Consider the following 57,671-nt stretch of genomic DNA (forward strand, 5'->3'; position numbering starts at 1 on the left):
GAGGTCTTCCCATGATCAACGTGACCAATCGTACCAATATTAACATGCGGTTTTGTTCGTTCAAACTTGCTCTTCGCCATTTGAGCTCTCCATTTTCCGTCCAAGCCAAGGACTAAGTTAAAAATTAATTACCAACCTGAAATTACGCGTATTTCTTTTGAATCTCCAAAGCAACAGCTGAAGGCACAGGCTCGTAATGATCAAACTGCATTGTATACTGCGCACGCCCCTGACTCATAGAGCGAAGAGTATTCACATAACCAAACATATTTGCCAAAGGAACCATTGCATTCACAACCGTTGCAATGCCGCGCGCTTCAGTTCCTGAAATCTGCCCCCGACGAGAATTGAGATCACCAATAACATCACCAACATAATCATCTGGAGTAACAACTTCCACCTTCATGATCGGTTCAAGAAGCTGTGCACCAGCCTTCTTTGCCCCATCACGAAAAGCCGCACGAGCAGCAATCTCAAAAGCCAAAACCGAAGAATCAACATCGTGATAGCCACCATCAATGAGAGTCGCTTTTACACCAAGCATAGGAAAGCCCGCAAGAGGACCTGACCCCATAACACTCTCAATCCCTTTTTGGACACCGGGAATATATTCTTTAGGAACAGCACCACCAACAATCTTTGACTCAAAAATAAAGTCATCACCATCATGAGGCTCAAAAACAATTTTCACACGAGCAAATTGACCTGCACCACCCGATTGTTTCTTATGCGTATAATCAATTTCCGCCATTTTAGTAATTGACTCACGATAAGCAACTTGAGGCTGCCCAACATTTGCTTCAACCTTAAACTCACGCCGCATACGATCAACAATAATATCAAGATGAAGCTCACCCATTCCAGCTATAATAGTCTGACCAGATTCCTCATCCGATTTAACACGAAATGAAGGATCTTCGGCTGCTAGACGGTTAAGAGCAATACCCATTTTTTCTTGATCTGCTTTTGTCTTCGGTTCAATTGCAATCTCAATAACAGGCTCTGGAAATTCCATCCTCTCCAAAATAACAGGTTTCAAAGGATCACAAAGAGTATCCCCTGTTGTCGTCTCCTTAAGTCCTGCAAGAGCAACAATATCACCAGCAAATGCTTCTTCAATATCCTCACGAGAATTTGAATGCATTTGAAGCATACGCCCCAAACGCTCTTTTTTCTTTTTCACAGTATTCTCAAGAGAAATACCTTTCTGAACTTTACCTGAGTAAATACGACAGAACGTCAATGAACCAACAAAAGGATCATTCATAATTTTAAAAGCAAGCATAGATAACGGAGCATCATCAGAAGATTCGCGTGTCGTCTCAGCCTCAGTCTTTACATCAATACCCTTAATCGCCGGAATATCAATTGGAGAAGGAAGATAGGAAACAACAGCATCCAAAAGTGGCTGCACCCCCTTGTTTTTAAAAGCCGTACCACAAAGAACCGGATGAAACTGAACTTCTACTGTCCCCCTACGAATGAGAGAAACAAGCTGCTCGTTGGTTGGCATAACACCTTCCAAATAAGCCTCTGTCGCAGCTTCATCAACCTCCACAGCCATCTCAATCAATTTCTCGCGATATTCTTCAGCTTTCTCCTTTAAATCAGAGGGAATTTCACTTATCACTGCCGAGGCACCAATAGAACCATCCCACTTTAAAGCCTTCATTTCTACAAGATCAACAACACCTTCAAAGTCATTTTCAGCACCAATCGGCAACTGCAAAACAAGCGCTTTAGCACCTAACCGAGAACCAACCATCTCCACACTACGATAAAAGTCAGCTCCTATTTTGTCCATTTTATTAACAAAAACCATACGAGGCACGCGATACTTCTCAGCTTGCCGCCAAACAGTTTCCGTCTGAGGCTCCACACCAGCATTTGCATCCAACAAGGCTATTGCACCATCAAGAACACGCAAAGAGCGCTCAACTTCAATCGTAAAATCAACGTGCCCTGGCGTATCAATAATATTAAAGCGACGCTTCCGACCGTCCTGCCCTTCCCAAAACGTCGTTGTCGCAGCAGATGTAATCGTAATACCGCGCTCCTGCTCCTGCTCCATCCAATCCATTGTAGAAGCACCATCATGGGTCTCGCCAATTTTATGATTCTTACCGGTATAGAACAGAATACGTTCAGTCATCGTAGTCTTACCGGCATCAATATGCGCCATAATACCAAAATTACGATAATCTTCAATTTTATATTCGCGAGCCATTATATTTGCCTTAGTTTAAAACTTCTACCAGCGATAGTGAGAAAAAGCACGATTAGCTTCAGCCATACGATGAACATCTTCACGCTTTTTCACGGCAGAACCACGATTATTAGCCGCATCCATCAATTCACCAGATAAACGCTCAATCATCGTCGTTTCATTTCGACCACGTGCCGCCGCAATCAACCAACGAATAGCAAGAGCCTGACGACGATCAGGACGAACATCAATCGGAACTTGATAAGTAGCGCCACCAACACGGCGTGAACGAACCTCAATGTGAGGAGCAACATTCTCTAAAGCTCGATGAAATAGAGCCACAGGATCTGTTTTTACTCTTTTTTCTACAGAATCGAGCGCACCATAAACAATACGCTCTGCAACTGATTTTTTACCATCAAACATAATGGCATTCATAAATTTCATAATAACCAAATCACCAAATTTTGGATCTGGATTAATCTCACGCTTTTCTGCTCTATGACGACGGGACATTGGCTTTGTCTCTCAATATTATTTTGGACGCTTTGCGCCATACTTTGAACGACGCTGTTTACGATTCTTGACACCCTGCGTATCAAGCAAACCACGAATAATGTGATAACGAACTCCTGGCAAATCTTTCACACGACCACCACGAATCATTACAACAGAGTGCTCTTGAAGATTATGTCCCTCTCCAGGAATATAACCAATCACCTCGAATCCATTCGTCAAGCGAATTTTAGCAACTTTACGAAGAGCAGAATTAGGTTTCTTCGGTGTTGTCGTATAAACACGCGTACAAACACCACGCTTCTGCGGATTCGACTGCAGAGCAGGAACCTTATTACGTTTAACTGGCGCTACACGCGGCTTGCGAATCAACTGGTTTACGGTAGGCATGCAACCTTCCTCTTTTCGATCTACATTCGTCTCACCCAATCGGGCTTTTCTATTTTCATCTCTATCTACCCCAACAAAATCGGAGCAGATATCTAAGTCTACACACAAAATCGGGCACACCTGCAAAAAACAGTTTACCCGACCACAAGCAGAGAAGGCAATAGCCTTTTGCACTAGCATTTGCTTTTAATCTTCTTAACACCTGTGAATAATCCGGTTCATATCCAAAACACCTGATTACATTCACATCGGTTATGTCCATCTCTAATAGCGAGAACACGTACATTCGTCAAGAACTAAACAGCAGAAAGTTTTTAAAAATGAAAATAAATTAAATTTTAAAGCTTTAAATTTGCTTTTACCGCTACTCTTGATAAATCAATTTACCATAAGTAATATCCCTATAAATAAAAAAGTAGCGATATGACTGTAGTAAAACATAGCAGTAAATTGAATTGCATATTTGATATCTAATGATGAGCACCATGAAAATAGCAACGTGGAATATTGCTGGAATAAAAGCGCGACATGAAACATTATGTCAATGGCTGCAGCAAAGCCAACCGGACATAGTCTGTTTACAGGAAATTAAAAGTATTGATGAAAATTTTCCACGCGATACAATTGAAAATTTAGGTTACCATATAGAAACACACGGACAAAAAAGTTTTAATGGCGTTGCGATTCTCTCTAAAAAAACACCAGATGAAGTGATCCGTCGATTACCAGGCAATGATAATGATAAACAAACACGTTACATTGAAGCTGTTTATTCAACAAACAAAGGTGTTGTTCGTGTTGCATCTCTCTATTTGCCAAATGGGAATCCTATTGAGAGTGAAAAATATTCCTATAAGATAGAATGGATGGAAAGATTATATACACATGCAAAATCATTGCTTGCGTATGAAGAACCTCTTATTCTAGCAGGTGATTATAATGTCATCCCCACTCCATTAGATGCAAAAAAACCTCAAGAATGGTATCAAGATGCCTTATTTCTTGGAGAAACAAGAAAAGCATTCCAACGTATTCTTCATTTAGGTTTTTATGATGCTATCCGGAATGTCACCGATACTCCCTCCTTCAGTTTTTGGGATTTTCAGGCAGGTGCTTGGCCTAAGAATAATGGGATTCGCATTGATCATTTATTATTATCACCAGAAGCTGTTGATCAATTAATTTGCGCTCATAGCCAAACAGAAGTAAGGGGATATCAAAAACCATCCGACCACGTTCCTGTTTGGATTCACCTTAATATCAATTAAGAAAGTAAAATCCTCATTTCATGAGACAACAAAAAAATTCCACTCAAAAATAATAACTATGCTACAGCATATAAACAGTATATCTTAAGCAAATAAAATAAAAATAAATGAATGGAGGACATAAATGAAGAAATCATTATTAATGCTTATTGCAGCAACGGCCATTGGATTCTCAAGTTTCGCGCATGCTGAACATGATACTCTTGAAAAAATAAAACGAACAGGGGAAATTACTTTAGGTGTCCGTGAATCATCTGGTTTAGCCTACGCCCTTGGTAATAATAAATATGTAGGTTTTCATACAGAAATGGCAGAACGGATCATTGATGATATCTCAAAAAAAATTGGTAAACCAATTAAAGTTCATTATCTTCCCATCACTTCTCAAAATAGAATTCCTCTCTTAAAAAATAAAACCTATGATTTTGAGTGCGGCTCAACAACACATGATATTGCCCGCAGTAAAGAAGCAGCATTTGCTTATACGACATACATTGAAGAGGTTCGGATTGCTGTAAAGAAAAACTCTAACATTAAATCTCTTGAGGATTTAAATGGAAAAACAGTTGCAACGACCACCGGTACAACATCTGTTCAACTTATTCGTAAAAATAAACGTGCAAAAAACATTCAGTTTAAAGTTTTAAAGGGGAAAGATCACGGAGATAGTTTTTTATTATTAGAATCTGGTAAGGCAGATGCTTTTGTCATGGACGCTTCAATTCTTGCTGGACATATTGCTAAATCAAAGAATCCATCTGATTATGTCATTCTTGATACTGTACTTTCAGTCGAACCTATTGCCTGTATGCTCAGATTAAATGACAAAAAATTTGAACAAACAATCAACGATAGTATCGTACGTCAGATTAAAGATGAATCACTGGAAAAGCTTTATAATAAGTGGTTTATGAAACCGATCCCACCTGCTAACACTGTTATGAACCTTCCCTTATCAAAACAAACAAGATATGCTTGGGATCACCCAAATAATAAGCCTCGAGAAAGCTACGCAGAAAAAGATTTATAGAGTTTAATAAAGAAGAACCACACTCTTTTGAAATTGAGTGTGGTTTATATTTTAATTCACTTTTTAATAAATCTGGACTATGTAGATGCGCGTGGTTTATTGTCCTATTTGTGAATGACTAATTTGAGGGAATATCAATTAATGGACTTTTCTTTCCTTTGTAGAGATGACCTTACTCAAACATTGGTAACAGGATGCTTGGGAACTCCCGGCGTAAGTCATACCTATTTAGATACACTTCTCGATGGCTTAAAAAATACAATTATATTGTCTATCACTTCACTTATATTAGCTGTATTGTGTGGTGTTATTATAGGAACAATGCGCACTTTACCCAAAACATCCATAATCAATTATATATTTCGCACTATCGGTACTATTTGGGTAGAGATTATGCGTAATATTCCCCTCCTTGTACAAGTGTTTTTGTGGTATTTTGTTGTTCCGAAGATTTATCCACCAGCGATGAAATTTTCCCCCATTCTCTTAATAACATGCGCATTGGGATTCTTTACATCTGCACGCATTGCTGAACAGGTTCGTTCAGGCATTGAAGCGATTCCTTCTGGACAACGCTATGCTGCTATGGCAATGGGATTTACAACTTATCAAAGTTATCGCTATATTATACTACCACGTGCTATACGTGCAATTATGCCACCTCTTACTTCAGAAGCAATGGGGATTGTGAAAAATTCATCTATAGCATTCGCCGTTTCAATAAATGAGCTCATGCAATTTCAATACCAAACAATTGAAGAAGTAAGCCATGTTTACGAAAATTATTTGCTTGTTACGATCCTTTATATTCTAATAGCCTTATTCGTATTCATTGTGATGACAGTCATTGAACAAATACTCAAAATTCCTAATTTTCAAACAAAGGGAAATTGAATATGGTGAATTTCATAAGCTCTCAGTTTGGACTTTATTTTCCTTTCAATTTTTCCGACTTTGATTTTTCCTTTTTTACCTTTGATGTATTTCGTTCTTACATTTTATCAGGTTTACTCTTTAGCGTTTTTCTAACTCTTTTTGCAACGGTATTGGGGTTTGTTTTCGGCACACTTTTAGCAATGATGCGCCTTTCTTCCATAAAACTTCTTTCTTGGTTTGCAATCAGTTACATAACAGCTATGCGTTCAATACCACTTGTGATGGTTATCTTATGGTTTTTCGTGCTTCTGCCTTTTTTAACTGGTATATCCATTGGTGCAAATAAATCAGCACTCATTACCTTTACCGCATTTGAAACGGCTTATTTTGCTGAGATTATGCGTGCTGGAATCAATTCAGTTCCGCAAGGACAAAAATATGCAGGACAAGCTCTTGGAATGACATATTGGCAAAGTATGTACATTGTCATTCTTCCTCAAGCCTTTAGAGATATGCTTCCAGTCTTTTTAACACAAGTTATTATCCTTTTTCAGGATACAACCCTTGTTTATGCCATCAGTGGTCATAGCCTTTTGAATGGTTTTGATATTGCTGCTAATAATTTTGGTGTAAAGCAAGAAGCTTATATCTTAGCAGCTATTTTCTATTTTGTTATCTGTTTTACACTGTCACAAATAGTTTTGTATTTACAAAAAAAAGTATCCATTATTCGCTAACAGGAAAAAAAATGTCTACTCATATGATCGAAATAAAAAATGTTTCTAATTGGTATGGCGAAATTAAAGTCCTTAAAAACTGTACAACCAACATTAATAAAGGAGAAGTCGTTGTCGTTTGTGGTCCATCAGGCTCAGGAAAGTCAACACTCATTAAAACTATTAACGCTCTCGTCCCTTTTCAAAAAGGTGAAATTTGGATTAATGGAATACCAGTTCATTCAAAAAAAACGAATCTGCCTAAATTGCGAAGTCAGGTAGGAATGGTGTTTCAACACTTCGAGCTTTTCCCCCATTTATCTGTCACAGAAAATTTGACAATTGCACAAATCAAAGTCCTAAAACGAAGCAAAAAAGAAGCACTTGAACGTGGATTGTTATATCTTGAACGCGTTGGACTCATTGAACACAAAGATAAATATCCTGGTCAACTTTCTGGAGGGCAACAACAACGTGTTGCTATTGCACGTGCCTTAACTATGGATCCACTTGTCATGCTTTTTGATGAACCAACATCTGCTCTAGATCCTGAAATGGTAGGTGAAGTACTCGATGTCATGATTAGCTTAGCAGAAGAAGGTATGACGATGATTTGTGTAACCCATGAAATGGGATTTGCACAAAAAGTATCGGAGCGTGTTATTTTCATAGATCAAGGAACAATTCTTGAAGACTGCTCATCTAAAGAGTTCTTTTCTGATCCGCAAGCAAGAAAACCGAGAACGCAAGAATTTTTGTCTAAAATCCTAAGTCATTAGCCGTTAGATTATCAAAAAAAGCTATCTTTACTATGAACTTGTATACAAGAAAACAGAGTTTAATATAAGATGAGAGAATGTAAAAATATTACAATCAGATGTTTAAAAACTGTTATTCTTTAAAATCTCAACAACCAGTGAAATTGCTGTACGTCTCTCAGATTCATTACAAAGAGCAAAAGCCTCTTCTTGCAAAGGGTGAATCCAATTTTCGTCTTTTACGTTAGCTTTTTATAGGCAGCAGTTAACATTGCTGCCCCACGGACAATTTTTCCTTCTTTAAGCAGTATATTTCCAAGCATTGCTTGGGCAGAAGGATTTTCTTTTTTTGCTGAAAGTTGAAACCATCGTGCTGCTTGTATAAGATTTTTCTCCCTTCCCTCTCCCTTTAAAAATATTTTTCCTAAATGATACTGAGCTTTAGGATTTCCATAGTTTACCGCAGCCTGCATATAAAGATGAGAAGCATAAGAAGGATCAGGTTTCACAGGTGATTGAGGAATACCTTTTTTTATGTATCCGGCAAGTTTAATCAATGCATCAGAAACATAACTTTCATCCTCTGAACCAAGATCAGCACCTTTTTCAACAATATATGCAAAAAAATTATATGCCTTATAATCATTTTTAGGGACACCATCACCGTTTGCATAGATAGAGCCAAGTTTCCAATTCGCACCAATATAGCCTCTCTTAGCAGCACAACGTAATGCTGCAATAGCCTGAGTTATATGCCCATTTTTATAAACAGACATGCCACGTTTTAAAAAATAAAACGAACCATCATTCGCTTCTTGCAAGCTATTGACATCTATTACATAAACAGTCGAAAAGAATCCCTCTAAAATCACAACAATCGTGACTTTTTTCCATATCTGAAACCTATTAACCATTCCCCCTACCTCAATTTTAATGATTATATCTGTTACAAATTTCTTTGTAGATATTTAAACTCTTTTTCTTAGTAAGAAGCATACGCAATTTTAAAGTAAAAATTTTAAAAGAAAAAACAAATAGATAAAAACCATCCAATAGGATTTATCGATCTTAAAATTTTATACGTATGAGCAAAAATCGTTCAATAGAATAACGTGCATTAAACAGCAACTTGAGAACGAAGAGAATACATGATGAATGGTAAACGTTTGAGTATAAAAAACAATACGAAAGATGGATAAATATAATGATGATAGTTAACTTATAACTTCACGACTGCCTTACCACCTTAAAGATGAAGTTTTTTGCCTCCGTCAATCTATAAACAATACAGCTTTTTGTTTAACGGATTGCACCTAACATCATTTCACATGGGGTTACTTCATACTTTACACACAAGTTCTACCTCAGAATACTCACCACTACATACAAAAATACCACATGTGTAATTTTACATGCCTTATATTGCTACTCTAAATGATGATATTTTACAGAAATAAAACAAGATATTGATTTATAATGATACTTTACCATTTTGCATGTTGAATGAGGACCTCGAATATCGTAAGATTCTCTCATTCCAAACCTGTTCCATGTTAAATCAATCAAAACCATCCGCTTGCACATTACAAGTAGAGAGAGCTATGTGGATAAAAACTCTGTGTAAGAAAGAACTAAAAATGCCTCTTACGAACGGTTTGAGCTAAGGGTTGTCCGGATATTGGACAGAATGGTGCCCCCAGCGCTTGTTACTTCACAAGCATAAAGAAGGGAAGCTCAATAGATTTACCGTTATACCATTCATGATCTACGTCGTGGAATAGGCTTGGATGCCTTAAAAGATGTCTCTTTAATGATAAACATAAAACAATGGATTTCAGTAGAGATTTTATGATCGTTCATGAAAAACTAACAAAAGAAAAAGTTTCCTTTTAAAGAAGATCTATACTAGCCCTACTGGTATGCAATTATCTATCAAAAAAATAAAAAGTTGAAATCAATCTAACCGCTCTAAAGCAACAAATATTTTTTTCTGCGCTGCACGCAGTTCTACAACCCTGTTCCGCTCACGCTCAACAATTTCTGCTTTTGCATTTGCTATAAATTTGGGATTGTTTAACTTAAGCGATATTTTTTCAATATCTTGTTCAATTTTACTGACATCCTTCCTCAAACGAACACGTTCAGCCTCCAAATCAATCAACTGTCCTAATGGTAAACAAAAAACAGCCTCTCCCAAAATCATTTGTGCTGATATTTCCGGAACTTTATCAGAGAAATCAATAACTTCAATACGCGCTAATTTTTTTAGAAGTGCATCATAACGCTTCACACGCTCTCGCGTTACTTCCCCTCCTTCAACAACAACAAGAGGTGCTTGTGTCGCCACTGGAATATTCATTTCAAAACGTACAGACCGAATCCCTGTGACGACATCAATAAGCCAATTAATATCATCAGCAGCTTCTTCATCTATCAATGTTTCCTCTGGCCATTTTGTCAATGCGAGCATATCCTCACGCTTGATGGCTTGCGTTTCTGTAAGATACCACAACTCTTCCGTCATATAAGGCATAAAAGGATGAAGAAGTTTATAAACTTCATCTAAAACCCAAGCAGTACAAGCTTGAGCCTCATTTTTAGCATCTTCATTTTCCCCCTGAAAAATAGGTTTGAGAAGCTCCAAATACCAATCACATAATGTATTCCAAATGAAACGGTAAAGAGTGGCAGCTGACTCATTAAATTTATAGTGTTCAATACCAGTCGTAACTGCTGAAATTGTTTTAGATAACTCTGTTAAAATCCAACGATTAAGCGCCAGTTTTGCTTGTTCTGGTTTAAAAGCTGGATCATGCTTCACACCATTCATCTGTGCAAATCGGGTAGCATTCCACAATTTCGTAGCAAAATTACGATAACCAGCAATACGGGAAACATCAAGTTTTACATCACGACCTTGTGCTGCCATAATAGCTAAAGTAAATCGAAGTGCATCAGCACTATATTGATCAATAAGCTCTAAGGGATCAATAATATTTCCCTTTGATTTTGACATCTTTGCACCCTTTTGATCCCGTACAAGAGCATGCACATAAACCGTTGGGAAAGGAACGTCACCCATAAAGTGAAGTCCCATCATCATCATACGAGCAACCCAGAAAAAAATAATATCAAATCCTGTCACAGATAAAGATGTTGGGTAAAAAGTAGATAATTCAGTCGTTTTATTTGGCCATCCTAATGTTGAAAAAGGCCAAAGAGCTGATGAAAACCAAGTATCTAAAACATCCGGATCACGGATTAATTCAACAACCTCACCATAATGAGCAAAAGCTGAATCTAAAGCCTCTTTTTCACTTTTTTCAACAAAAACCGTTCCATCAGGACCATACCAAGCAGGAATCTGATGTCCCCACCATAATTGGCGAGAAATGCACCAAGGTTGAATATTTTCCATCCAATTGAAGTACGTCTTTTTCCAGTTATCTGGAACGAACTGCGTTTTGCCTTGTTGAACAGCCTCTATCGCTGGCTTTGCTAATTCAGCAGCATGAACATACCATTGATCTGTCAAAAAAGGCTCAATAGGGACACCACTGCGATCTCCATGAGGAACCATATGGGTATGATCATCAACAGAAGCTAAATATCCCTGTTCTTCCATCAAAGAAACAATCTTCTGGCGAGCAACAAAACGATCAGATTTATCGAGATTTTCTACTAACATTTTTAATTCATCTGATAAAATCAAACCATCGAAAAATGCTTCATTTTCACGAAGAAAAATCTCGGCTTGCTGGGTAAAAATATTGATCAAGCGTAAATGATTACGCTGTCCTACTTCAAAGTCATTAAAGTCATGAGCCGGTGTGATTTTTACAGCACCACTTCCAGCCTCAGGATCAGCATGGCTATCACCAACAATTAATAACCTACGACCAACAAGCGGCAAAAGAGCATTTTTACCGATAAGATTTTTATAACGCTCATCTTCAGGATTAACAGCAATTCCTGTATCACCAAGCATTGTTTCTGGTCGTGTTGTCGCCACTGTTATATAAGTTGTCGCATCATTTGGATCAAAAATTTTACCTTCAAGTGGATATCTAAAGTGCCACAAATGTCCTTGAACTTCTTTTTGCTCAACTTCAAGATCTGAAATAGCTGTCAACAATTTAGGATCCCAATTGACGAGGCGCTTATCCCTATATATCAACCCTTGCTTATAAAGCGTGACAAAGACTTCACGAACCGCCTGCGACAACCCCTCATCCATTGTAAACCGCTCACGCGACCAATCACATGAAACCCCAAGGCGACGCAACTGGTTTGCAATAACGCCTCCAGTTTCATAACGCCATTCCCAAATACGCTCAATAAACTTTTCTCTCCCCATTTCTTGACGCGTTGGCTCTTGGCGTTCTGCAAGTTGACGCTCCACTACCATTTGCGTAGCAATTCCAGCATGATCCATACCAGGCTGCCACAACACATTTCTGCCACGCATCCGCTGAAATCTAACTATTATATCTTGAATTGTCGTATTGAGCGCATGCCCCATATGAAGTGAGCCTGTAACATTAGGAGGTGGAAGCATAACGCAAAAAGGTTCTGCATCGCTTTTAGAACCAGCTCCCGCTTTAAAAGCCCCACGAGTCTCCCATCTCTTTGCAACCCGTTGCTCTATAGAGGAAGCATCATAGTTTTTTTCTAACATTCTATCCATCCATAACGCCGCTGAAAAACACAATATATGATCAAAACCTGATCAGAATCTCGTGAATCTCAGCCATTCACTAGAGAGCTCGCAAAATCGCAAACAAAATCCCCATAAAATGAAAAACATAAAAATAATTAAGACGATTTTTTAATCGCCTTCACAATCTCTTCACGCAAAATATCTTCCAGCAAAATAGGCAATTTAGACTGTAACCATTCTGCTATAGCCGGACGCAACACATCCTTTGCAATCTTTTCTGCAGAAGAAATACAATATGCAGACAATTCCACATGACCATCCCTTCCTGCGTCTGACTGTGATTTCCTTATCTCATCTTCATATTCTTTTGCTTTATAAACAGAATTCCGTTCTTCAGAAGAAAGCTTCATCTTTTGCATATCCATACCAACTGTATTATTTTCTGCCTCTATATCCTCTTTTTCTTGCGTTATCTTCCCCCCTTGATTTTCAGAAGAAAGACCAATACGATCAGCTAAAGCTTTCATAGCATCATCAACCGATAAGGTTGTATCATAAATACCCTCGGATGCAACTTCTGAAGCATTCACTGCAACATCTTCATTTAAAAAGTGATCAGATTGAACCGCATTTTCTTCGATTATTTCACGAATAGATGTTAAAATTTCATCCATACTTGGCTCACGTAACACGCTTGAACTCTGTACCATACTTTACAACCTCTCAAAGACGCAACAACAAATAGAATCATATTTTCAGTGTATGCAAAAGAATTATAAGATCAACATGCCTCCTACGATATTTTCAAATATGCTTGTCATAAAGAGGGCGCTACACACAGTTTTCTACACTTAGTAAAAATAATATCTCGCCGCAATATCTTTCAACATATTCAACTGTTGATTTACTAATCTTTTAAAAACTAAAATAATTTAATAAGATTCAAAGAGATACTTTTATGTATTATCGGATATATTTAATTGTTTTTAAACCTAAATAACTTGCAGTCAATTTACCAATAGAAGATTGAACACTATAGCTCGCCACAACAGCATTACGCTCTGCCATTGCAAGCGCAATCTGAGCATTAATCAATAGAGTACGAGAATTTAAAACATCCAGCGTCGTTGCTTGCCCTACGCGATTTTCTTGAACACGACCTTTCAGAGCAATTTCAGCAGCACGAACACTTTCACGGTAAGCAACAACAGATGAGCGTGCGCCCTCCAACTGAAACCAAGCAGAAGTAAGTGCTTGTCGCGTATTACTATGCGCCAAATCGAGTTGAAGCTGCGCCTGTCCAAGCTGTTCCCTTGATTGGCGAATTTGCGCAGACGTACGCCCTCCTTCAAAGATTGGGACACTTACTGACAACCCTATCGATTTAGAAACGCCATCTTCTCCAACCCCGCTGTAGATTCGATTATAAGATGCAGTTGCAGAAAAATCAACTTTAGGGAGCAATGCCCCTTCTTTCGCCTTTACATTATAAACACTCGCATCGACTAAATATTTAGCATAAAGGATTGCTGGATGCATCACAACGCTCATTTGGTAAGCCATATCAAGGTTGACGGGAAAATCTTTGGCTACAGGTGGGCGTTTTAACTTTTCAGGATCAGAACCAATAACTTGTCGATACACTGCCTCTGCTGCTTTTACATCAGAACGAGCAAGACTCAGCTCTGAAACCGCCACGGAACGTGCAGCTTGAGCTTGAGCAAGATCAACATGCCCTCCTTCACCCACATCAAATTTTGCTTTATTTGAACGAACTTGTTCCTCAAGAGCTGCCAAATTTTCTCTCCGAAGATCGGCAACACGACGTGCGTGATAGACATTAGCATAAGCGGTCACCGCCTCCAGAAACGTATTTTGTTCAACATTACGAAGATATTCACGCTGGGCCTGCAACTTAACTTGAGCTGAAGAAAAGATATTTTGCGTGATAAAACCATCAAATAATCTTTGATTTAATCTCACTCCTATAGATCCAGAAGTGACATAAGGACCTGTAAAAGACTTATTGCGCCCATAGTTCCCAACCCCCTCAACCTGTGGCAATAGCCCCGATCGCGCAATGACAACATCATCACTGGATATACGCACAGCTGCACGTTCACTATTCAACTTAGCATTATATTTATAAGCCTTAGAAAAGGCATCCATCAATGTTTCAGCACAAACAGCCTCTGATAGAAAAACACTCAACACCAGCAATAAACACGCCTGAAACTTCTTGTTTACTCTAAACATAATACACACAATAACAAACCCCAAATAAATTACAAAATTATCTTTTATTCACAAAACAAACAAGCACTAAAACACAAAACCAGGTGTTTTGAAAAAACAAGGAAGAGGCTTTACAGCGAGGTTAAAAGCACGACGAGCCGAGATGATCCCATCTTCTTTTATATAGATTTGTGCAACAGCAGCATTTCCATGCCCTTCAACCACAACAAGACGTCCACAGTCTTTCATTTGATCAAAGATACCTTGAGGAATAAAATCAACAGATCCCTCAATGAAAATCACGTCATAAGGTCCCTCAACGGCATATCCTTTCTCTAATGGACCATGAACGACAACCACATTATCACATTGATTCCGTTCTAAAGCTTCAAGAGCACGTTCAAAGAGAGATTTATCACTTTCCAGCGCAATCACAGACCCTGCAAGTTTTGCAAGCAACGCTGCACAATAACCACTATTTGCACCAATATCTAAAACAACATCTGATGATTTTACAGCGGCAAGCTGTAGTAATTTCGCTAGAGACGCAGGTTTCATCAAATAGCGTGCAGGAACCCCATCTTGCTCTGGACATAGAACAATATCAGTATCAAGATAACTTAACACTTTCATATCTTCCGATACAAAATCTTCACGAGATACCGTTAAAAAGGCTTCAAGAACTGATAAATCCGTTACATCGACTGTACGAATTTGATTGTCAACCATTTTGCGACGAAGCTCAGCAAAATCTGCAACCATAACGAATATTTTCTCCTAACCTACAAAAAACAAACAAAACAGCGACAATAAGGGATAAAGATCTCTTAAACTATGGGCGTTACAAAAAAGGATACTACAGTCAACAATTAGATTTTAACTGTATAATCTCTCATACAAAAGTGTCTTCACAAGAATAGAGGGAAATAATCTATTTTCCTATACCTCATCTCCCTTAAAAGCCGTTTCGTTTAAAATCGGCTGGAGGCCTCGCCCGGAATCGAACCGGGATACAAGGATTTGCAGTCCTCTGCGTAACCATTCCGCCACGAGGCCTCGTCAACAAACATAAAGGTTTCAATAAGGGAAGGCAACGCATCCGTCAAGGTGTAGAAATATTCTCTCGCCTTTTTTCCTCTTATTACACAATTTATCATATTTTTTTAAAAAAAGTAATTTTATCCTTTGCAAATCAGTATTGCTTTGCTATAGCCTTTTCAACGAGATGATTGGGCACCATTCCCCGGTAGCTCAGCGGTAGAGCAACCGGCTGTTAACCGGTTGGTCGCTGGTTCGAATCCGGCCCGGGGAGCCACTTTTCTTTTATTCCACGTAGTTTATTGTTTTTTCTAAAGTTTTTAGACATGAGGGATTCGTTAATAAAAGTAATGGAATAGGATTTTTGCAATAAAGTAGAAACGCAATATCCTACGGGATGTGTTTTTTGCAATGAACGCAAAAAGCGATTGATTCATTTTAAATACTTTTTTCAAACTACCGCGCCTTTATAAGAGGACACTGCAATTATTTGCACATTATAAATTACGATTTCTTTCATCAGAGATGAATTATTAAGCTCCATCAGCAATGAATCGGTCTCATATATTTTTTCCCAAAGAAAGAATGATTTGTACTCAATAAAGGAATTAAACTTAAAAACCTGCTCATGAAGCAATCATTTTGAAAAATGAAAGAAACAACAATCAAGGTCATATATTATCTCCATACACCCCACATAACCTCCTCCCCATCCTAAAAGCAAAAAAACATAAAACAAGTCTGTAAACACTCCGACGTCTTATCTAACAGGTTATTTCTCCTGCTAACCACTTCAACGCTTTACAAACAACCTTGCCTTGTTCACCACACTGTCATAAAACATTTAATACATAAAATCTTATAGGCTTTATATCCCCCAAATAATAGTTTTACAGTAAAAACCAAGATAACGAGCTAAATTGTTAAGAATCCTGGGAAAGCCTTCAGAAATCATGACATTCTCGCTATTGTATTATGCAGTCACATGCTTTTTTAAAGAGATATCTCTTAAATCCGCCAAGACTCTTTCACAATGACACCCGTAAATGGTATAAAATGAAATCGATTGATCAGCCCCATCTTTATTTATAATAAAAGCCATACCATCGTACTATTTTCCAACTCTCAATCTCAGCAATCCCCCATTGCCTTGGAAAGAGTTTATAAAAATTATTTTATTTATTTTTCAAATGATTATCTATATGACAACTTCACACATCACGTGCAAGCGAATACTTTTGATTGATCCGCATAAATAACTTCAAAATGAAAAAAATACGATATAATGAATTATTCAATATATAAAACAATGAGTTATTATTAGACATCAATTTTAAAATTAAAAGTTATCATTAAAGATAAAACACATCCTTTATAAAAATAGTTTTATATAAATAAAATCTACTTTTATTCCCATTTAAAAAAATAGGAATAAAGCAAATAAATAATTGCCTCTACAATAAAGATTTTTAATAAATCCAAAAAGTTAGAAGTTTTCATTTCTAAAAAATGAAAACCTCTAAAGGATCTTCTTACTTTGACAAGAGTATTTTATAGCTCTTTTCAATTGAGAATAAATCAACAAAAGTAAAAAATCTCCAGTACATGATCTTTTTTCAAGACTTTATCTAAGCAGCCCTCTTAACTGATTTTCGAAAACGAAGAGGCTTTGCACGCTTTACTACTGCTTTTGCTTTTTTATGCCTCTCATTTTGAGGTGAAGAATTCTTTCGTTGCAACTGTGCAGCATCATCTTTTCGACTTACAAACTGTTTTTGACGTTTAGATTTTTTAAAACGGCGTTCCTTATCATTTGCTTTTTCTCTACTTTCTCGCACAATTGGCTTTTCTGGAAACGCTGCAAATTGTTCTGGAACAGACTCAGCCACCAATTTCATACGAATCAAGCGCTCTATAGCACGCAAGCGGGACCTTTCTGTCTTCTCATCAAAAAGCGTAAGTGCTTCACCTGATGCACCATTGCGTCCTGTACGACCAATACGATGCACATAACTTTCAGCTTCATCTGGTAAGTCGTAATTAATAACGTGGCTTATCCCTGGTATATCAATACCGCGTGCAGCAATATCTGTTGCCACTAGGATCTGCACAGATCTTTCACGAAAAGCTTTTAAAGCAGACTGGCGAGCACCTTGTGATTTATTTCCATGAATTGTTGCGACTAAATATCCTACCTTTTCTAAACTACATGTGACAGCATCTGCCCCATGTTTAGTTCGAGTAAAAACAATAACCGAATCAAAAGCTGGATTTGTCAAAAGTTTACTTAAAACATTCTTTTTTTCATTCGTAGGAACACAATATAATTTTTGGCAAATCTCTACAGCCGTAGTACCTTGAGGAACAACTTCAATTTTAACCGGATCATTGAGCAAACATTTTGCAAGCACAGCAATTTCCCTCGGCATTGTTGCAGAAAAGAGTGCTGTCTGACGCTCTTGATGCAAAAGCTTTGCAATTTGCTTAACATCATGAATAAAACCCATATCCAACATACGATCTGCTTCATCCAAAATCAAAAAACGAGATTGGGAAAGATCAACACACTTTTCACGAACAAGATCTCTTAAACGCCCTGGAGTCGCTATCAAAACATCCACACCTGCTTCCATACGTTTAATTTGTTTTAAACGTGATACGCCCCCAAAAATAAGACATGTTGAAAGATGTGCTCCTTTCGCCGTAGTGCGAATCGTTTCATCAATCTGCACAGCAAGTTCACGCGTTGGAGCTAAAATCAAAGCGCGTGCAGTTTTAGGGCAGCGTTTATCACCTAAAGCCAAAATCTGACTTAAAATAGGCAAACTAAATGCCAAGGTTTTTCCAGAACCTGTCTGAGCAACACCTAAAATATCGTGTCCTTTCAACATCACTGGAATAGCTTGTTCTTGTATAGGTTTAGGTTTACTCATCCCAGCAATGAGTAAATTTTTAATCAAAAGAGTAGGCAAACCTAACTTTGTAAAAACATTTTCTTCTTTTATAGGCAAAATAAAATCTTTCCTTAGCTGAAGAACTCAAAAGAAGTAACCATCTGAACTCTCCACTCAAGAATCCGCGCAAGAGAAATCCCTGACATTTTAAATGAAGCAACCCCTAAAAAGCGGCTTGCGCAACTCATGAACACCTTGAAATCAAGATAAAGGCGTATAAACTTCACTTTACAAAAAGCCAACAAACCAGCCTAAATGCCTTCATCTCTATTATCTTTGGATTATGATAAAAAAGCAAGAACTTTACGAAATACATTTATCATGAATAAAAACAATATTTAGATCGTTTACTTTTTGATGATTGTGTCTATCGGTAAATGTACCTTGATAAAATCAGGATAAATCTCGAGAAAAACTGGATTTTGTAAAGTTTTTTGACCGCCATAAATTAAATACCATTGGTTTTTATCAAAAATCGCCAAAGTTTTATATTGAATGATGCGATCCTTCATATCAAGAACTGTTGGAATTAAAGCATACAAAGTACCATTATCAGTTTGTAAATACTCTATATTTTCTTTATCTAAATAATAAGCAGCAGAAGGCAAACCCTCAAATTTCCTATGCAACTGTTGAAGAAAATCACTACGTAAAGCACTCTCTGTTGTATTCAATCGATGTGCCATCTCTTTATAAAGCCGCTCAGGCATATAACGAGAAATAGGCATAAAATCCCCATTTTTTATAGCATTATTGACATCAACAACGACTCTTGAAAGTTCAGCTTTTTGTACTATCGTTGGCTGAGATGCTAAACTCTGTTGATTAACAATCAAAAAGAAAAATAGACTCAGCACCGAATAAAAAATAGGTTTCATCATTATACTTCTTGTTTTAGTAAAATTTCAGTTTCTCAAATAACAAAATCAAATAACGTTTGATCATCAGTAATATCACGATAACGCCAACCTAACGTTTGAAATTTTTCCTCTAAAAGACAAAAATTACCGTATTTTTTTGTTTCAATCGCAACCAATACAGAACCAAAGTTTCTCGCTGATTTTTTAAGATATTCAAAACGCACAATATCATCATCTGGTGATAATGTGGAAAGAAAATGACGCAATGCACCAGGATGTTGCGGAAAACTAAAAATAAAATATTTTCTCAACCCTTGGAAACGTAAAGAACGCTCTTTAATTTCTGGCAAACGCTCAAAATCAAAATTACCTCCTGAAATAACGAGAAGAATTTTTTTCCCCTTTAACTCTTGAGGAGGAATACTGTTAAGCGCATCAATCGATAAAGCACCAGCCGGTTCAAGAACCACACCTTCCACATTAAGCATTTCAACCATCGTAGAACAAACGCGGTTTTCAGGAACTGTAATGACAGAATCAGCGGGAAATTTCTTTAGAATTGTATAGTTTAGTGCACCAATTTCAGCCACAGCAGCACCATCTACAAAAGTGTCAATGCTTTCAAGCTTAACGCGTTTTCCACTCTCCAAACAAGCAAGCAAACTTGCAGCTCTTTGCGGCTCAACAAAACGAATCTTTGTTTTCCAACCATATTCATGTAAAAACTTGCTCACTCCACTTGCCAAACCACCGCCCCCTACCGGCACAATCATCAAATCTGGCTCACTTTCTCCATTGAGTTTTTTCCATTGTAAAGCAGCTTCACAAAGCACTGTTGCCTGCCCTGTAATAATGCGAATATCATCGAAAGGTGGAGCCATTACACCACCGCTCTCCACGACAAAGGATTGCGCAGCTTCATAACATTGATCAAATGTTTCACCAATCAAACGAATATCAATGAATTCTTTGCCAAAAATACGTGTTTTTTCAATTTTTTGTTGTGGCGTTGTCATGGGCATGAAAATCACGCCTTTACGTTTAAAATAACGACAAACAAAAGAAACCCCTTGCGCGTGATTCCCCGCTGAAGCGCAAACAAATGCAGAATCTGGTGATATACAGCTAAGCATTTCTGAAACAAAATTGAAAGCACCACGAATCTTATAAGACCGCACCGGTGTTAAATCTTCACGCTTTAAATAAATTTCTGCATCATACTTTTGACTAAGAAAATCATTTCTTTGAAGTGGTGTTTCAGCAAACACGTGATGCAATCCCACCATAGCTTTTGTGACGTCTTGAATAAATTGACTCATAACACTAATCATTTCATACTTTATTTACATTATAAAAGCTTTTTCTATCGATAAAGGAAACTATTGTCAGTCAAAATTTCACTAAAAAATGAAAAATGTTTCTTTTGTCATTAATTCTTGATTCAATAAAAGATATAGCTTATGAGAGAACTCACATCGCGGACGTGATGAAAACGGTAAACATAGCAGACTTAAAATCTGCCGGTCGAAGACCTTGCGGGTTCAAGTCCCGCCGTCCGCACCAGATTATCTTAATCTCTCTTATTTTCCAATGATTTATTAAAAATCAAAAAAAATTAAAGCACCTTCTAAACCACCTTTCGTAACTTTATTATAACGCTATAAGACGGCACCGCGGTGGTACTAAAATACGAATCATTGCTGCTTTTTGAGGTACCTTTTTAGCACTTTGACCTCCTCCTCGTCTTTATAGGATGGAGAGGCAATCAATATTGCTAATTTGGGATTGGCTTATACTCTTCATGACTCTTGTAAAACGACGCAAAAGCTCAGAAAAGAGATAGATGCAAAAGACAAAATAATAGATAAAGAAGCTGAAATAATACGTGCACAAAAAGATGTGATTCAAAAACAAGAAGAGTTAATTCGAAAATCAACTGCTTCTAAGATTATTTTTCCTCGAATGGCAGTAAAAAATTGGCCCAAAAGTAGTTTCAAGTACTTTCTCACGACCATTTTTTCAAAACAGGCAATCACAACACGCTCTGTCATAGCGCACATATAAATACGCAACAGCCTTCATGGGGGAAGATGATCATCAATACACAAACCGTTCTCTGCCTTGATCTAGATCTAAGACAGGCTGGGCGATTTCTCGTGTAGACAGCAGTATAACAAGTGGCACTTGTCAATTTTGAATTTTTTCGTTTTCAAGGCGATAGTAGGCGCTATTTGCGTTTTCAGCAATGGCTTACAAAAATGAAAATCACAACAGATAAAGTCAATGCCTCACAAGAAAAGATGATTAAGACGGTGTGTGCAAAAGAATACAATCCAAAAGATGACAACGAAGCAAATGCTTTAGCAATTTTATATTTAGTTAAAGAAGGGAATGCGCATGTCTAATGCAATGCCATGGATAAGATTCCTTTTGAATGACTGGAACAGTGAGATAGATGGAATGACATGAGAACAAAGGGGCATTTATATAACGCTTTTCATTCGCATATATGACAAAAAAGCACCAATTAAAACAGATTTTGAAATGCTTGCCCGCGCTTGCAATTGCTCGCAAAAAAGTTTGCAACTATTGTCGAATATCTCATGAAGAATGGTAAATTTCTTGAGAAAGATAATGGTTTGTCGAATACGCGCATTGAAGAAGAGCTAAAAGATTTTACTGATAAAAAAGCGCCCATATCGCAAATTCATAGTGAGGCTGGAAAAAAGGTGTACAATAAAAAACGCTATAAAAAACATTTTAATGATTTTGCTGAAGCAAACGCTAAGCAAAATCAAGCTATAAAGAACCAGAATAAGAATATATATAAACTAAAACTATCATTTTAGCAAAAAAAACTGCTTCTGAAAATTTAGAAACAAACGAACAGGTTGACGAACTAACATAGGTTGCTGCTGTTGAGACCACATCAGAGCAAATCGAAATGGGTGTAGAAAACCAACCTTCCATTCACGAGCAAGAGAACATTACGAAAAAAGCTAAACGGGTTAGAAATGACAGTGGCTGTCGTACCCCTGATGATTTCGAACCTGTTTATGATTTCGCAATCGAAGAGGGATTGCCTCCAGAGCGTATCAAAGCCGAAATGGCAAAATTTCGAGATTTTTGGAAAGCTAGAACAGGCAAAGATGCACGCAAAACGGATTGGAAAGCAATGTGGCGCAACTGGGTGCAAAAAGCTATCGAGGATTTAGAGAACGGAAAAAACTATGGAAATCACTCTCAAAGGCAAAAAAGTGTAGATGAACGCATCTCAGACAGTATCCTTGATATCGGGCCTCGAGGTCACTTTGAAACACATTCACGAGATGATAACTCTGGAGTTTCCTTTAGTTTTGAAAAGTGGCAAGCATTGACACAACAGCAGGAAGCGATTGCCTTAGAAGCGTGTGATCAACTTCACGAATTGTTTTCAATAAAAGTGAGTAAAGAGGACATAACCAAGGCAATTCGGATGCTTTCGGTGTGGTTTAAAAATTTCGCAACAGACAGATCATGAAGGTATGGCGCTTACCTATGGAATGGTTTTGGAAAGTGTTTCTGCGTGGTCACTCATAAAAACGGTTAAACGGATTTTATGCAATGAGTTAGAAGGTTTATCGGATACGTTTTTTCCAAGCACTCGTGAGTTAGTAAGATTATGTCGTGATTTGAAAAATAGTCTTTTGACGAAAGCCAATCTTGTACACTAGGCTGTTTTGAACACCCGTGAAAAAAGGCTGAAAGAAAAGGCAATGAGAGAGAATTCAAGACCACTCACGTTGGTTGAAAAGCAAGTGAAAAACACTGCAAATTAGCAAACTAATGAAAATTGCTGATCGTTTTGTGATTGGATGTGCATTTAAATCGACAAAATGGCACCGTACAGAGTGATTTAAAGATTTTATGATAAAAAACCTATCTTATAAAACGCTCTGTACGGTCAAATTTGAGGCAAATAGACAAATTTGTAAAATTAGGATTAAAGTATGTTCATTTTAAAACATCTATTCTTAAAAAACCGTAAACAACCCATGCGAAAGAGGTTTGTTGCAACGGCAGTGGGTATGCCCCATGGGGGATGGGACAGAGGAGTATTTTTACAACCTCTACGAATACGAAGACGGCACAAGAGAGTGTGAAAAGTTTGATGGTGGTCAGTATTACAAAACACCTAAGAATGCGGATTTTAGTACCAAAGCGCAAGTAAAAGCATGGGTTTACGGTGGTGATATTCCGAAAAGCATTCTCAATTACGAACCTCTTATAGACGAGATCAACAGAGAGATCAAAAAATTATCGAAAACCGCAAGAAATAAATATGTTTACAGATAAGCAGCTAAGAGCCTTGTTTGGTATTATAACTTTTATATTTTTATGTTTTTCAGAAATTAAAAAAATATTGACTTTATTCAGAGTATATTGCGTATTGCTCTAAATGCGCTTCTTAAACATTTGCACAAAAGCATTAAAAGCTATTGAATCATGGACTTTATGTTATATTTTTATATAATATTAGAGAGGGCGTTTTATGCACAACAAAATTACGTAAAGTTGGAGGATCCGTTATGCTCTCTATACCGCCTGCATTGTTTGATGTTCTTCATCTTACTGAAAATATGCAAGTGGGTTTGGCTATTGATAATGGACAATTGGTTGTAAAACCACAAATATCGCAAAATTACACTCTTGAAGAATTGTTAGCCGAATGTAATCCTTCGGACGATTTTGCGGATAAAGATGTAGAGTGGTTTGATGCTAAGCTTATTGGCAGAGAGCTCTTGTAATGAAGCGAGGTAAAATTTGGTTTGTATCGCTTGACCCAACCTCTGTCTATGAGAAAAAGGAACGCGTCCTGTACTGATTGTGTCACCGGAGGCGTTTAATCGTTTAACAAAAACACCCATTGTTTTGCCCATTACGAGTGGAGAAATTTTGCTAGAATAGCAGGCTTTGCTGTTTCATTGGTGGGAACAGGGCTGCATACAACAGGTGTGATACGCTGTGACCAACCGCGTGCTTTAGATATAGTAGCGCGTAATGGAAAAAGAATGGAAACTATTCCATATATAATTATGGATGAAGTCTTAGCAAGGTTATCAACATTTCTTACTTGAATTTTTTCTACACTTTTAAATGTTTAAAAACACCAACTTTAGGTAAAAAGTAAAAAAGCATAAGATCATGATTTTTTTCTGCTGACAATCAGCTAATCAATTTTTCACAGAATAAAAATCAATATTTGACTAATGATGTCATTAATTATGACTCAAAAGGAGCCATAATGAAAGCTGTCATCACTACGTCAAGGTGTGTTGTTGGAGACAATAAAAGCGCTGTTCGCTTTGAACCATTACCCCCAATAATCCATTTGTTGAAGTTTCTAATCAGGTCTACGCACGTCTCAAGCGCGCCAATGCTGCAAAACCTTTTGTTGACGTCAAAACAACAGCAAAACCTAAAAAGACAGTTGAACAAATTAAGCAGATAGAACAAGAAGTAGCACAAACATCATCTGAACCAATGACTGAAGAAACCTTACTCGAAAAACCAAAAGCATCTAAAGCTTCCAAGCCATCAACACCTACTCTTAAAAAGGCTTAGACGTTGAAGTTAATCATCCACCAAAAATGGTATCTTCAACAGGTGAAGGATACCTTCACCAGTCTTCAAGCACCACACCTTAATTGGGCTTTGCGTAATGCTCTAAACACCGCAGCAAAACAGTCGAACGCTTTACTGAAAAGCAAATTGCCGATGTTACATCTGCCCAATCAAAGCATGTTAAGCAAGGTATTTATATTAAAGAAAAGGCGACAGCAAGGTTTCTTGAGACAGATATCATTCGTTCTGGAACACCGATACTTCTTAAATTTTTTAAAGCAAAAGAACAAAACGCGGCGTGACTTACACAACTGTTTGGAAAAAAACAAATCTTGCCCATGTTTTTATCAAGGATGGGAGTTTTCCAAAGCGTGTTGATTTAAAAAAGATGAAGGGTAATGTTTTTCAAAGAGCGGATGGAGATCAATTCCCCATTGCAAAACAAGAGGAACCCTCAATTGCTAGGGTGATGTCAAAGCCAGAGATTACAAGTGCTATTGCACAATATGCCAATGAAAGATTAACCAAAAATATACAGAGACAACTTTCTCGTCAAGAATACGCTGCTAATAAGAAAGGCTAGATCATGTTCTCAAGCTTTATCTATATCTTACATATCCTTATGAGTTTATGCATTACACACTTTGATTGCAATTTTAAAAACAGATTATCACTTATGCTTTGTTTTTCCATAAAAAAGTCAATAAAATCAATATAAAAGGTACTTCTCAGCGGGTTGGCTTCGTTGCGGGACAGGCTAGTGCGAACTATCGCTAGCGACAGAATTTTCAATTTGACTGTACATTGTACACTTAACTCATTGATAGATAACAATTTCAATATGTACACTGTACAGTATGTGAAACGTTTTCTTAGCAAAAAGTAATTTTTGTTGCTGAACAATTCTATAGTAATAGGTATTTTCGAATCAGGTGCCTCAAAACAACTAGCGGATTAGTTGCCGAAATAACTAATCTTCCGCAATTTAAAAGCTTTAACTCATTGTATGCTACATGCATATAATAGCTTTGTCAGGTGTGGCTATACTATATAACACCCTTCGGGGAAAGGCGTAACGACGGACTAGATGCCGTTTTTCTTAGTGCCCAGCACTCTTTTAGAGTGTCATTAAGGAACGTCTAATCGATAGGAGTTCATTATGAACATTCTTAAAAATATCAGAACAAGTCATTGATCCGAAAACCGTTCAAACTGTTAATGCGCGTGAATTGCATACGTTTTTGGAAGTTAAATCGGAATTTAGAAATTGGATAAAAAATCACATTGAGGAGTACAGCTTCCTAGAAAATAAGGCCTTTATAGGTTTCGCTAAAATTTTAGCGAAACCTAAAGGTGGTCGTCCAAGTACAGAATATCACATCATATTAGACATGGCGAAAGAGCTCTCAATGGTTGAACGCAATGAGAAAGGACGCCAAGCACGCCATTATTTTATTGAATGTGAAAAGAAACTAAAAAGCCAATCTACTAATTATGATAGTGATAAACGCTTTGATGATTTTACTATCTTCGCCAACATGTTTTGACAAATTATTCTAAAATCATAGGTATCATCTTTGGTCGTCTTTTAAAAATAGATGAAATCAAAAAAGAGCTTGATCATTACAAATAAGTTACAAAAGAAGCTAAACGCGTTTTAGCAAGATCTGTCGTGAAACTGCTTAGATTTAAAGGAATATGACATACCTCCCCGTTCTCAAAAATGGGGAGGTGGTTTAAAGATCAAGTTTTGAATGGGAGCCCAAACGCATTAAAATCAATCGATCTTGACCAATCAAGCGATAAATCAACACTAAGTCAGGTCGAATATGGTAATCTCGATAATTGCTCCAATTCCCAGTCAATGCATGGTCATGATATCGAGGTTCTAAAGGCGGGTCATTTGCTAATGCTGCAATGATTTGGCGCAAATCAGTATCTAAAAGATGCCGATACCGTCCTTTCATTTCACGATTGAAATCACGTTTGAAGATGGTGGTACGTTCAATCGTCCGCATAGAGATCATCAAATAATTCATCTACAGAATGAAACTTTTTAAGTTGCCCTCATCCAATTCAGCAAAAGCCGCTATGGTTTCCGCATTGGGTTGAAACAAAAAGGATGGAATAGCTTTATCTTGCGCAATGCGTGTCATCAATACTCTCACGACATCACTTACTGATAAACCAGAGGCTTGAATAACTTGACTAGCAACATTTTGAATTTCTTCTGGTACACGCGCTTGAACCATACGACTGGCAGCCATGATGACTTCTCCTTTCTCAATTGTATTTCAATGTAATACAATTGAAGTATAATTTCAACTGTAAAGCATCATTTTTTAAAGTGGAGAGGTGGTTGATTTAGCAACCGCTTGCTTTTTTAGACTTTCACCCACGTTTACGGCGTTCTTTTGTTACATATTTAAAGAAAGAGGGTGGTAAAACATCTTTAGCTGGCTTTAGACGTGCACGTTCTTCATCTGTCAATGATGGAGAATCCACAGCTTCCAAATCTTCTTTTGTATAGCCACATCTTATTTTAAAGTTTTTTTTGAAAACCAATAATTCTTGTGTGACTTGAAGCGTTTCCGTTTGCATACCGGAATATACACCCGATTATACCGGATCGTCAATTATCTGTTATGCCGTCAAACCTCAAGAGTGGAAAGATCATTAAACCCTACATTCAAATTTATTGATTTTGGCAAATTCGTCTGCTTTTTCAGTTTGTAATATACTAACGTCATAAGCAGCTTGCATGTTAAGCCAAAATTCAGCAGTAGTATCAAAAAAATAGGCTAATCTTAATGCTGTATCTGGAGTCACTGGACTATTTTCCGCAATAATACGTTCTATCCTCGTGCGTGGAACATTTAATGCTTTTGCAAGGGCATAAGCAGAGAGAGCATATTCTTTTAAATATTCCTCCCGTAAAATTTCTCCGGGATGTATAGCAATATAATTTTTCATCTCGACCTCCTACAGATCAATGATAATCTACGATTTCAACTTCATAGGCGCCATTAGAACGCCATTCAAAACAAATACGAAACTGGTCATTAATACGAATAGAATATTGACCTTTACGCTCTTCTTTCAATGCTTCTAAACGATTTCCTGGAGGACTGCGCAAATCTTTGAGGTCAACTGCTTTATCGAGCATAAACAATTTTCTTTGGGCTATACGTACTAGAGTTGTTGGAAAACCTTTAAGCGGATTACCTTCTAAAAGATCTTTACAACGCTTATCCGCAAAAGATTCAATCACCAAATCACCTTCATTCGCTCTTTTATATATCATAGCATGATACTAATCTAAAAAAAGGATGAATGTTGAAAAATATTTAGCAATAGGTGCAAAATGACCAAGAAGCATCGTGAGGGTCTATCGGTTCGTGCGTTTGCGAAGAAGATGGGTGTTTCACATAATGCGGTGGTTTCTCGGATAAAGACAGGTAAATTTGATGCGGCTCTTTTTGAAGATGGTTCTGTCAATGAAGCCCTTGCCACAAGCATCTGGAATGAGAATCCAACAAAGCGCCCTGCTCCATTTTTAGCGCCTGATGGTCAACCGCGGACAAAGATCAAACAAGCCTCTACAGATGGAGCCAATGAATACAAGATAAAACTGGAGCGAATGCAAGTTGCCCTTGAAAGCGAAAAGATTGCACTTGAACGCTTACGCGAAACCACTGTTGATCGAGAAGAAATGAAAAAGGCAGCTCGTGAGTTTGGAAGAGCGCACCGTGATGCTATGTTGAATTTTCCTCATCGTTTTGGTGCAAGCATTGCTGCACAAGTTGGATGTGATGCGGCCAGCCTTATTGGTGCTATTGATTACACTATGAGAACCGCTTTGCTTGAGGCGGTTAATATTCCAGTGCCTTTTCATGATCCTCATTCTCCAGAGTTAGAGAACTTGCAAGAAACGAATAATGGATGACAATGCAGTCGAAGAATTTTTCGCCCATGCCAATAATGCAAGACAACCGGACCCACCGTATACGGTTTCGCAATGGGCGGATAAGAATAGATACCTTAGCACCGTAGCAAGTGCTGAACCTGGATTGTGGAGAACAAAGCGGACCCCCTATTTGCGCGAAATCATGGATAATCTTTCCTCCTACGTGCCAATTGAAACAACTATTGTCATGGAAGGGGCGCAAGTTGGCATGTCAGAGGCAGGATTAAATTTCTGCGGTTATGCTATTCATTATAGTCCAGGACCTGCCCTTTATGTGATGCCAACGGTTGAGACAGCCAAAAAGCTTTCAAAGACGCGGCTTGATCCTATGATTATGGCAAGTGCAGTTTTAAGTGAACGCATAGCCCCAGCACGAGCACGTGACAGCGGGAATACCATGTTTTCGAAAGAGTTTGATGGTGGGGCATTGATGCTTACAGGAGCAAACAGTGCAGCTGGTTTGCGTTCCATGCCTATTCGTTATCTGATTTTAGATGAGGTGGATGCCTATCCTCTCAGTTTTCTTTGAAAGCGATTTTTTGCCTATAGAAATGTCGTTAAAATGTGGCTTTTTGCTTTTCACTTTCAAATCCCCCGCCGGTTGCGAGCACCCTCGCATTAGTATTCCGAGAGCCTGAAAGTATTGAATACGAACCAGATTTTTACTTTTAGTGCTCATAGCACCTAGACATAGAAAAATATCCCATAATTCCGAGACACCCACAGAGTGGGCTCATTTATGATCGAACTTTAGGGCTTTCAGACCCTACTAATCGCTGCGTAGACGAGCAAAATCACTCTTTAAGTAATAAAGTAATTTCAGGAGATTAGCAATCAAAATGAAAATAATCTCAAAAACTATAAGATTGAGCACTCTTCAAAAGAGGATAATGCGAAGGGCTGTCATCGTGGTTAGTCATTAACCCACATAATGCTTCTTTTCCAGAAAACGCAAAACGCGATATAAGAAAAAATGTTGTTTGCAAAGTTTTCTCTTGCCTATACAAAGAGAAAATGAAAAATTTGGAGGGCTCCCATGATAAATGACATCTACTGTGTTGGATACAATTATGTTGAACATGTTCATGAACTAGGTAATGTTGTTGAAGATGAACCTGTTATCTTTAGCAAGCCCAAAAGTTCACTCGTTTTAGGCAATGAAATTTATCTCCCTGATTTTTCCAAAGAAATACATTTTGAAACCGAAATTGTGCTCAAAATCTCAAAGGACGCTTTCATGATCATGGAGGAAGAAGCAGAAGAATGCTATGATGCCGTAGCAATAGGTCTTGATCTCACAGCGCGGGATTTGCAAACAAAACTGAAAGAAAAAAAGCTTCCTTGGCTTTTATCGAAAGGATTTAAAGGCGCTGCATACGTCTCTGACTTCATAAACAAGGAAAAAATAAACAACCCAATAACCTTTGCAATGAAGTTGAATGGCGAAACAAGACAAGTTGGCAATACGAAAAATATGATCTTTAGCTTTGAGAAGATAATATCGTTTTTAAGTCACTACATTCAGCTAAGACGTGGTGATCTCATATACACAGGCACTCCACAGGGTGTAGGAAAACTTTCTCAGTTTGACAGAATAGAATTGTATCTCGAAAATCAATTAATTTCAGAGCTAAAAGTAAAATGAATCATCAAATACTGACCTTTTTCATTGTTTCATTTTTTTTAGTCATCTCACCGGGGCCGAATATGGCCCTTATCATCGATAATGCAACGAGATTGGGAAGAAAGAACGCATTTGTAAACGTTTTAGGATTGTGTACAGCAACATATGTGCATGGGGCATTTTCCATACTAGGTGTATCAGCGCTCATTCTCAACAACAAAACGCTGTTTTTTTTTAGTAAAACTCATGGGTGGCAGCTATTTATTATACATGGGCTTTAAATCAATTAAATCTGGAATACACAGCTTAAATTCAAAAGAAAGAAGTTCAACGAATGAAAAGCATGCTACGAGTGAAACAAAGCTTTTAACCAGCTATATGGACGGTTTTTTGACACAAATACTAAACCCCAAAGTATCTATATTTTACATAGCAGCTTTTCCAAAATTCTTAGCTTCTGGAGGTAGCATTAAAAAAGGTTTTGAACTTGTAACCATACATTCTTTCAACATCTTTGCATGGTTTACTTTAATGACCATTTTTATATCATTTGCCAGTACCGCCTTAAAAAAGCAGCGGGTAAAAGGCTCGATTAACATTGCGACAGGAACAGTTTTATCTTTGATAACAAATTGTAAAGTTAATAGAGCAATCTTTTCCTGATTCTGTCTCTCACTGTGAATAGCTCAATCTCTAACAGAGCTTATACAATCCCCAGTTCTTTTTTTCTTTGTATAACTGAATTACGTTGCATTTCTTTATCATATTCTCAAGGACGTTTGTGTAAACTTTGTGAGTTTCTCGCAATATTTTATAAAATGTTACCAATATCTAAACAAAATCCTTATTCATCACTTTTAAAAAAATAAGCTATGATATTCCTCTTTTCGTTTATGAAACAAAAGTAACTTTTTGATTTATGATAGCACCATACAAACAAAAAAATGATTTTAAAAATCATTTTAATTTTCCATTAAAAATTGTTTCTTAAACTAAGATGAGAACTCTCGAGTACTATTTGAGCAAAAAGTAAAACTCTCACCATTATGAATAATAATAAATAATGTACTGATTACAAATAATAAGTTTCAAAAAATTATAAAAACTCCTGACAACTTTCTGAAATAATTTTAAAAGCCCCACGTCTTTTAATGAACAATTTATTTGTTATTAATAACAATAAAAAGCTCCCTATTCAAATATCTGTTACATTATTTAAGAGGACAACATTCTCTTTTTTCAAAAGCATATTCCTAAAACATATTCTTTTCTTTATCCACACAAAATCATAAAAAACGTTTTTTTCCTTTACACCTCATTTATATCATGCTTCGATACGAAATAATGCTTTTTTAGTGTAATTTAATCTCAAAATAATTAAAGGGAACCCCCAAAAAATGAGCTACAAACAAAATTTAAAAGATAATTCTCAGAATAAGTTACAGCGTGGACTACACAACCGACATGTACAACTTATAGCCATTGGTGGTGCTATTGGAACAGGTCTCTTCATGGGGGCAGGAAAAACAATTAGTGTAGCAGGTCCTTCCATCATACTCGTTTATGCTATTATCGGTTTTGCTCTATACTTTGTCATGCGTGCTATGGGAGAATTGTTGCTTTCTAATTCACAATACCGATCTCTTATTGATTTTTCAACCGATATGCTAGGACCGGGAATCGCTTTCTTTGTTGGCTGGAGCTATTGGTTGAGCTGGGTTGTAACTGGAGCTGCTGACATTATTGCCATCATCACTTATATGAACTTTTGGTGGCCAACACTCAATCCATGGTTTACCGTTTTTACCTGCATTAGTGTCTTTTTAATCTTTAACCTCTTTGCCGTGAAACTATTCGGTGAACTTGAATTCTGGTTTGGTCTTATCAAAGTCGTCGCAATTTTAGCATTAATTGTTGTGGGATTTTATATGATCGTTACGGGCTTTACCTCTCCCAATGGTACGGTTGCTTCTCTCAATCACGTATGGAACGATGGCAATATCTTTCCGCGAGGAATGACAGGTTTTTTTGCTGGATTTCAAATTGCCATTTTTTCTTTTGTTGGTATAGAAATTGCTGGAACAACCGCTGCTGAAGTAAAAGAACCTAAAAAAGTTCTCCCCAAAGCAATTAATGCAATACCGGTCCGTATTGTACTCTTTTACATTTTTTCTCTCGCTGTAATTATGTCTGTCACACCTTGGGATCAAATTGTTCCAGATAAAAGCCCCTTTGTCTCGATGTTTTGGCTTGCAGGCATTCCGATAGCTGCCGGCTTGGTAAACTTTGTCGTTATTACCTCAGCTGCCTCTTCAGCAAATAGTGGTATTTTTTCTACCAGCCGTATGATATATGGACTTGCAACACAAAAAGGTGCCCCTCCAATTTTAGGTAAACTTTCCAGATACCATGTTCCAGCCAATGCTCTATTCTTTTCCTGTTTATGTATTTTAATAGGGTATACAATTGCCTCACTCTCTCCAAGCCTCATAAGTGCTTTTACAATTGTGACAAGCATTTCAGCTATTGCATTTTTATTCGTATGGTCTGTAATTTTGATTAGCTATATTGTGTATCGTCGCAATCGCCCTCATCTACACGCTGAATCCATTTATAAAATGCCAGGAGGTGTTATCATGTGTGGGATAATTTTAGTTTTCTTTGTTTTCATGCTCTATTTGTTGACATTAGAAGCTGATACTCTACTAGCCTTAAAATATAGTATATTCTGGTTTGTTTTCTTAGGTATAATGTATTTTATGTTTGTAAAGAAAAAAATAACTCAAGGTAACAAATAAAGTCTATACATAAAAACATCTCAAAAAAGGGTAATTTTAGTTACCCTTTTTCTACTTAACCTCCTCCCCAAACATCAAAAAACGACGATTCCTACCGGCACCGGTTTGTAAACAATCCGGCTTATTAAGGGGGAATGCTGCTGATCATTTATATGGTTCACCTACATAAGGCTCTATGGGCTAGCCCTGCCCTGAACACTCACCACCCATTCTAAAAATACTTAATGCGTAAAATGTTATATGCTTTATATCACTACTCTACACAACAGTATTTTACTGCACAATAGGATAAGAAACGAGCTATTCTGTAAAAAATTCTCTATAAACTTCACTGACATTGTTTACTAATAAAACATGAGATTTATCTAAAACTTCCCCCCCCAAAAAAATTTATATTCAATTTTTTATCAAAATTAAAAATATAGCTCTAAACAGAATATATCTTAATAGCTATCTGCAATAAAAAAAGATTCTATGAAAATATTTTTCTATTTGTAATAAATTTTAAATATTAATAATCAAATGTAAAATTTAAATATATTTTTTAATGTTTTAAACAATAGTTTAACTATTTAAACTTATTTTATTTATATACAAAGTTTTATATTTAATAAATTTACAATTTTATTTATATTTTTATATAGATAACAATATCTATAAATAAATAATTTTAAATATAAATATATTTATATAAAAATTTACTATAAATAAATATACATAAAATATAAATTATTATTTATATACATATAATAATATATAATATAAATTATATTATATATATTAATTATGTATAAAACATAAAAAATCAAAAAAATATAATACAATTTATCTTTTTTTTCTTATATATAAAATAATTATTCCATTAATTAATAATGTTTTTGCTTTATTCACATATAGTCATAGAAAAAAATTCCTTTACTCCTTAACCATAGCGTGTTCCGATAGAAGGAATTACCTTTTTTAGGGTAATTTTTATTTAAAAATAACTAAGGAGAACTCCCCAAAAATGAACAAACAAAATTTAGAAAAAAAACCTAAGAAGAAATTGCAACGTGGACTACATAACCGACACATACAACTTATAGCCCTTGGTGGAGCGATTGGAACAGGTCTCTTCATGGGATCAGGAAAAACAATCAGTGTAGCAGGCCCCTCAATTCTACTCGTTTATGCAATTATTGGTTGTGCTCTATACTTTGTCATGCGTGCTATGGGAGAGTTATTGCTTTCTAATACACAATACCGATCTTTTATTGACTTCTCAACCGATCTTCTAGGGCCATGTGCCGGATTCTTTATCGGCTGGACATATTGGTTGTGTTGGATTGTCACTGGAACTGCTGAAATTATTGCTATTGTCACTTATACACACTTTTGGTGGCCTGAGCTCAATCCGTGGATTCCTGTTATAATTGGTCTTATGTCCTTTTTAATTCTTAACCTCGTCGCCGTAAAACTATTTGGCGAACTTGAGTTTTGGTTTGGTTTTATCAAAATCGTAGCAATTCTAGTCCTAATCGTTGTAGGATTTTATATGATCTTTACCGGTTTTGTCTCTCCAAACGGTACGGTTGCTTCTCTTAGCCATATATGGAACGGTGGGAATATTTTTCCGCGAGGAATTACAGGCTTTTTTGCTGGATTTCAAATTGTTATTTTTGCTTTTGTTGGCATTGAACTCGCTGGAACAGCTGCTGCTGAAGTAAAAGAGCCTCAAAAAGCTTTACCACAGGCTGTTAATTCAATACCAATCCGCATTGTATTCTTTTATATATTCTCTCTTCTTGTGATTATGTCTGTGACGCCGTGGGATCAAATCAGTCCAGAAAAAAGCCCATTTGTAACAATGTATGCACTTATTGGTATCCCAACTGCTGCAGGTTTGATGAACTTTGTTGTCCTCACAGCTGCCGCATCTTCAGCAAATAGTGGAATTTTTTCTACCAGCCGTATGATATATGGGCTAGCAACACAAAAAGGTGCTCCTAAATTTTTAGGAAAACTTTCTCGTAACCACGTTCCAGCCAACGCATTATTCTTTTCATGTATATGCATCTTATTTGGTTATGCCGTTGTATCGTTATCTCAAACACTCATAGCTGCTTTTACAATTGTTACGACAATTGCCGCAACTTTGTTTATATTTGTATGGTCTATCATTTTGATCAGCTATATCGTCTATCGCCGCAATCGTCCTCTCCAGCATACTGTCTCTCCTTATAAAATGCCAGGAGGTGTTGTTATGTGTTGGGCGCTTCTTGTTTTCTTTGCATTCATTATCTATTTATTGTCATTAGAAGCTGACACTGCCATAGCTTTAAAATACACTCCAGCATGGTTCATATTTTTAGGAATTGTATACTTTCTTTTTGGGAAAAAGAATTATGCAAAAAATTAAAAAATAAAGCTTATGTTTCCAAAAACATATAAAAAAGGGTAACTAAAGTTACCCTTTTTTTGATATTTATCTATAAAATTATAAAAGCTATTGACAAAATATCTCTGTAGAATCTTCAATTACGCTCTTTATCAACCAAAGCATTCGATTTTATCCAAGGCATCATAGAACGAAGTTTTTTACCAACTTCTTCAATAGGATGATTATCATTTAAACGCCGCATACTTTTAAAATGAGCAGCACCAGCTTTATATTCTTGAATCCAATTCGATGTAAATTTACCCGTTTGAATATCTTTCAATATACGTTTCATTTCTGCTCTGGTTTCATCCGTAATCACACGTGGACCAGACATATATTCACCCCATTCAGCTGTATTAGAAATCGAATAATTCATATTTGCAATGCCCCCTTCATACATGAGATCAACAATCAGTTTAACCTCATGCAAACACTCAAAATAAGCCATTTCCGGCGCATAACCTGCTTGTGTTAATGTTTCATAACCTGCTCGAATCAATTCAACAAGACCACCACAAAGAACCGCTTGTTCACCAAAAAGATCAGTTTCGCACTCTTCTTTAAAAGTTGTTTCAATCACCCCAGCACGTCCACCACCAAGACCACATGCATAAGATAATGCTAAATTATGAGCATGCCCTGAAGCATCTTGCGCCACCGCTATTAAGCAAGGAACACCACAACCCCGTTGGTATTCATGACGAACTGTATGCCCTGGACCTTTAGGAGCAATCATCACAATATCAACGTTTTTTTTAGGTTCAATCAAGCCAAAATGAATGCTCAAACCATGCGCAAAAGCAATCGCTGCCCCATCGTGTAAATGATCATGAATATGTTCCTTATAAATATCAGCTTGCAATTCATCTGGTGTTGCCATCATGATGAGATCTGCCCATTTTGCTGCTTCAGCAACACTCACCACTTCAAAACCATCAGCCATGGCTTTTTTTACTGTTTCCGACCCTGAACGCAAAGCTATTTGCACATTTTTAACACCAGAATCTTTCAAGTTTAAAGCGTGCGCACGCCCTTGAGAACCATAACCAACAATGGCTACTTTTTTCCCTTTAATGAGATTAACATCCGCATCACGATCATAATAAACACGCATAAAAAATTCCTTCTTTCTCTATTTAAACTGGATTTCAGATTACTTTTATTCAATAAGAAACATTATCTACAGTGCATCACACACTTATAAAGACAAAAAACACCGCTTATAAGAACACAGCAATTGAATAATTTTAAAGTTTACATATTGCATAGAAAAAACTGTAGTCCCCAAACATTCCTAAAACATATACGGATCCCCAAATAAACTTCAACTGCTATTCTACAAAAACAATAATTACACAAAATAAGATTTCTAAAGAAAATTTAGCTAATATTCTACTCTTTTATCGTGCAACAAAACGCTATATTCTAAAAATTAAGATACAACACACAATTTTTAACATGAACCAAATCAATACGGATAGCAAGAAAAATTACAAAATAACAAGTATTGTTTTAATACAACCTTCAAAAGCATATACAACAATATCTTTAGAATAATAGAGAGGATGTTTTTACTTTTTACGTTCTTTTAATACCCACGCCTCTCACACGAAGAAGCCCCCATACGGCTATTATGTTATCCATTTATGGCGCCTTATAAAAAAATTTTAATATGCTCAAGCCCTTTTCAAAAATTCCCTATAATAGTGTAAGATTTATTGCACATCACTCTCTTTACTTCATAAAGCTACAAGTCGATATCATCATTCTATTTAACAGCTCCTATTGCATTAAGCTTATTCATAAGGAGATTTTACGTTATACTATTTACAGATAACCCAAAAATGAGCTCCAATATCAAGAAAATTTGTGTATTAATCCATTAAAATCCTACGCACTCCTTTATAAGGGAAATACTTTCAAAACCCTACTTCTTCTCCATTCAAAGAAATTATAATAAGAAGATTTTAAAACTTCCTCATAATGGATAGTACAAATAAAAAACATCGCATGCACTCAAAAACAAAAGATAGAAAGCAACCAATAAATAGAGGAACAATAGAATATTTATAATGCACGATAATAGTGCTATTTATATCAACATATATAAAATTGTTTTTTAAGATAAATTGGCAAACCTCTATAAAAATTTCTTTTCCAATTTTTATAGAGAGAAAAAGATTACGATAACAACCGGATAAAACGCTGAACAGTCTCATGTATTCCATACTCTAATGCATCAGCAATGAGCCCATGGCCAATAGAAACTTCATCAAGCCAAGGAATATTTTTGACAAGAGCAGGAAGATTCATAAGTGTCAGATCATGCCCTGCGTTTATACCTAACTGCAATTCTTTTGCTCTTCTTGCTGCTAAAACAAGTTTATTGAGCTCTTGATCTTGTTTTGTTTTATCCTGAAATGCACCACCGTAAGGTCCCGTGTAAAATTCCACACGATCAGCGCCCATTGCTTTAGCAATATCAAGACCATCGACAGTAGGATTAGCAAAAAGGGATACACGAATCTTTCTGTTTTTTAAATTCTGAATAATAGGTGCTAAAAATTCTGCATCATGAGCAAAATTCCAACCATGATCAGACGTTGACTGATCTGGATCATCAGGAACAAGGGTAATCTGATCCGCATAGTTTTTAGCGATATCCAAAAATTGATCACTGGGATAACCTTCAATATTAAACTCAGCAGTAGGAAAAGTGTTCTTTATTAAACAGTATATATCTGGTAAATCCGCAAAACGAATATGCCTTTCATCAGGGCGCGGATGAACCGTCAAACCTGCTGCTCCAGCAGCAAGCGCTATATGCCCAATATTCGTTATACTTGGCCACGGAAGATTACGTCGATTACGCAAAACAGCAACAGCATTAAGATTAACCGAAAGTTTTACCGCCATGCCCATTTCCATTTTTTTATAGTGTGTAACAAGATAGAAAAAAGGCATTTTCCATCTGAAACTTAGATGATATACACATCTTTTTTCTATCGAACAATCGTTAAACGTTCTGCTGCGCGGGTAATTCCCGTATAAAGCCAGCGCGCATACATATCACGAAATGCAAAACTTTCATCAAACAAAACGACATTATTCCATTGAGAACCTTGCGCCTTATGAACCGTTAATGCATACCCATAATCAAAATCATCATATCGCTTTTTTAATTGCCATGAAATTTCTTGATCAGGGTTTTCAAACGCTGCTTTTAAAAGTTTAATCTTTGCTACCCCACGCTCACTTTCTTCTGGTTTCACAAGAAGATTAATACTTGGTTTAACGGTCTCCTTCTGTGAAGTCATCACCTTCCATAAAGAGCCATTCAACAAACCTTTAATGGGATCATTTCGCAAACACACCAGCTTATCTCCCGCTTGCGGATAATCTGCTGTAAATCCCTTTAACACACGCAAACGCTGATTATAAAGGTGGCGTGTACGATTAACCCCTACCAAGACCTGATCAGCATCCAAAACCAATTGTTGATTGACCTCTTTACGTGTCACAACGCGCGCTTCTCCATAGTCACCATAAGCAATATCGCGTCCTTCACGTACATCCATAGCAAGACGTATAATCGGATTATCTCGCGCTTGCCGATGAATTTCTGAAAGAAGAAAATCTGGTTCTCCATTAGAAAAAAAGCCTCCACCTGATATAGGAGGCAATTGACCTGGATCACCAAGAACAAGAATTGGCGTTCGAAAACTCATTAAATCACGGGCCAATTTTTCATCTACCATCGAGCACTCATCAACAATAATGAGTTTAGCTTGTGCAGCAGCACTTCTTCGATTTAACGTAAATGTTGGAGCAATAGATTTTTTTCCTGTTATTTCATCGGAAACTTCCTCTTCACCACGTGGACAATAAATTAGCGAATGAATCGTACAAGCATTGCTTGCACCTTTAGAACGCAAAACCTGCGCCGCCTTCCCTGTAAAAGCAGCAAATTGAACAGAACCATCAACTGTCTCTGCAAAATAGCGCGCAAGCGTCGTCTTACCCGTCCCCGCATAGCCAAAAAGGCGAAAAAGAGGAGAACGCCCTTCCTTCAACCACGCGGCAACAGCCTTCAATGCATTATCCTGTTCCCGTGAAAACTGCATAGCTTACCAACATAAGATTTGCATAAAAAGAGCAGTATTTTGAAAAAAACCAACTATCAAGAAAAATTTTTTTATTAAGAATTGCTGACACACACCCATCTAACAACTTTCGTAGCACAATTATCAATTATTTACCCATTGTTTTTTCAAGATAGTGTAACAATCTAAATTTTATCTATACATCGATCTTCTTGGTAACACCTTATGCGTATCAAATAAAATATCATTTTTTACAACAGTAACACCAACAATGGAAGATGCATATCTTAAATTTAAAATAACACCTCTATACGCTTTTTCTAACCAAAATTTAGAATGAGAAAAAGAGCATTGCAATTGCAAAACCCTCACTAGAAAAAATGTCCTTAACAGGATAAGAATAATGTAATTTTATGAATACTATTTTACACAATCAATCAGCTTTCTTGCACATAAAAATAAAGTACATCCACTATTATGAAATTATAATTAAATATATCAAAAACCTTTTGGCAAAAATAGAAATAGCTCTCAACAAAACGACTTAATCCTATGATGATACACCTATAAAGTTCCTATCTCCCTCTTATCATGATTTTAATAAATTTACTCTTCATGCTACAAATAAGTGATATCTCAACGAATAAAGAGAGACATCACACTTATATGAAGCACGCTTTATCTCGCACAAATATGTAGCTTTTTCTGTTTCAACAATAAAATATGGTTCGTAAGTATGGCCTTCTTGGTAGTCTATTATAGAAAACTGGGACATGGCTTCAGTCCAGCGTAGCGCTTCAGGTTCGTCCTCTAGAATATGAGAAAAGCGCAATTCTCCATCTATTGAGTTAAACTTTTTCTTTTTGTCGCAATGTTTTAAAGTTTATAAAAACTAACTGATTAATGCTATTCTTATTGCTAGAAATAACAATAAATCAAGGGGTATAATTTGTTAATAGGCTTGGTGTTATGTCAAAATATCAGCGATGAGATTGCTTTTTGGTTGTTTTAGAAATGAAATAATGAGCTCAAATATTGATGAATGAAACGGAAGGTTTAAATTGAAAATATTAATTCCAGATGACTATCAAAAAGCCACCCTAACATTACAGTCTATTACAAAATTAATGAAATCGCATGAAGTGCTGGTTATAAATAATTTAGCTAAAGAATGTGATTTAGAAGATAAGCTCAAAGAGATAGATATTCTTATCTTAATCAGAGAGCGGACTATAGTTGATAGAAATCTTCTCCTGAAACTGCCAAATTTAAAATTAATCTGCCAAACAGGCCCTATAGGTTCACATATTGATATAGAAGCTTGTAGAGACTTAGGAATTGAAATATTAGACGGTGGTGGAGATCCAACTTCTGCTGCTGAATTTGCGTGGCTCTTAATTATGTCTGCGCGTAGAAAACTCTGTAAATCTGTATCTGATATGAAAAAAGGACGATGGCAAACAACATTTGGCAACCAAATGAAAGGGGCTACTCTTGGAATATTCGGGTTTGGCCGTATTGGTAAAATGGTTGCTCAATATGCTCAAGCTTTTGGCATGTCCATTTTGGTTTATGGGAGCGAGCGTTCAACGCAAGAAGCAAAAAATTTAGGTTATCATTTTACGCATTCAAAAGATGAATTTTTTACACGTCCTGACATTATATCTGTCCATTTACGTTTAAGCGATAAAACCAGAGAAATCATAAAATTAGATAATCTATTGAGCATGAAACCACATGCTATTTTTGTTAACACAGCGCGTTCAGCTTTGGTTGAAAAAGGGGCGATAGAAAAAATACTAAGTTTGGAAAATTCAACTTACTTTGCACTGGATGTTTATGACAGCGAGCCAGTATATGAGAGCAAATTATTGCAATCAGATAGAGTTCTTTGCACACCGCATCTGGGCTATGTGACTGAAGAAAGCTTTGAGAATTATTTTGAAAAAGCTTGCCAAAATATAGCTTCTTTTATAAAGAGCGCTTAATGCCGGCTGAGCCAATGTTTGTAAAATTTATCTTATATCGCTAGCGTATCAAATTTGCACGACACATAATAGCTTATTTCCTTAAATTAAGCATATTCCTTAGTTTTCATATTAATACCAATAGTATGGACAGATTTTTATGTAATCAGCATAAAATACCTAATTTATTGTTGCAAGCATTATTAAAAAAGGCTACTTTATTGGAATACAATTTAATTGGAGGGGGGCTGAGTGAGCAATAATAAATTTATAGAAAAGAATTATTATAGATGGATTATATTGCTTGTTGCCACTATCGCTCAAGCATCAGCTTGCTTCTTTGTTCAAGGGATTGGTCCTTTAGCTAAATTTTTTAAGAAAGATTTCTCGCTTAGTAACTCTCAGATAGGTTTGCTGTCTTCAGCAGCGCAGTTCCTACCTATTATTGGCTTACTTGTAGCTGGTGAATTACTAGACAAGTTTAACGAGCGCTATATTATTGGAGTTGGCGCGATCGGCGTTTCTGTCGCTCTTTTGTTGGGAGCAATCGCAGATAACTATATTTCCCTTTTGGTTTGTTTGCTAATTATAGGGGAATTTTATAGTTCTGCTCAATCCGGTGGCGCTAAATCTGTTTCGGCGCTAAATCTGTTTCTTCATGGTTTCCACAATCGCAGCGCGGATTTGCAATGGGAATAAGGCAGGCGGGGTTAACATTAGGTTGTGGGGGCATTAGCTGGAATAGTTCTTCCTGCTAGTGTGCTTGTCTATGGCATACAAGGTGCGTTTTGGTCGGTGCCATAGTTTCTTTTTTAGGGGGATGTATATTTATTATTTTTTATCACTCACCAGCAAAAGTTATCGCTATCGTTCCAAAAAGCAAGGCAAGAATTTCGTTCTATGCAAATGTAAGATCTCGTCTTGCAATGTTGGCTGCGCCTCATATGAAGAATATTATTTTTCCAAGCGTTTCACTTGTGATCGTTCAATATGTTTTAACCATTTTTATAACGATCTATTTTTATAGAATCTATCACCTGTCTCTAGATAAAAGTGCTTATTTATTTTTTGTTTCACAGGCTTCTGGTGCCTTAGGAAGAATTATTTTAGCAGCGTAGTGTGATCATTGTAAAAAAGGACAATTTTTTCCTGTCTTGTTTTGCATGATTGCAGTCGTTTTTGGATTTTTAATATTAATTTTGGGCATAAGTGGATCCATAATTTATTTAACTATTTTATCTGCTTGGTTAGTTTTTGGAGGAATGGGATAGTATGGCCCTTGGGCTGCTTATATTGTAGACTCTTAAGCCGAAAGAAAGCGTTGTGTTTTCTCTGGGTTTAGCAATATCTGTAAATCAAATCGCAATTATTACTACTCCACCATTATTTGGATTAATCCAAGATTTTACAGACACTTATTTACTAACATGGCTGATTTTAATTATTGTTTTTTCACTTTTTTAATAAAAAAGTAGGGAAATATAATTGGGGGAAATTATAATGATAAATGGAAAATACTTTTTAGTTGAGCAATGTCGAAAGAGACAAACTTTGAGAGGCTTTAGACCATGTTATTTATGATCCATACGGTGGTATTGAATATTCGGTTGAGTTAAAAAAATAGCATTTTCGCTGCTACCACATAGAATATTGACAATTCTTATGAACCAAAAGGTGTCTATTACCCCTAAACCATATTTAATCTTTGAAAACCTTCCTGTTGATAGACAAATTAATATGTCACCTAATCCTTACAATTTAGATGCGTCTTGTAAAAGTGGCTATATTAGCGAAAATTTAATTATGATGTTTTCTTTATTGATCGGAGAGCCTTATTCAATTAAGTTTGAAGGCGAACATATAGTAAATAACCTAGTTCCTTTAGAGGATAATAAAAAAGATTATACAGGATTAGGATCTGAAGTTGAGTTAGATTTTCATATGAAAATGCTGCACTAAAATTTATAACGGATTTAAATTTATCTCCTAAAGGGGATACTTTTATCTGGTGTTCGCAATGGTGTTGATGGTCCGTTAACGATGATGCACGTCTAGCTTTAAAACTTTTAAGTGAGGAGGATTTGAGGAGCTTCAGGGATAATTTATATATAATTAATGTTCCCTATAGATGGAGAAAAAATGGGGTAACTTCTACAAGTAAAGTGCCCCTCGTTCAAGGGGACGGTGAATTCCCAGATATCAGCGCTGTTTTTTATCCAGGCATGTTAGAGCCACAGTCAAAAAAAGCCAAGGAAGCTTTAGATCATTTTTATGAAGCTATTAAGGCTATATCTTTTGGAATTGATGTACAACCAGGAAGATTATTATACATTGATAATAGAATGGCCCTACACTCTAGAGATAAATTTTTTGGATCATTTGATAGTTATGAAAATCCAATGCGATGGATTCAAAGAGTGTTTGTGTCTGCAGATTTATGGAATCATAGATATATAGAACAAATAAAAGAAAGAATATTTAATTTTCAATGTTAATATCCTGATAATGATATGATGTTGAGTATTATTCTGGTTTATATATTGACGATACATCTCATATGTATAGGTTTCTCCCGCATAATCATACCTGATTATAAGCTATGGTGACCTATTGGTTTTCTATGGCTGCATTTGATTTTTGTTATTTTTTCCCTTCCTTTCAAACCGCTAGGGGGATTTTCCTATCAAGCCCCTGAAAGAGCTATTTGGAGTAATTTCATAATGCAAAACCAAAACATAGTAACAAACTTTTCTATTGTTTTCATAGGCATAATGGCTTGCATGGTTGCACCCTTCAAGCAGTGTGGCTTTTTTTCTTGCACGATGAAATCATTCATATATGAGACAACATAATTAATTTATAACAGATAATTCAATGTATTATCTAAAAAATGCAACGAAATAGCTATTAATGTGAACATATGAATTAAAAAAACAAACATCGCGTACAAATAAATTCAAACATAATTGTGCACACGACTTATAACATTTTTTAGATGAACAAATAATAATACACCCCATGTCTTTAAACAAAGAATGAAAATCATAAAATGAGCTCTAAGGATAATAGAAACTCTCCACAAAGAAGAGACAGAGATGAAGACTCCAAAGACTTCATCATCACCATCCTTCATCATTTTGTTAACATATTCATTTTATACAAGAATCTTTCCCTCGGAAGAAATAGCATTTGCAATAGCTTCTTCGCTTGCCTCATCGGGTAATAACATCTCATTATGAGCACATCCCGATGGGATCATAGGAAAACAGTTTTCTAAATGATAAACACGACAATCAAAAAGAACAGGCTTATCACAGTCAATCATCTGCTGAATTTTATCATCAAGTTCATCGGGTTTTGAACAATGAATTCCCACGGCTCCATAAGCTTGTGCCAATTTCACAAAGTCAGGCATAGATTCCGTATAAGAATGAGAAAGACGATTACCATGCAGCAATTGCTGCCACTGGCGGACCATTCCCATATACTGATTATTTAAAATGAAAATTTTCACCGGTGTGTCATGCTGAATAGCTGTTGCAAGCTCTTGAATATTCATCTGAATGGAGGCATCACCAGAAATACACACAACAAGCGCATCAGGATGCGCTATTTGAACACCTATAGCAGCAGGTAAACCATACCCCATCGTTCCAAGACCACCAGAAGTCATCCAATGTTTTGGTTCATCAAAATGATAATACTGCGCTGCCCACATCTGATGCTGCCCGACATCCGTTGTAATATAAGCATTCGCATCTTTGGTAAAAGCATACAGCCGTTCAAGAGCATATTGCGGCATAATGACATCTTTTTTCTCCGCATATGCCAATGAATTACGAGCCTTCCAACGGTTAATTTGCGTCCACCACGCCTCACGGACTTCACTGTTAAACGCTGGTTGCTGTATCTTTAAGAGTTGCGTCATATCTCCTAAAACACAAGCCACATCACCAATAATTGGAACTTCTGCTTTTACAATTTTATTGATAGAAGAAGGGTCAATATCAATATGAATAATACGCGCATGAGGTGCAAATGCATCAAGGCGCCCGGTGATACGATCATCAAATCGTGCTCCAACAGCTAACATGACATCACAATCATGCATGGCCATATTAGCCTCATAGGTTCCATGCATTCCAAGCATTCCAAGCCAATTTTTACCGGAAGCAGGATAAGCACCAAGTCCCATTAATGTTGAAGTAATCGGAAAATCCCCCAATTGAACCAAATTACGTAAAAGCTGTATAGCTTTCATCCCCGATGAAATAACACCACCACCAGAATAAATAATAGGGCGTTTTGCCTCAACTAAAAGAGAAACGGCAGATTCAATAGCCTTAGTATTCCCTTTCAACGATGGAAAAGAATGTAAAGACTCCTGAACTTGAGGTGCTCTATAAAATCCTGAAGCAAATTGAACATCCTTAGGAATATCAATCAAAACCGGCCCAGGACGACCTGATTGAGCAAGAAAAAAAGCTTCATGAATAATAGCCGCAAGATCATTGACATTTTTAACCAGCCAATTACGCTTCGTACAAGGCTTTGTAATTCCAACTGTATCAGCCTCTTGAAAAGCATTTGTTCCAATCACCGTTGTTGACACCTGCCCAGAAAAACAAATAAGAGGTATCGAATCCATAAGAGCATCTTGCAAAGGTGTAACAGCATTCGTTGCCCCTGGACCAGAAGTCACAAGCATAACCCCTACCTTCCCTGTGCTGCGTGCATAGCCTTCAGCTGCATGCCCTGCAGCTTGTTCATGGCGCACCAAAATATGCTGGAGTGTATCTTGGTGATAAAGAACATCAAAAATAGGCAAAACAGCCCCACCAGGATAACCAAAAATATGTTCAACGCCTTGATCTATAAGAGCTTGAACCACTATTTCAGCGCCCGACATTATTTTTCCATCTGCACTCTCTTGCTTTCTTGGATCATTTCTCATTTTTCCCACTCACCTACTTTATAGGACAATAAAAAAGCCCCTAACGGAGCCCATAAAAAAAGCCCCCAAAGGAGCCCATTACACAACACATACTGTATGATTACCCCCATTATTCCAACGTATAAAATATATAAAAAATTCCTTGTAGAGAGATTTCTAATTCCATTGATACCATTCGTCAATAAAAAATTATATTTTCTAAAAAATTTCTTTTTCACGAATTATCTTTTATCTTTCGATAAGTTTCTTTGCAAAGCTCTAACTCTTTTATCAAAAAGTAAGCATCCATTCTTCATCAAATTGATTACGAAACCATGTCATTTGTCTTTTTGCATATCTCCTCGTTTGTATTTTCACCGCTTCAAGAGCACTCTCAAAGCTTCTATATCCATCCAAATAAGCCATAAACTCAGGTATACCAATAGCCTTCATTGCTGGTAATGAAGGGGAAAGTTTAAGTTTTTTCATAGCCACCACTTCTTCTAAAGCTCCTCTTTCAATCATAGAATCCAAGCGTTTATGAATACGTTCATAAAGCAGAGGACGTGGTGGCATGAGAAGAATTTTTTCGGTCAAATTTGGCGCAATGAGAGGTGTTGTTTTTTGTTTCTGCCACCAACTGAGCGACTTACCGGTTGCATCATAAACTTCCAAAGCACGTACAATACGCTGTCTATCGTGCGAAGAAATTTTTTCAGCAACAACAGCATCAATCTGCAACAACTGGCGATAAAGACTTTCAGGTCCCTCTTTATCAAGTAGCAAACGCCACTTCTGCCGCACAACATCTGGAACATGAGGGATTTCCGAAATCCCCTCTAAAAGAGCACGAAAATAAAGTCCTGTTCCACCAACAAAAATAACTGATCTTAAAGAAAAAGTAGCCAATAGCTTCTCGACATCACACAACCATTGCCCTACTGAATAGTTCAAAGTAGGACTCACATGACCATAAAGATAATGGGGAACAATCGCGGTGTCAGCCTCCCTCGGCCGTGCCGTTAAAATATTTAAAACATCATAAACCTGCATTGAATCAGTATTAATAATGAGAGCATTTTTTTCTTGAGCCATTTGCAAGGCAAGTTCTGACTTCCCACTTGCCGTTGGCCCTGCTATTAATGTAACTGTTCTCTGTGTCATGAATAGCAATTTCTCCCAATCAATAACTTATTGCAACATGCAGACACCCCCAAAGCCTTCCTGTATTTTCTCTCCATTATCATAGAGTAAATACTTCAAACAAAAATACGAACACAAATTCCCCTTAAGACAAAGCCCCTTATGAAACTTATAAAAAAGAAAAAATGGACTTAATAACAACACCAAAGGAATTTCCAAGCATTTTTTGCTATCATAATTCAATAACAAACCACAGCTATAATAATTCTGTCCGTTAAGGCCATTAAAAATATACTCTTTGTCATCATTTATGAAAATAATACTAAGTTTAATCTATACAATCAAATAGCTTTATTTTTTCCTATAAAAATAGCATGCTACGCCGGTTTATAATAAGAGCCTCATAAAGTATCATATCAATACCATTTACTTGCGCATCACAAGCAGAGATAAAAATGGACTTAAGAAAGGTGTACCAATATCTCTTATGCAGCATTTCAAAGTCTAGGCTGTTACAATATTGAGAACTGAAAAATACTATGATGACACCAATTTATACTTTGATATTCAGCATAAAGATATAATAATTTCCAATGGATTTTATATTGCACACCCCATACTCTCTATCGTGAAATGAGCTTGAGAAATATTGGACATCACATGGCTGACTTGCAAAATATCCCACACACTAAGGCTGATAAAAAACAAAAAATAATTTTTTAAGGATCAATCCATTAGGAGCGTTACGAACCGTAACTCTCCATCTGGACGCGCTACAATAAATAGAGCATTTTTGCGTCCAGCTTCACGTAATTTATGAATACGTTTTTTAGCCTCATCAATTGTTGTGATAGAACTCTGATTGATATCAACAATCACTTCACCAACGCGAATACGCTTTTTATCCGCGGCACTATTTTGTGCAACAGATGTCACCACTAGTCCTCGAAGTTTATCTGAAATTGAATAACGATGACGCAAATCCTCTGTCAGTTCAGATAACGTCATTCCCATAAATTGCATTGTCACGTTTTTCGACAGATCTTGATTTTTTTTATCATCAACTTCTTCTGTATCTTCATTTGGATCTGTTTCAATCAAACGTCCAAGCTTAACTTTTACTGTTGCTTCTTGCCCATTGCGTAAAATAGTAACGTCCACCACTTTTCCTTCTGAACTTTCTGCAACTAAACGCGGCAAATCACGTGCATGCTTAATTTTGGAATTACCAAAGGAAAGAATAACATCTCCAGTTTGTAACTGGCTATTATCTACATTATTTTCTTCCGTCTGTTCTATTTTACCAGCCACCAATGCTCCCACAGCATTGTCCAATTTTAAACTTTTTGCAATATCCTCTGTTACCGGCTGAATACGAATAGCCAACCAACCACGCCTTATTTCTCCAAAATCACGCAATTGATTGATAACAGAAAGAGCCATATCCGATGGAATAGCAAATCCAATACCGATAGATCCTCCCGAAGGTGAAACAATTGCTGTATTAATGCCAATGACTTCACCATTTCTATCAAATAACGGCCCACCAGAATTTCCCCGATTAATTGCTGCATCTGTTTGAATAAAATTATCATAGGGACCAGCATTAAGATCACGGTTACGTGCAGAAATAATACCAACCGTCACACTTCCACCAAAACCATAAGGATTACCAATAGCCATAACCCAGTCACCAATACGTGCTTTTTCTGAGTCACCAAAACGCACAGCTTTTAATTTTTTACTTCCTGCATCGACTTGAAGCAACGCCAAATCAGTTTTGCTATCCTTTCCAAGAAGCTTTGCCTTTAGTTTTGTACCATCCGTAAAATTAACTTCAATATCATCAGCATCTACAATAACATGATAATTTGTAACAATAATCCCTTTTTGCGCATCAATCACAAAACCAGAGCCTAAAGAACGCACCTTTTGAAATTGACTATCTTTTTGACCATCCTTGGGTGTAAAAAAATCACTGAAATATTCCTCCAGCAATGAATCTTTTGGGATAACGGGTACCGAGGTGTTTGCATCCTGTTCTGTTCCTTCAACAGTCTGCGCCGTGGAAATATTCACAACTGTTTCCAAAAGCTCAGAAGCTAAATCAGGAATAGAAAGCAATGCCTTGCTTGTCTCGGCTCCCCAAGACAAACTCACTGATCCTGATAGAAACAAAGTCACACAAAAAACAACTCTTGTGATAAAAAACTTTAAAAACGTATTTTTACTCACGATACTTCTATCCATGACATGCCTTTAATCAAAGATGCAAAGAGCCCCACTAAATTTATCTACGTAAAACCAGCACGGCTCGATACTCTCTACCACTTTTACCATAAAAGAAAATGGTCACAGATCATTCTTTTCATGCAAAATCTCGTATCTGCAATCCATTATTTTATCTATTCTCTCCCGATTTTGGATCAGTTTTACTGAGGCCAGTATTCATTGTCGGTAAGAATGCTTTATTTGCCTGCGGCGGATTACGAAAATAGAAAAAGAAATCCTCATTTGGAGAAATCACCATCGGTGTTTTCTCTAAATTCTTGTATTGTTCCATCGCCAACCAAAAATCGTAAAAAGACGGATTAGCCTCCCTCGCATTCAATAAAAGACGAATACTTTCAGCTTGACCTTCACCACGGGTAATTTCAGCATCACGCTTTGCAGCTGCTACAATTTCTTCATATTCACGATTAGCTTCTGCCACAATACGATCTCGCTCCTGCTGACCACGAGCCCGGATATTTTCCGCAGCAGCTTCACGTTCAGCTGCCATTTGCCGATAGACATCTTCTGAAACAGCATCAGTCAAATCGGTTTTACGAATACGCACATCAACAATGGTAATACCCAACGAGCCTGCATCTACAGAAAATTGCTTCTGTACTTCAGCCATCATCGCGCCTCGTTCATCCGATAAGGCTGCTTTAAATTCTCGCTTACCATAAACAGCACGCAAAGCGTCAATAAACCGTGGTGCAAGGTTTTCACGTGCCGCAATTTGTGGACGCCCAGAAGCAATGCGCTGTAAAAACAACTTAGGATCTGTAATACGGTAAATAAAGAACGCATCCACCTCATAATACGCACCACCACGAACCTGTACAGATTGTGTAGGAACATCGTAACGCAATAACCGATTATCAACAATGATCATCTTATCGATAAAGGGCGCCTTGAAATAGATTCCAGGATTAGATTCTACCTGAACAATTTGTCCAAAACGCTTAATTGCTACTTGTTGACGAGGATAGACGATAAATACGGACATCCACAAAATCATCAAAACAAACACTATAGCACTAAAAACAAACAAAAAGCGAGATTGCTGCATAATTAATCTCCTCCAGAAATACGAGAATCTAAGAGTAACGCAGGACGCGCTGCTGTTGCCTTTACTTTTTCCGATGACTTGCTACGCAACAATTCATTCAAAGGTAAATAAGGCACCGCTGGAGAATTTGCCTGATCAAGAACCAGCTTATTTGGTGAAGAAAGAATCCGCCCCATCGTCTCCATATAGAGACGGTAGCGAGCAGCTTCTGGTGAAATCGCAGCCTCTCGAGCTATCGCCTGAAAACGTTCAGCACGCCCTGTTGCCTCTTCAACCATTTGTGCCTTTTCACCTTTTGCGATTTCCCGTGTGCGTGAAGCTTCACCATTTGCTAAACCAATTTTCGTAAAACGCACACGATTCCCCTCTTCAATCATTCTTCCACGTTCCTGCTCCGCCTGCTGAACAGAATTAAACGCAGCAGCAACCTTTGTCGGAGGAGCAGCTTCACTGATAGAAACACGGCTTATTTCGACACCAAGTTGATATTTATCCACAGTCAACTGGATAATCTTTCTAACGTCATTAGCAACTTCTTCTTTCTTGTCACGTAAAACATCATCAACCGGCCGCGAACCAATGACCTCACGCATTGCACTCTCAGCAACTTGGCGGACAGTTCCCTCTTGATCATTCACATTGAATAAAAACTGACTAGGGTATGAAATCCGGTAATAAACGGAAAAATTAACATTAACGATATTTTGATCACTCGAAAGCATTAAACCATCACTTTGTTGCGCCTGACCGGGCTTCCCACCAATCGCGATTGTTTTTTCCGTTAAAGGGACTTTCATATAGGTCTCAATTGGCCAAAAATGAAAATGCAACCCATCACCAATAATGCCTTCTTTAGGGATGCCAAAGCGCAACTCTACCGCTTGTTCATTTTGCTGAACAATATAAATTGACTGGTATAGCCAAAAAAACACAATAAGCAGAAGGAATAAAACAGAAAAACTGCTTCTCCCGAATTGTTTAAACTGATCCTGCCCTTTGCGCAAAATTTCATTAAGATTAGGACCATTTTCGCCACCAGAACCAAAGAGATTCTTAGCTGGTGTCTTTTTGTCACCACTGTTTTTATCGCCACTCCACGGGCCACCACCATTTTGATTTGTCCAGGGCATTATCACCTCTTTAACTGATTACCACTACTCGAACACCAACCATTTGCTTGATCTTATAGGGTGTCTCTTACCTCATTACAATACAACTGATAAACCCTTTCACTTCATATTACAAAAAATTATTTCCGCTCATAAACAACAAAACGTGTCGGATGACTATCTTTATCCCCTTTTGGAATATCTTGTGTTTGCACAATAGTCCACTTTTCTTTATCAAAAACAGGAAAAAAACTATCACCTTCTATAGAAGCTAAAACTTCTGTAAGGAATATTTTATCAGCCATATGCAACCCTTGTTGAAAAATTTCACCCCCACCAATAATAAAAATTTCCTCTACATCATTTTGAGAAGCAACATTTGTTGCAAGAGAACAAGCTTGCGATAAAGAGTGAGCAACATCAGCCCCTTCAGCACAAAAGGTACAATCACGCGTAATGACGATATTTGTACGCCCTGGTAAAGGTCTCCCAATAGAATCCCAAGTTTTTCTTCCCATAATAATGGGCTTACGCAACGTCAAAGCTTTAAAGCGTTGCAAATCCGTCGATAAATGCCACGGCATGGCACCTTCACGACCGATAACACCATTTTCTGCAACAGCAGCAATTAAACAAATGGAAATCGTCATATTGCTACCGGCGCTTTAATATGGGGTTGTGCTTCATAATTAAGCAACTCAAAATCCTCAAATTGAAAAGAAAAAAGATCTGTTACCGCTGGGTTTATGCGCATACATGGCAAAGCATTTGGTATACGAGACAATTGATATTTTGCCTGTTCAAAATGATTAGAATAAAGATGAGCATCTCCCAGAGTATGAATAAAATCGCCTACTTTAAGACCGCTTACTTGCGCAATCATCATCGTTAGCAATGCGTAGGATGCAATATTGAATGGAACACCTAAGAAAATATCCGCCGAACGCTGATAAAGTTGACAAGATAATTTCCCCTCCGCAATGTAAAATTGAAAAAGACAATGACACGGAGGCAACGCCATTTCCTCTATTAATGCAGGATTCCAAGCTGATACAATCAAGCGACGAGAATCTGGCGTCTCCTTAATCATCGTTAAAAGATTGTTAATTTGATCAATATGGCGTCCATCAGGAGCGGGCCAAGAACGCCACTGATAACCATAAACAGGACCAAGATTTCCCTTTTCATCAGCCCACTCGTCCCAAATTGACACACCATGCTCTTTCAACCAAGCGATATTTGTATCGCCTTTAAGAAACCACAAAAGTTCATAAATAATTGAACGTAAGTGTAGTTTCTTTGTTGTCAACAACGGAAATCCTGCTTGTAAATCAAAACGCATCTGATACCCAAAGATAGATCGCGTTCCAACACCCGTTCGATCTGTCCGATCAATACCCTGATTTAAAACATGAGATAAAAGAGCAAGATATGATTTCATGAGGGTATTATGTCCGATTCTTCTTATTATAGAAAATAAAAACTGTAAAATCCGTACAAACATAATTCAAATCTTTTTCCAAAAACATCTTACACAAGAAATTATCATGATCTAACTAAATTTTTGATGCAAAAGATAAAATACTATAGACAGCTTCTAAAAAAATGACATAAATGAACAAAGATGGATGAACATCAAATAAAGGGATCGACTATGGAAAAACAAGAAGCTTTAAAACCACATGATACAAGAAAACGTATCTGGGCTATCGTGTCCAGTGCATCAGGTAATCTAGTAGAATGGTATGACTTTTATGTTTATTCCTTTACATCTATTTATTTTGCATCACAATTCTTTCCCTCAGATGGCAATGACGTTACGCAACTTTTAAAAGCGGCGGGTGTTTTTGCTATTGGTTTTCTTATGCGCCCAATAGGCGGATGGCTTTTTGGCTTCATTGCCGATCGTTACGGACGCAAACGCTCAATGCTTATCTCTGTTTTTATGATGTGTGGTGGTTCGTTCTTAATCGCCCTACTTCCTACCTATGAAACCATTGGAATGGCAGCAGGAATTCTTTTACTTTTACTCAGAATGCTTCAGGGGCTTTCTGTCGGTGGTGAATATGGTACAACAGCAACTTATATGAGCGAAATCGCCCTCAAAAATCGCCGCGGATTTTTTAGCTCTTTCCAATATACCACACTGATTGGTGGTCAACTTCTAGCCAGTCTCGTTATATTCATTTTAGCGCTTTATCTCACCGAAGATCAGCTAAAAGCGTGGGGCTGGCGTATTCCATTTGCCATTGGTGGATGCGGCGCAATTGTTGCGATTTATCTACGCCGCACACTCCATGAGACAACGACCAAAGAAAGTCGTTCTAGTGCACAAGCTGGTAGTATTAGGGGACTTCTGAGCAACCACCGAAAAGCTTTCTTTCTGGTTATTGGCTTTACAGCTGGAGGATCGCTCACATTCTACACCTATACGACTTACATGCAGAAATATCTGATCACAACCACTGGCTTTGATAAACATACAGCCACAACAATCATGACAGCTGCACTCTTTGTTTTCATGTTACTCCAACCCCTCTTTGGTGCTCTTGCAGATAAAATTGGAACAAGAACTTCACTCCTTATTTGGAGTGTCTTATCTATTATCTTTACCATTCCTGGACTTAATATGATTGGTAGTACTGATAGTACATGGATTGCTTTATCAGTCATTACTGGAATGCTCTGCATTATGAGCTTTTATACATCTATCTCTGGCATTGTAAAATCAGAAATGTTTCCTGCTTCAGTACGAGCAATAGGAGTTGGGCTCTCTTATGCTATTGCCAACGCACTGTTTGGCGGTTCTGCTGAATATGTCGCACTTGGATTAAAAGATCTTGGATATGAATCTGTCTTCTATTTTTATATAACCGGCATGATGATTATTGCATTCATTGCTGTTCTCTTAATGCCAGATGCTCGCAAAAAAGGGTATTTACAAGGAGACGATATTCATTAACCTTTAATGTTAACAAACAAGGATTTTAACAAAAAAGCCCAGAGTACTGGGCTTTTTTTATATCCTTTCCGATAGAAGTTTAAAGCTCACAATTTTTTATCCCTTCAAACACTCTAAAGAAGCAATGTTCCCTCCTGCACACGCCGCTTATAAAAATAAATGGCTTCATATTATTATGTAATAAATACTTCTTTAGCTGAATTTAATTCACTGAAGATAAAAAACGTTTGATTTATTTTAATATTCCCATGCCCACTCAAAATCGAAGAAAAGTGATTATCTTTCAAGATAATTTTATCAATAATAAAGATTACACTCATGATTTTGTTTAATACGTTCTTAATAGTACCCCCTCATGCAAAACAAATTCTTTCATGAAAATAGAAAATACCATTATATTATGAATTCGCACACTTTTTTGAGAAACATTTCTCAATGCACCCAACTCCATTTCACAACGACACCCGTGAATGACATAACGTAAAAGCCCCGTAAAATATAAACATGAACATTACTCTCTTTACACTTAATAAAAGTGCAAGCCGCTATCATTATACTTTTGACGAACTCTTAATATTGTACTCCCCCTTAACACTTAAGCTCATTCATAAAAAGTATTTTAACAGATACACCAACCTCGCATGAAATAGTCAATAACATCATTTTACGAAACAACATCAAGCATATAAACTAAAGAGTATCATATCTTCATAAACACTCTGCATATGCAAATAATTCACAATCAAACAAAAAATAATATTTCCTTAAGGATAGTAAAAAGCGTATGATTTACGCAATGTAACAACACCATGAGCCCAAAACACCACTGATAGCTCTAGAAAAAATCTTTATGTTTCCCTAAAAAATTATCATGATACAATGGCGTTTTTATAATGCACATCGTAAATAGCTTTAAAAAGAAGAAAAGTTATAAATCTAAAAGGGGAATACTTCATGAATAATCAAACAACTTTAGATCCACATGATACAAGGAAACGTATTTTTGCTATCATATCCAGCGCATCAGGAAATCTGGTAGAATGGTACGACTTTTATGCTTACTCCTTTGCATCGGTTTATTTTGCATCACAATTTTTTCCTGAAGATGAAGATATTGTTACACAACTGTTAAAAACGGCAGGAATCTTTTTTATTGGCTTTCTTATGCGTCCAATTGGAGCATGGCTCTTTGGATACATTGCGGATCGTTATGGACGTAAACGCTCAATGCTTATTTCTGTTTTTATGATGTGTGGTGGCTCTTTTCTCATTGCCATACTTCCCACTTATAAAACCTTGGGAATAACAGCAGCATTTCTTCTCCTTTTAGTCCGTATGTTTCAAGGGCTTTCCGTTGGCGGTGAATATGGTACAGCAGCAACGTATATGAGTGAAGTTGCGCCCAAAAATCGTCGTGGTCTCTTTGCTTCTTTTCAATATGCAACAACGATCTCAGGTCAACTTCTGGCAAGTTTTATAATATTTATTTTAGCCATTTACCTTAACGAGGATCAGTTAAAAGCATGGGGATGGCGTATTCCCTTTGTCATTGGTGGCTTTGGAGCAATCGTTGCAATTTATCTGCGTAGCTTGCTTCATGAAACAACAACCCTCAAAAGCCGCTCTGAACAACACGCTGGTAGTCTTAAAGAACTTTTTCGTAATCATAAAAAAGCTTTCTTTTTGGTTGTTGGCTTTACAGCTGGTGGATCTCTCACATTTTATACATACACCACTTATATGCAAAAATATCTGATCACAACCACTGGTTTTGATAAACAAACCGCAACAACGATAATGACTGCCGCCCTCTTTGTTTTTGTGCTACTCCAACCCCTTTTTGGTTCCCTAGCCGATAAAATTGGAGCAAGAGCTTCACTCATTAGTTGGGGGGCATTATCCATTATCTGCACCATTCCTGTACTTAAAATGATCGGTAATGCCCATAATCCATGGACAGCACTCTTAATCATTATTGGAATACTCTGTGTTATGAGTTTTTATACGTCCATTGCTGGTATCATAAAAGCAGAATTGTTCCCTGCTTCAATCCGAGCAATTGGTGTTGGATTTGCTTTTGCCATTGGCAACGCACTCTTTGGCGGTTCTGCTGAATATGTAGCGCTTGGATTAAAAAATATGGGATACGAATCTGTTTTCTTTTTTTACATCGTTGGTATGATGGTCATTGCACT

The 57,671-nt window shown here is 37.0% G+C and carries 48 protein-coding genes, 3 tRNA genes and 8 pseudogenes (1 of these 59 running past the window's edge); 31 read left to right on the forward strand and 28 right to left on the reverse strand.

Annotated elements, in window-relative coordinates:
* The 4 genes and pseudogenes from ACFIMK_RS07420 to rpsL form a co-directional block, all read right to left on the reverse strand.
* Positions 1–80: pseudogene (locus ACFIMK_RS07420) on the reverse strand (elongation factor Tu); the annotation flags it as partial.
* Between the two features lie 62 nt (positions 81–142).
* Positions 143–2,227: an elongation factor G gene (gene fusA, locus ACFIMK_RS07425; protein WP_375607436.1), complete on the reverse strand. Its 2,085-nt coding sequence runs from the start codon at positions 2,225–2,227 to the stop codon at positions 143–145.
* 24 nt (positions 2,228–2,251) lie between these two features.
* Entirely contained in the window at positions 2,252–2,722 is a 471-nt protein-coding gene (rpsG, locus tag ACFIMK_RS07430) for a 30S ribosomal protein S7 (protein ID WP_015856589.1), read from the reverse strand.
* An 18-nt stretch (positions 2,723–2,740) separates the two neighbouring features.
* Positions 2,741–3,112 carry a 30S ribosomal protein S12 gene (gene rpsL / locus ACFIMK_RS07435; protein ID WP_005773262.1) on the reverse strand — a complete coding sequence of 124 codons (372 nt, stop codon included), beginning with the start codon at positions 3,110–3,112 and terminating at the stop codon, positions 2,741–2,743.
* 485 nt (positions 3,113–3,597) lie between these two features.
* Between rpsL and xth the strand changes: the two genes are divergently transcribed.
* The 5 genes from xth (at position 3,598) to ACFIMK_RS07460 (ending at position 7,781) form a co-directional block, all read left to right on the forward strand.
* Positions 3,598–4,380, forward strand: a complete 783-nt coding sequence (gene xth / locus ACFIMK_RS07440; RefSeq protein ID WP_375668574.1) for an exodeoxyribonuclease III — start codon at positions 3,598–3,600, stop codon at positions 4,378–4,380.
* Between the two features lie 124 nt (positions 4,381–4,504).
* Positions 4,505–5,410 (forward strand): transporter substrate-binding domain-containing protein, encoded by a 906-nt coding sequence (locus ACFIMK_RS07445; protein WP_375612441.1) that lies wholly within the window; start codon positions 4,505–4,507, stop codon positions 5,408–5,410.
* 141 nt (positions 5,411–5,551) lie between these two features.
* On the forward strand, positions 5,552–6,304 hold the full coding sequence (locus tag ACFIMK_RS07450) for an amino acid ABC transporter permease (RefSeq protein ID WP_375612442.1): 753 nt from the start codon (positions 5,552–5,554) through the stop codon (positions 6,302–6,304).
* 2 nt (positions 6,305–6,306) lie between these two features.
* Entirely contained in the window at positions 6,307–7,023 is a 717-nt protein-coding gene (locus tag ACFIMK_RS07455; RefSeq protein WP_375612443.1) for an amino acid ABC transporter permease, read from the forward strand.
* Positions 7,024–7,034: 11 nt separating this feature from the next.
* Complete coding sequence (locus tag ACFIMK_RS07460; protein ID WP_273791447.1) at positions 7,035–7,781, forward strand: amino acid ABC transporter ATP-binding protein; 747 nt, start codon at positions 7,035–7,037, stop codon at positions 7,779–7,781.
* 102 nt (positions 7,782–7,883) lie between these two features.
* On the opposite strand, the pseudogene ACFIMK_RS07465 reads toward ACFIMK_RS07460, so the two are convergent.
* The 6 genes and pseudogenes from ACFIMK_RS07465 to ACFIMK_RS07490 form a co-directional block, all read right to left on the reverse strand.
* Positions 7,884–8,674, reverse strand: a pseudogene (locus ACFIMK_RS07465) (tetratricopeptide repeat protein).
* A gap of 1,040 nt (positions 8,675–9,714) precedes the next feature.
* Entirely contained in the window at positions 9,715–12,438 is a 2,724-nt protein-coding gene (locus ACFIMK_RS07470; protein WP_375683082.1) for a valine--tRNA ligase, read from the reverse strand.
* Positions 12,439–12,575: 137 nt separating this feature from the next.
* Positions 12,576–13,130, reverse strand: a complete 555-nt coding sequence (locus tag ACFIMK_RS07475) for a DUF2497 domain-containing protein (protein WP_375612445.1) — start codon at positions 13,128–13,130, stop codon at positions 12,576–12,578.
* Positions 13,131–13,383: 253 nt separating this feature from the next.
* On the reverse strand, positions 13,384–14,676 hold the full coding sequence (locus tag ACFIMK_RS07480) for a TolC family outer membrane protein (protein ID WP_375613721.1): 1,293 nt from the start codon (positions 14,674–14,676) through the stop codon (positions 13,384–13,386).
* A 66-nt stretch (positions 14,677–14,742) separates the two neighbouring features.
* Positions 14,743–15,417, reverse strand: a complete 675-nt coding sequence (locus ACFIMK_RS07485) for a protein-L-isoaspartate O-methyltransferase (RefSeq protein ID WP_375613722.1) — start codon at positions 15,415–15,417, stop codon at positions 14,743–14,745.
* Positions 15,418–15,637: 220 nt separating this feature from the next.
* Positions 15,638–15,711, reverse strand: a tRNA-Cys gene (locus ACFIMK_RS07490).
* 184 nt (positions 15,712–15,895) lie between these two features.
* Here ACFIMK_RS07490 and ACFIMK_RS07495 point away from each other — a divergent pair.
* A tRNA-Asn gene (locus tag ACFIMK_RS07495) sits at positions 15,896–15,970 on the forward strand.
* A 1,351-nt stretch (positions 15,971–17,321) separates the two neighbouring features.
* Here the strand turns inward: ACFIMK_RS07495 and ACFIMK_RS07500 are convergent.
* From ACFIMK_RS07500 to ilvA, 3 genes are all read right to left on the reverse strand, one after another.
* A complete protein-coding gene (locus tag ACFIMK_RS07500; protein WP_375668576.1) occupies positions 17,322–18,704 on the reverse strand; it encodes a DEAD/DEAH box helicase in 1,383 nt (460 codons plus the stop codon).
* 290 nt (positions 18,705–18,994) lie between these two features.
* Positions 18,995–19,525: a hypothetical protein gene (locus tag ACFIMK_RS07505; protein WP_375683081.1), complete on the reverse strand. Its 531-nt coding sequence runs from the start codon at positions 19,523–19,525 to the stop codon at positions 18,995–18,997.
* Between the two features lie 35 nt (positions 19,526–19,560).
* Entirely contained in the window at positions 19,561–20,838 is a 1,278-nt protein-coding gene (gene ilvA / locus ACFIMK_RS07510; protein WP_273791440.1) for a threonine ammonia-lyase IlvA, read from the reverse strand.
* Between the two features lie 146 nt (positions 20,839–20,984).
* Here ilvA and ACFIMK_RS07515 point away from each other — a divergent pair.
* The 11 genes and pseudogenes from ACFIMK_RS07515 to ACFIMK_RS07565 all read left to right on the forward strand — a co-directional run bounded on the left by ACFIMK_RS07515 (position 20,985) and on the right by ACFIMK_RS07565 (position 26,744).
* Positions 20,985–21,070: transfer RNA gene (locus ACFIMK_RS07515), tRNA-Leu, on the forward strand.
* A 614-nt stretch (positions 21,071–21,684) separates the two neighbouring features.
* Positions 21,685–21,912, forward strand: coding sequence for a hypothetical protein (locus ACFIMK_RS07520; protein WP_375613726.1), 228 nt, complete (start codon positions 21,685–21,687; stop codon positions 21,910–21,912).
* Positions 21,913–22,110: 198 nt separating this feature from the next.
* Positions 22,111–22,356: a hypothetical protein gene (locus ACFIMK_RS07525; RefSeq protein ID WP_375613727.1), complete on the forward strand. Its 246-nt coding sequence runs from the start codon at positions 22,111–22,113 to the stop codon at positions 22,354–22,356.
* Positions 22,357–22,451: 95 nt separating this feature from the next.
* Positions 22,452–23,027: a hypothetical protein gene (locus tag ACFIMK_RS07530; protein ID WP_375638318.1), complete on the forward strand. Its 576-nt coding sequence runs from the start codon at positions 22,452–22,454 to the stop codon at positions 23,025–23,027.
* 4 nt (positions 23,028–23,031) lie between these two features.
* On the forward strand, positions 23,032–23,220 hold the full coding sequence (locus ACFIMK_RS07535; protein WP_375683080.1) for a hypothetical protein: 189 nt from the start codon (positions 23,032–23,034) through the stop codon (positions 23,218–23,220).
* Between the two features lie 276 nt (positions 23,221–23,496).
* A pseudogene (locus ACFIMK_RS07540) lies at positions 23,497–23,842 on the forward strand (hypothetical protein).
* 233 nt (positions 23,843–24,075) lie between these two features.
* Complete coding sequence (locus ACFIMK_RS07545) at positions 24,076–24,294, forward strand: antitoxin (protein ID WP_375613730.1); 219 nt, start codon at positions 24,076–24,078, stop codon at positions 24,292–24,294.
* Positions 24,294–24,624, forward strand: a pseudogene (locus ACFIMK_RS07550) (type II toxin-antitoxin system PemK/MazF family toxin). Before ACFIMK_RS07545 ends, ACFIMK_RS07550 begins: the two are co-directional and overlap by 1 nt.
* A gap of 167 nt (positions 24,625–24,791) precedes the next feature.
* A pseudogene (locus tag ACFIMK_RS07555) lies at positions 24,792–25,111 on the forward strand (hypothetical protein).
* 42 nt (positions 25,112–25,153) lie between these two features.
* Positions 25,154–25,694 (forward strand): annotated as a pseudogene (locus tag ACFIMK_RS07560) (hypothetical protein).
* Between the two features lie 592 nt (positions 25,695–26,286).
* Positions 26,287–26,744: pseudogene (locus ACFIMK_RS07565) on the forward strand (antA/AntB antirepressor family protein).
* Positions 26,745–26,847: 103 nt separating this feature from the next.
* Here ACFIMK_RS07565 and ACFIMK_RS07570 read toward each other — a convergent pair.
* The 5 genes from ACFIMK_RS07570 to ACFIMK_RS07590 all read right to left on the reverse strand — a co-directional run bounded on the left by ACFIMK_RS07570 (position 26,848) and on the right by ACFIMK_RS07590 (position 28,415).
* Complete coding sequence (locus ACFIMK_RS07570) at positions 26,848–27,129, reverse strand: type II toxin-antitoxin system YafQ family toxin (protein WP_375628908.1); 282 nt, start codon at positions 27,127–27,129, stop codon at positions 26,848–26,850.
* A 21-nt stretch (positions 27,130–27,150) separates the two neighbouring features.
* On the reverse strand, positions 27,151–27,378 hold the full coding sequence (locus tag ACFIMK_RS07575) for a type II toxin-antitoxin system RelB/DinJ family antitoxin (RefSeq protein WP_375683079.1): 228 nt from the start codon (positions 27,376–27,378) through the stop codon (positions 27,151–27,153).
* Between the two features lie 124 nt (positions 27,379–27,502).
* A complete protein-coding gene (locus ACFIMK_RS07580) occupies positions 27,503–27,712 on the reverse strand; it encodes a hypothetical protein (protein ID WP_375628886.1) in 210 nt (69 codons plus the stop codon).
* Positions 27,713–27,787: 75 nt separating this feature from the next.
* Complete coding sequence (locus ACFIMK_RS07585; RefSeq protein WP_375628884.1) at positions 27,788–28,084, reverse strand: HigA family addiction module antitoxin; 297 nt, start codon at positions 28,082–28,084, stop codon at positions 27,788–27,790.
* 16 nt (positions 28,085–28,100) lie between these two features.
* Positions 28,101–28,415 carry a type II toxin-antitoxin system RelE/ParE family toxin gene (locus ACFIMK_RS07590; protein WP_375628882.1) on the reverse strand — a complete coding sequence of 105 codons (315 nt, stop codon included), beginning with the start codon at positions 28,413–28,415 and terminating at the stop codon, positions 28,101–28,103.
* A 60-nt stretch (positions 28,416–28,475) separates the two neighbouring features.
* Here ACFIMK_RS07590 and ACFIMK_RS07595 point away from each other — a divergent pair, with 60 nt between their 5' ends.
* The 7 genes and pseudogenes from ACFIMK_RS07595 (at position 28,476) to ACFIMK_RS07625 (ending at position 35,898) form a co-directional block, all read left to right on the forward strand.
* A complete protein-coding gene (locus ACFIMK_RS07595; protein WP_375628881.1) occupies positions 28,476–29,057 on the forward strand; it encodes a hypothetical protein in 582 nt (193 codons plus the stop codon).
* Positions 29,050–29,598: pseudogene (locus ACFIMK_RS07600) on the forward strand (phage terminase large subunit family protein); the annotation flags it as partial. The gene ACFIMK_RS07595 and the pseudogene ACFIMK_RS07600, both read left to right, overlap by 8 nt.
* Positions 29,599–30,114: 516 nt before the next feature.
* Positions 30,115–30,723, forward strand: coding sequence for a fumarylacetoacetate hydrolase family protein (locus ACFIMK_RS07605; protein WP_375628879.1), 609 nt, complete (start codon positions 30,115–30,117; stop codon positions 30,721–30,723).
* A 62-nt stretch (positions 30,724–30,785) separates the two neighbouring features.
* Complete coding sequence (locus ACFIMK_RS07610) at positions 30,786–30,983, forward strand: hypothetical protein (protein WP_375638321.1); 198 nt, start codon at positions 30,786–30,788, stop codon at positions 30,981–30,983.
* Positions 30,949–31,365, forward strand: coding sequence for a LysE family translocator (locus ACFIMK_RS07615; RefSeq protein ID WP_375638322.1), 417 nt, complete (start codon positions 30,949–30,951; stop codon positions 31,363–31,365). The genes ACFIMK_RS07610 and ACFIMK_RS07615 overlap by 35 nt, the downstream gene beginning before the upstream one ends.
* 734 nt (positions 31,366–32,099) lie before the next feature.
* Positions 32,100–33,500, forward strand: coding sequence for an amino acid permease (locus tag ACFIMK_RS07620; RefSeq protein ID WP_375612030.1), 1,401 nt, complete (start codon positions 32,100–32,102; stop codon positions 33,498–33,500).
* 1,006 nt (positions 33,501–34,506) lie between these two features.
* On the forward strand, positions 34,507–35,898 hold the full coding sequence (locus ACFIMK_RS07625; protein ID WP_375612029.1) for an amino acid permease: 1,392 nt from the start codon (positions 34,507–34,509) through the stop codon (positions 35,896–35,898).
* A gap of 115 nt (positions 35,899–36,013) precedes the next feature.
* Here the strand turns inward: ACFIMK_RS07625 and ilvC are convergent, their stop codons facing one another.
* The 3 genes from ilvC to ACFIMK_RS07640 all read right to left on the reverse strand — a co-directional run bounded on the left by ilvC (position 36,014) and on the right by ACFIMK_RS07640 (position 40,043).
* Positions 36,014–37,033, reverse strand: coding sequence for a ketol-acid reductoisomerase (ilvC, locus tag ACFIMK_RS07630; RefSeq protein ID WP_375675592.1), 1,020 nt, complete (start codon positions 37,031–37,033; stop codon positions 36,014–36,016).
* Between the two features lie 1,067 nt (positions 37,034–38,100).
* Positions 38,101–38,835 carry a pyridoxine 5'-phosphate synthase gene (locus ACFIMK_RS07635; RefSeq protein WP_375613393.1) on the reverse strand — a complete coding sequence of 245 codons (735 nt, stop codon included), beginning with the start codon at positions 38,833–38,835 and terminating at the stop codon, positions 38,101–38,103.
* An 86-nt stretch (positions 38,836–38,921) separates the two neighbouring features.
* On the reverse strand, positions 38,922–40,043 hold the full coding sequence (locus ACFIMK_RS07640; protein WP_375612026.1) for an ATP-dependent RecD-like DNA helicase: 1,122 nt from the start codon (positions 40,041–40,043) through the stop codon (positions 38,922–38,924).
* A gap of 1,040 nt (positions 40,044–41,083) precedes the next feature.
* Between ACFIMK_RS07640 and ACFIMK_RS07645 the strand changes: the two genes are divergently transcribed.
* The 5 genes from ACFIMK_RS07645 (at position 41,084) to ACFIMK_RS07665 (ending at position 44,484) form a co-directional block, all read left to right on the forward strand.
* The gene (locus ACFIMK_RS07645) at positions 41,084–42,010 is read left to right on the forward strand and encodes a D-2-hydroxyacid dehydrogenase family protein (protein WP_375671900.1); all 927 of its coding nucleotides are present in this window, start codon (positions 41,084–41,086) and stop codon (positions 42,008–42,010) included.
* Positions 42,011–42,241: 231 nt separating this feature from the next.
* Positions 42,242–42,688: an MFS transporter gene (locus ACFIMK_RS07650; RefSeq protein ID WP_375671899.1), complete on the forward strand. Its 447-nt coding sequence runs from the start codon at positions 42,242–42,244 to the stop codon at positions 42,686–42,688.
* Positions 42,689–42,777: 89 nt separating this feature from the next.
* Entirely contained in the window at positions 42,778–43,107 is a 330-nt protein-coding gene (locus tag ACFIMK_RS07655; protein ID WP_375628869.1) for a hypothetical protein, read from the forward strand.
* 544 nt (positions 43,108–43,651) lie between these two features.
* Positions 43,652–43,948, forward strand: coding sequence for a hypothetical protein (locus ACFIMK_RS07660; RefSeq protein WP_375662099.1), 297 nt, complete (start codon positions 43,652–43,654; stop codon positions 43,946–43,948).
* 122 nt (positions 43,949–44,070) lie between these two features.
* On the forward strand, positions 44,071–44,484 hold the full coding sequence (locus ACFIMK_RS07665) for a TauD/TfdA family dioxygenase (protein ID WP_375628865.1): 414 nt from the start codon (positions 44,071–44,073) through the stop codon (positions 44,482–44,484).
* A 659-nt stretch (positions 44,485–45,143) separates the two neighbouring features.
* Here ACFIMK_RS07665 and ACFIMK_RS07670 read toward each other — a convergent pair.
* The 7 genes from ACFIMK_RS07670 to ACFIMK_RS07700 all read right to left on the reverse strand — a co-directional run bounded on the left by ACFIMK_RS07670 (position 45,144) and on the right by ACFIMK_RS07700 (position 53,955).
* A complete protein-coding gene (locus ACFIMK_RS07670; protein ID WP_375613385.1) occupies positions 45,144–46,943 on the reverse strand; it encodes an acetolactate synthase 3 large subunit in 1,800 nt (599 codons plus the stop codon).
* 270 nt (positions 46,944–47,213) lie between these two features.
* Positions 47,214–48,086 (reverse strand): tRNA (adenosine(37)-N6)-dimethylallyltransferase MiaA, encoded by an 873-nt coding sequence (gene miaA / locus ACFIMK_RS07675; protein ID WP_375671896.1) that lies wholly within the window; start codon positions 48,084–48,086, stop codon positions 47,214–47,216.
* A 705-nt stretch (positions 48,087–48,791) separates the two neighbouring features.
* Positions 48,792–50,315 carry a Do family serine endopeptidase gene (locus tag ACFIMK_RS07680; RefSeq protein ID WP_375638325.1) on the reverse strand — a complete coding sequence of 508 codons (1,524 nt, stop codon included), beginning with the start codon at positions 50,313–50,315 and terminating at the stop codon, positions 48,792–48,794.
* Between the two features lie 151 nt (positions 50,316–50,466).
* Positions 50,467–51,405: a protease modulator HflC gene (gene hflC / locus ACFIMK_RS07685; RefSeq protein ID WP_375606990.1), complete on the reverse strand. Its 939-nt coding sequence runs from the start codon at positions 51,403–51,405 to the stop codon at positions 50,467–50,469.
* Positions 51,406–51,407: 2 nt separating this feature from the next.
* Positions 51,408–52,535 (reverse strand): FtsH protease activity modulator HflK, encoded by a 1,128-nt coding sequence (gene hflK / locus ACFIMK_RS07690; protein ID WP_375613382.1) that lies wholly within the window; start codon positions 52,533–52,535, stop codon positions 51,408–51,410.
* A gap of 119 nt (positions 52,536–52,654) precedes the next feature.
* Positions 52,655–53,164: a dihydrofolate reductase gene (locus ACFIMK_RS07695; protein WP_375628859.1), complete on the reverse strand. Its 510-nt coding sequence runs from the start codon at positions 53,162–53,164 to the stop codon at positions 52,655–52,657.
* Complete coding sequence (locus ACFIMK_RS07700) at positions 53,161–53,955, reverse strand: thymidylate synthase (protein ID WP_273722957.1); 795 nt, start codon at positions 53,953–53,955, stop codon at positions 53,161–53,163. Before ACFIMK_RS07700 ends, ACFIMK_RS07695 begins: the two co-directional genes overlap by 4 nt.
* A gap of 213 nt (positions 53,956–54,168) precedes the next feature.
* Between ACFIMK_RS07700 and ACFIMK_RS07705 the strand changes: the two genes are divergently transcribed.
* Both ACFIMK_RS07705 and ACFIMK_RS07710 read left to right on the forward strand, forming a co-directional pair.
* Positions 54,169–55,476, forward strand: a complete 1,308-nt coding sequence (locus ACFIMK_RS07705; protein WP_375612016.1) for an MFS family transporter — start codon at positions 54,169–54,171, stop codon at positions 55,474–55,476.
* Between the two features lie 954 nt (positions 55,477–56,430).
* A protein-coding gene (locus ACFIMK_RS07710) for an MFS family transporter (protein WP_375612015.1) crosses the window boundary here: on the forward strand, positions 56,431–57,671 show its 5' portion. 70 nt of this gene lie beyond the right edge of the window; 1,241 of the gene's 1,311 nt are visible here — the first part of the coding sequence; the start codon lies at positions 56,431–56,433; its stop codon lies beyond the right edge, outside the window.

The sequence above is a fragment of the Bartonella sp. AP280QHHD genome, from assembly GCF_042196125.1.
Classification (GTDB): Bacteria; Pseudomonadota; Alphaproteobacteria; order Rhizobiales; family Rhizobiaceae; genus Bartonella.

Excerpts from the sequence above, each read along its gene's own strand:
- fusA (WP_375607436.1), bottom strand. The coding sequence starts at position 2,227 with ATGGCTCGCGAATATAAAATTGAAGATTATCGTAATTTTGGTATTATG.
- rpsG (WP_015856589.1), bottom strand. The coding sequence starts at position 2,722 with ATGTCCCGTCGTCATAGAGCAGAAAAGCGTGAGATTAATCCAGATCCA.
- rpsL (WP_005773262.1), bottom strand. The coding sequence starts at position 3,112 with ATGCCTACCGTAAACCAGTTGATTCGCAAGCCGCGTGTAGCGCCAGTT.
- xth (WP_375668574.1), top strand. The coding sequence starts at position 3,598 with ATGAAAATAGCAACGTGGAATATTGCTGGAATAAAAGCGCGACATGAA.
- ACFIMK_RS07445 (WP_375612441.1), top strand. The coding sequence starts at position 4,505 with ATGAAGAAATCATTATTAATGCTTATTGCAGCAACGGCCATTGGATTC.
- ACFIMK_RS07450 (WP_375612442.1), top strand. The coding sequence starts at position 5,552 with ATGGACTTTTCTTTCCTTTGTAGAGATGACCTTACTCAAACATTGGTA.
- ACFIMK_RS07455 (WP_375612443.1), top strand. The coding sequence starts at position 6,307 with ATGGTGAATTTCATAAGCTCTCAGTTTGGACTTTATTTTCCTTTCAAT.
- ACFIMK_RS07460 (WP_273791447.1), top strand. The coding sequence starts at position 7,035 with ATGTCTACTCATATGATCGAAATAAAAAATGTTTCTAATTGGTATGGC.
- ACFIMK_RS07470 (WP_375683082.1), bottom strand. The coding sequence starts at position 12,438 with ATGTTAGAAAAAAACTATGATGCTTCCTCTATAGAGCAACGGGTTGCA.
- ACFIMK_RS07475 (WP_375612445.1), bottom strand. The coding sequence starts at position 13,130 with ATGGTACAGAGTTCAAGCGTGTTACGTGAGCCAAGTATGGATGAAATT.
- ACFIMK_RS07480 (WP_375613721.1), bottom strand. The coding sequence starts at position 14,676 with ATGTTTAGAGTAAACAAGAAGTTTCAGGCGTGTTTATTGCTGGTGTTG.
- ACFIMK_RS07485 (WP_375613722.1), bottom strand. The coding sequence starts at position 15,417 with ATGGTTGCAGATTTTGCTGAGCTTCGTCGCAAAATGGTTGACAATCAA.
- ACFIMK_RS07505 (WP_375683081.1), bottom strand. The coding sequence starts at position 19,525 with ATGAAACCTATTTTTTATTCGGTGCTGAGTCTATTTTTCTTTTTGATT.
- ilvA (WP_273791440.1), bottom strand. The coding sequence starts at position 20,838 with ATGATTAGTGTTATGAGTCAATTTATTCAAGACGTCACAAAAGCTATG.
- ACFIMK_RS07525 (WP_375613727.1), top strand. The coding sequence starts at position 22,111 with ATGAAGAATGGTAAATTTCTTGAGAAAGATAATGGTTTGTCGAATACG.
- ACFIMK_RS07530 (WP_375638318.1), top strand. The coding sequence starts at position 22,452 with ATGGGTGTAGAAAACCAACCTTCCATTCACGAGCAAGAGAACATTACG.
- ACFIMK_RS07535 (WP_375683080.1), top strand. The coding sequence starts at position 23,032 with ATGGCGCTTACCTATGGAATGGTTTTGGAAAGTGTTTCTGCGTGGTCA.
- ACFIMK_RS07545 (WP_375613730.1), top strand. The coding sequence starts at position 24,076 with ATGCTCTCTATACCGCCTGCATTGTTTGATGTTCTTCATCTTACTGAA.
- ACFIMK_RS07570 (WP_375628908.1), bottom strand. The coding sequence starts at position 27,129 with ATGCGGACGATTGAACGTACCACCATCTTCAAACGTGATTTCAATCGT.
- ACFIMK_RS07575 (WP_375683079.1), bottom strand. The coding sequence starts at position 27,378 with ATGGCTGCCAGTCGTATGGTTCAAGCGCGTGTACCAGAAGAAATTCAA.
- ACFIMK_RS07580 (WP_375628886.1), bottom strand. The coding sequence starts at position 27,712 with ATGCAAACGGAAACGCTTCAAGTCACACAAGAATTATTGGTTTTCAAA.
- ACFIMK_RS07585 (WP_375628884.1), bottom strand. The coding sequence starts at position 28,084 with ATGAAAAATTATATTGCTATACATCCCGGAGAAATTTTACGGGAGGAA.
- ACFIMK_RS07590 (WP_375628882.1), bottom strand. The coding sequence starts at position 28,415 with ATGATATATAAAAGAGCGAATGAAGGTGATTTGGTGATTGAATCTTTT.
- ACFIMK_RS07595 (WP_375628881.1), top strand. The coding sequence starts at position 28,476 with ATGACCAAGAAGCATCGTGAGGGTCTATCGGTTCGTGCGTTTGCGAAG.
- ACFIMK_RS07605 (WP_375628879.1), top strand. The coding sequence starts at position 30,115 with ATGATAAATGACATCTACTGTGTTGGATACAATTATGTTGAACATGTT.
- ACFIMK_RS07610 (WP_375638321.1), top strand. The coding sequence starts at position 30,786 with ATGGCCCTTATCATCGATAATGCAACGAGATTGGGAAGAAAGAACGCA.
- ACFIMK_RS07615 (WP_375638322.1), top strand. The coding sequence starts at position 30,949 with ATGGGTGGCAGCTATTTATTATACATGGGCTTTAAATCAATTAAATCT.
- ACFIMK_RS07620 (WP_375612030.1), top strand. The coding sequence starts at position 32,100 with ATGAGCTACAAACAAAATTTAAAAGATAATTCTCAGAATAAGTTACAG.
- ACFIMK_RS07625 (WP_375612029.1), top strand. The coding sequence starts at position 34,507 with ATGAACAAACAAAATTTAGAAAAAAAACCTAAGAAGAAATTGCAACGT.
- ilvC (WP_375675592.1), bottom strand. The coding sequence starts at position 37,033 with ATGCGTGTTTATTATGATCGTGATGCGGATGTTAATCTCATTAAAGGG.
- ACFIMK_RS07635 (WP_375613393.1), bottom strand. The coding sequence starts at position 38,835 with ATGGCGGTAAAACTTTCGGTTAATCTTAATGCTGTTGCTGTTTTGCGT.
- ACFIMK_RS07640 (WP_375612026.1), bottom strand. The coding sequence starts at position 40,043 with ATGCAGTTTTCACGGGAACAGGATAATGCATTGAAGGCTGTTGCCGCG.
- ACFIMK_RS07660 (WP_375662099.1), top strand. The coding sequence starts at position 43,652 with ATGAACCAAAAGGTGTCTATTACCCCTAAACCATATTTAATCTTTGAA.
- ACFIMK_RS07670 (WP_375613385.1), bottom strand. The coding sequence starts at position 46,943 with ATGAGAAATGATCCAAGAAAGCAAGAGAGTGCAGATGGAAAAATAATG.
- miaA (WP_375671896.1), bottom strand. The coding sequence starts at position 48,086 with ATGACACAGAGAACAGTTACATTAATAGCAGGGCCAACGGCAAGTGGG.
- ACFIMK_RS07680 (WP_375638325.1), bottom strand. The coding sequence starts at position 50,315 with ATGGATAGAAGTATCGTGAGTAAAAATACGTTTTTAAAGTTTTTTATC.
- hflC (WP_375606990.1), bottom strand. The coding sequence starts at position 51,405 with ATGCAGCAATCTCGCTTTTTGTTTGTTTTTAGTGCTATAGTGTTTGTT.
- hflK (WP_375613382.1), bottom strand. The coding sequence starts at position 52,535 with ATGCCCTGGACAAATCAAAATGGTGGTGGCCCGTGGAGTGGCGATAAA.
- ACFIMK_RS07695 (WP_375628859.1), bottom strand. The coding sequence starts at position 53,164 with ATGACGATTTCCATTTGTTTAATTGCTGCTGTTGCAGAAAATGGTGTT.
- ACFIMK_RS07700 (WP_273722957.1), bottom strand. The coding sequence starts at position 53,955 with ATGAAATCATATCTTGCTCTTTTATCTCATGTTTTAAATCAGGGTATT.
- ACFIMK_RS07705 (WP_375612016.1), top strand. The coding sequence starts at position 54,169 with ATGGAAAAACAAGAAGCTTTAAAACCACATGATACAAGAAAACGTATC.